The following is a 57,671-nucleotide window of genomic DNA, read 5'->3' as shown; positions in this document are numbered from 1 at the left end:
AATGTTAAAAATGAATCTCGAATCTCTAAGAAATGTGCTTCATCAATCGGGAAATCGCCGTACCAAGTATATTCAAATTGGCGTGTTACCTGATTAAAACTAGCATTAAGTTGCGAAGATTGTAATTCATAAACGTAAGATTGATTGGTTTTATTGATTTGCCAATGAATCAAACCTGCATCACTCAATTCTTTCAATGCTTTCAAATAATATAACCGCACGGCTAAACGATAATTTTTTTGAAGTACAGCTTCAGCAATGGCTTCATTAAAATCTATTTGATGAATGTCTTCTTGAACGGTTTGATAAGGAATATTATACTTAGATTTCTTCTTGAAAAGTCCATCAAAATCAACGCCTATCAATTTCAAAATGATAAAAACAACGACTGCTGCTACAAAAAAGTAAGCAACAGCTTTCCACATATCAGGGTTACCAACGCCTGAAAACCTTTCTGAAAACCAATCATAAAGTTCACGGAGAAAACGCCTCCACCAAGTATCTACATAATTTACTTGTTCTGTGCCGTATTGATAATCTTTTAGTTTTTTGAAAGTACTCATCTGACTTTCGCTTGGTTTTCTCACAATTACTTTTGTAGTATCTGCAAAAGTATTGAAGCCAAAGAAAGCCGAAAGTAATATTGTATTGATAAAAATGTGATAATACAATCTAATATTCTTCATCTTCATTTTCAAATGTTTTCTTCTGACCAATACCTGAAATTTGAGATTTTAAAGAGTTTCCATCTCTTCTTTCCACCAAATTAAAGTATTGAAAACTTAATGCCACATAAGTTAATGAGGAAATTAATACACGCCCGATGGTCGCAAAAATGGTTGCAATAATGATAGGAATGTTTCCTGTACCACCAGCCCCTACTTTAAATATTTTCAGAAAAGTAATAATGATAGACGGAGCAGAAAAAATTAAAGAAAGAAAGTAATTGATAATGGCAAAAATGACCATCAGTCCAAATGTTGACCACCATTTTTGCTGAATCAGATAATTGGCTCTGCCAAATGCTTCCCAAGTGCCAATTCCTTCAAAAGCTATAATTGGTGTATTTAAAATAAAAATTATTCCTAAATACAAAATTGTGATAAAACAGAGCATGCCAGTTAAGAAAATAGACAAGTTTGCTCCAACCCCAGAACCCGCACCCGAACTGATTAAACTTATAAAAAGAACAAAAGCTAATACTATAACCAATAATGCGATTGTAACACTCAAAATACTTGCAAGAATGGGTAGAAATAAACTTTTTACTCGTTCCCAAATCATTGGTACAGTAATGTTTTTTGGGTCTTCCGAATCTTGGTATTCGATAAAAAATGCGTAAACCGTAGCCGCAACCATAATCGTTGCTAAAAAGATAAATAGCAAGGCAAAAAAGTAATTTGCGGATAATAAGTAAGCTGTGTTTTTACCAATAATTTCTCCGAAAATCTCTGCGGGATTTGTACCTTCTGGACTTTGTCCTTGTGCAAGTCCTCCTACTTCTAAAGCTGCAATTTGTACCAAACCACTAAAAATACCACCAATTAGCACCAACGGACCAGTTAAGTATAACAAAGACAAACACAAAGGTTTAAAATTGGCAGTAACAAAATTAAAAGTAACATTGATTTTGTCACTGAAATCACGCTCTTGTTCAAAGACTATTTTTGATGAATTTTTCATTAGAAAAACGGTTTAATTGTATAGGATAAACTACAAAATACCAGATAATAAACAGTGCTGATGGCAAAATAATCATCATACTTGGTATCAGAGAAAGATGTTTACGAGTAAGAAAACTTTCGATAAAACCAGCAGTAATAAACAAAGGAACTAAGCCGATAATAATTTTTAAGCCTTGTTTTGCTCCTTTTTTAAATGATGCAAGTCGAGTAAAAGTTTTAGGAAACAATAAACTATTGCCCATTACCAGACCTGCACAACCAGCAATAACAATAGACGAGATTTCAAGTGTACCATGAAGCCAAATTGTTAACAAAGAGGTTTCTAAAAAACCGTGTTGATAACAGAAGTATTGAAAAACACCCACCATGATTCCATTGAAAATCAAGAAATATCCTGTACCAACAGAGAAGAAAATACCCATGACAAAAGTGATAAACGAAACCCTGATATTATTGATGGTAATGAGAAAAAACATGGAGATTTCATCCTGATTTCCATAAACTGCTAATGGATCTCCTTTTTCTACATTTTCTAAAGTCATTTCTACATATTCATTCCCTAAAATCAAACGGGCAAATGAATCATCATAAGCCGCCGAAACGGCACCAATCAAAGCCGAAATTGTGAAAATAATAAATGAAAAAAGTAATTGTTTCTGAGATTGATAAAACAAAAAAGGTAATTCTACTTTCCAGAAAGTAATAAAGCGATTCGCCTTTTCACGTTTATTCGCATAGATTTTACTAAAAAGACTTGATGTTAAACCATTCAAATATTTTGTAGTAGGAGAATCCGGATAGAAAGTACGAGCATAGGCTAGGTCGTCTGTCAAGGCTATAAATCTTTCAGAAAGTATATCAGGGTTGACATTCCGAGCGTCTTCCTCAAATTCCTGCCATTTGTCGAGGTTATGCTTTTTAAATAGGGCTTCCCGCATGAAAGTAAATTAGGGCTTATAAATAAAATTTGTTTGAAATGCTTCTCTCTGCTAACTTTCGGAAAGTTACAAAACTTTCTGAAAGTTGCCACACTACTAGCTTTTTTGCATCAAAAACTTTTCTTAGTTTTAGGTAAATTAATACATATTCTCAGCCTTAAAAAATTAACAATGAGTAAAATACGCATTCAAACCACACAAAATGTTGCATTAGACTTTACACCTGCAAGTGTTGGCGACCGTATCTTAGCTCATATTATCGACTGGATTATTTTTTTTGCTTGGGGAACTTTGTATATGCTTGTCTTTTCAGGCTTAGATTCTTCTTTTGATGATAATATTTTAGGCATCATTATTTTATTTGTCTTTCTTATTTTACCAATTATGTGTTATGATTTACTTTTTGAAGTATTCATGAATGGACAAAGTATTGGGAAAAGAGCGATGAAAATAAGGGTAATTAACCTTTATGGCACACAACCTACTTTGGGTTCCTACTTAATGCGCTGGCTTTTTAGACTGGTGGATACCATGCTTTTTGGCTCTGTAGTTGCATTAATTACTGCTGCTGCAAATGGGAAAGGACAAAGATTTGGGGATATTGCCGCAGGTACTGCCGTAGTGAAAATTAAACCATTGGTAAGTTTAGAACAGCTTCGTCAGGAAAGTATTTTTGAGAATTATCAAGTCGTGTTTCCAGCAGTAAGTATTTTATCCGACCAAGATATTATTACTTTGAGAGCCGTTTTGAAAAAGGGAGAACATAATCATCAACTGCTTGAAGAAGCAACCGAAAAAGTAAAAGAAGTAATGGGAGTTAGTACTGATTTGAACGATGCCGATTTTTTGAAACAAGTACTAAAAGACCATACTTATTTAACCACTATTGAGAGCTAGCTTTCACCCATCTTTCACTTCTAATAAAAGCGGCTTTTGCCAAAAATACTTTTCTGTAACCAAGCGGGCTTTGTCCTGTTACTTGTTTGAACTGTTTGTTGAAGTGTGAAATGTTTCCAAAACCACTTTCAAAACAAACTTCGGCTACTTGTTTTTCAGAATTAGCTAATAAATTACAAGCGTGTTTGATACGGTATTCGGTTACTAAATCTAAGAAAGTTTTCTTAGTGATTTTCTTGAAATATCTACAAAAAGCCGTTTCTGTCATGCTCGCCAAATGGGCGGCGGTTTCTAAATGAAGTTCTTGCGTGTAATTTTCGATAACATAAGCGTAGATTTTATTGATTCTATCTAAATCCACTGCCGACATTTCAAATTGTTTGGGTTCGCTTTCAATCAATTTTAAATCATTGGAAATGGCGACTGTATTTAATAAATCTAACAAACCAAGCATTCGCTGAAAAGGAGGGACGTTCAAAAGAAAAACCATTTCCTTCGCAATTCTATCTCTCGTTTTTCCTGTAATTTGTAGTCCTTGTTTAGCTTTTTCAAGGAGTATTCTGATGGGTTCTGTTTCTTGATTTTTAAAAAACATTTCGCCCCAAATTTCTTCTTTAAATTGCACAACAATAGCTTGTGAAGAGTCTTCAGGGCCGATTCCATCGTTTTTCCAGCAATGTGGAATGTTTGGACCTAACAAAACCAAATCACCAGCTTGAAAATCAGCCACATTTGTTCCTACAAAACGTTTTCCTTCACTTTTTACAATCAAAGTAAGTTCAAATTCTGGATGAAAATGAAAAGGAGCATCAAAATAAGAATAACTTAATTGTTTGAAGAAAATCGAGCTATTCGATGAATCGCTCAATTGTTCAAAAGAAGCTTTCATTTGTTGTAATTTTATCGAATTGATTGAAAACCAAAGTTTTAAGGTAAAAATGCACATATTTTACTAAAAAACCATAAAAAATCAATCAAAATGAAAAATGATTAATGCTTCGGACAGCCACAATCTTTTTTCTTGAAGATTCCCCAAAGAAAGCCTTTTTTACGGCGACGCTTCGTTTTTAAGCTCGAATGTGATTGACTTTCTGCAATAGTAGTTTTTGTAGCACTTGTAGTAAATGCTTCACTTTCAACTTGTACACAAGAGAAAAGAACGGTAAGAAGAATTAATTTTTTCATCAGTGACAATGCTTTAATGATTTTAAACACAATGCTATTTTAACGAAAAAATAGCAAAATCGGTATCACAACAGTTTAAAACTTACGAATTAACACAACAGCGATGATTAATAAAATAGCTCCAATGATTTTACCGAGCGAAATAGGTTTTACGGGTAAATCAAACAATCCGAAATGGTCTAAAGCCATAGAAATTACCATTTGTCCTGCTACAATTAAGCCAAAAGTAAATGCTACGCCCAATCTTGGAATCAAAATTACGACTGTACTCACATAAAAAGCTCCCAAAACTCCCGCAAACCAAACATACCAAGGTGCGTTTTGTGCATGAGTAATTTGCTTGAGAGGCACTTTTGTGATGATAGCATAAACGCCCAAAGTAATTAAACCTGTTAAGAATGATAAAAAAGCCGCCAAAATTGGGTTTTCAACAATTTTAGTCATTTTACCATTCAGTCCAGCTTGTATCGGAAAAACCACTCCGCAAAGAAAAGCCAAAAACATAAAGAAGTATTGCATCGTGAAATTTAATAAAAATAATTCATTGAGTACGTTTTTCACAAAATCATATTTAAAGTTTGATAGTTCATTCTTATTGTCATTCTGAGGAACAATACTTATTTTTAGACAAAAACCTTATTATATGTCACCAACAACTAAAAAAACTGAAATACTTGCAGGCATAAGTTCCTTTTTGGCAACGATGTATATTATCGTCGTCAATCCTTCTATACTTTCCCAAGCTGGAATGCCTTTTGATGCTGTGCTTACGGCTACAGTTCTACTTTCATTCTTTTGTAGTTTGATGATGGGATTGTATGCCAAAAATCCCATTGTGGTTGCTCCTGGCATGGGGATGAATGCCTTTTTTACCTTTACGGCGGTAAAAGGCATGGGAATTTCTTACCAAGTAGCTTTGGGAGCAGTGTTTTGGGCAGGCGTTTTTTTCTTGCTTTTGTCTATTTTTAATTTGCGTACTTATATCGTAAAGGCGATTCCCAAACCACTTCGTTTTGCGATTTCTGCTGGGATTGGCTTGTTTATTAGTTTGATTGGTTTTGAAAATGCACATTTTATCGTTTCAAATCCTGCTACTTTGGTGAGCATTGCCAGTTTTCATAATCCTATTGTCATTACTTTTTTAATTGGTTTGTTGCTGACTGCCGTTTTGGTAGTGCGTGAAGTAAAAGGAGCAATTATCATCGGTATCGTTATTACTACTTTGTTGGCAATTCCTATCGGAAGAATTTGGGGAGATGCTTCAGCTATTAATTTCGGACAAAAAACTTTAGTCAATTGGAACGGACTTATCGCTTCGCCAGATTTTAGTTTACTTTTTCAATTAGATATTATTGGCTCTTTCAAATTTGCTTTGTTTCCTATCATTTTTGCTTTTGTATTTACCGATATGTTTGATAGCCTTTCTACTTTTGTAGGATTGGCAGAGGCGGCTTACTTATATGATGAAAGTGGCGAACCACGCAATATCAAGCAGTCTTTATTGACGGATGCTGTCGCTACTTTACTTGGCGGAATTTTAGGAACAAGTCCCGGAACGGCTTATATAGAATCGGCTGTGGGTATTGAACAAGGCGGACGAAGAGGTTTAACTGCTATTACGGCTGGAGTTTTGTTTTTGCCTTTTATGTTTTTATCCCCTTTATTATCGGTAATTCCTTCCATTGCTACGGCACCAGCTTTAATACTTGTCGGAGTATTTATGATGAAACCCATTACTAAAATCAACTGGTCGAAAATGGATGATGCCATTCCTGCTTTTTTGGCTTTAGTACTGATTCCTTTTTCTTACTCCATCACACAAGGAATTATTTGGGGTTTTCTTGCTTGGACAATCATCAAAGTATTCACAGGAAAACACAAAGAAGTTTCAATGGCTCTTTGGGTGATTGATGCCTTTGCAGTATTGTCTTTGGTGATAAGTTAGCGGTGAGCTATAAGCTTTGAGGTGAAGGAGTAAACTTTTTAAGAAGTTTATATTCCAAATTCATATTGATTAAATTTCACGACTCTAAGTCATGCCATGAGTATTGAAGGATACATTTTCAAATCAACAAATTTTCAAATTACTTCCCATGAAAAAAATACTTTTCTTTTTCTTCATCAGTTTACAAATTCAAGCTCAAAAGCCCTTAACGGCTATTTTGGGTGCTTTTAGTCAAGAAGTAAAATTGTTGGAAGATTCTCTTGTCAATAAAAAAGAAGTAAACTTAAAAGGTATTCGTTTCTTGACGGGCGAATTACGTGGACGTTCGGTCGTGGTAGCTTTAACGGGCGTTGGTAAAGTAAATGCTGCGATGACGACAAGTATTTTACTGATGAAATGGAATCCTGAACAATTAATATTTACTGGTATTGCAGGCGGAATTCATCCAGATTTGTTACCTGGAGATATTGTGATTGCTAAATCTACTTTTGAACATGATTTTGGAAAAATTGACTCTACAGGTTTTACGCTTCGAGCTACTCGAAATCCTGCTTATGTTGAATTGAATCCAATTTACTTTCCTGCTGATGAAGCATTGCTCAAAAAAGCACAAAGTATCTCTCAGAAAACACATTATAGAATAGTAGGAAACAGAAATCTTAAAGTAATGACTGGCATTATTGCCACGGGCGATGTTTTTGTGAATTCCAATCAGAAAGTAGATGAATTACGAGTAAAATATGGTGCAGATGCTACTGAAATGGAAGGTGCTGCGGTGGCACAAGTATGTTATCAACAAAAAATTCCTTGCTTGATTATCAGAAGTATCAGTGATAATGCTAATTCAAAAGCACATTTAGATATAAAAACTTTTGAATTTGTGGCAGCATACAATTCAGCTAGTTTGGTTTTGGGAATATTGGGAGGTTTGTAGTAGGGAAATTAAAAAGCTGAATTACAATGTAGCACGAGTTTTCTACTCGTAGCTCAAAAAAATCAAGATGCTTACTTGTTAATGATTGTTAACTAAAAAACTAATCGGGTAGCAAAAAACGTTGTCTTTATTAGCCTTGATGAAAAAAAAGACTTGAGAAGTACAAGGATTACTGTCTTTTAGTCTTCAAGTCCTTTAGTCCATAATATAAAGCTTATTGCTGAAAGCTACAATCCATGAATTCAAAAACACTCAGAATATTTGTTGCACTTTCCGTACTTCTTTTGGGAGGAGTAATTATTGTACAGTATTATTGGTTTCGCCAAGCTTACGATATACAAGACCGTGATTTTGACCAACGAGCAACTTCTGCTTTGAGAGTAGTATGCAAACGAATATTAGAATTCAACAAAAATCCCAACAACAAAATAATTGATCCTGTAGAACGAGTTACCTCAAACTACTATACAGTACAAGTAAACGATACCATTAATCACATGATTTTGGAGGAGTTTTTAAAACAAGAGTTTGCTCATAATGATATTCGCCTAAATTTTGAGTTTGGTATTTACGATTGTTTGAAAGATAATATTCGATATACTTCCTTTGTTTGTCATTCTGAAAATTGCGACCGTTCAGATTCTACCAGTAATTATCATTTCCCAGATTTGAATATTCATAATTATTACTTTGGTGTTCATTTTCCAGATAAAAAATTATTCCTTTTAAGCGACCTCGACAATTGGTTTGTTTCTTCAGCAATTTTATTGGTTGTGATGGCTTTTTTCGTGTATGCTTTGATGCTGATTTTCAAGCAAAAAAGGCTTTCAGAAATCCAGAATGACTTTATCAATAACATGACACATGAATTCAAAACGCCTATTTCAACCATTTCTATTTCTAGTGAAGTACTAATGAAACCAGAAATTGTAAATACTCCTGAACGATTATTGAGTTATGCAGCCATTATCAGAAAAGAAGCCGCTCGTTTGAAAAAGAATGTAGATACAGTTTTACAAACCGCCAATATTGCCCAGAAAATAGATAAACTCAATTTTGAGGAAGTAGATATTAATGAATTAATAGAAGATTTGTCTGTTAATTGTGAACCATTATTTAAGGAGAAAAAAGGAGAATTAATCGTTGAATTGAAAGCCCGAAATGCTTTAATCAAAGCCGACAGATTACATTTTACCAATATTATTCACAATTTAATTGACAATGGTGTCAAGTACTGTGAACAACCACCGATTATAAAAATTACTTCTGAAAATATTGGCAATAACTTGGTGATTTCAATTAGAGATAATGGCATTGGAATTTCTGATAGAGACCAAAAACAAGTATTTAATAAATTTTTCAGAGTACACACTGGCGATATTCACAATGTAAAAGGCTTTGGCTTGGGACTTTATTATGTAAAAGAAATGGTGGAAGGTCATAAAGGAAGAATAGAATTGAAAAGTAAAATTGGCGAAGGTTGTGAGTTTAGATTATTCATTCCTTATATCGCTTAAATCAAAAAAGGTATCGACAAACGCCGATACCTTTCAGAAAACCTAAACACCTAACTAATGATTTTTATTACTTCATACCAGATTTCTCCGTTTTGTAAAACTGCTCTATATTGAACTCCATCAACGATATAATAAGTATCGCCATTGATTTGTAGTTTTTCGTAACCATCTGGAATACTTTCAACTAAAGCACCGATTGGAGGAGGAATCACTACATAATCATTGTTTTGATATTCATAATACGCTCCATTATAATAATGGTATGGACGATTATAAAGATTGAAAACTCTGTGTTCACGGGGTAAATATTTTACTCTAATCCCTATCGGTGCTGGCGTAACCATGTATGTATTTTGATACGGTCTATAATAAACACCGTTGTTATAACGGAAATTTATTCCTCCGAACGAAACAGAAATAGAAGTACTTGGGGCAACATTTACTACAGTGTTACGTCTTGGTAAAGAAGCATAACGCCAATTTGGAGTACTGTTTCTATAAATTACCGTTGTTTGTGGTCTTCTGTTTATAACTACTTTACGATTATCGTATCTGTCGCCACCACGGTTATTGTCGTATCTATCATTTCCACGGTTATCGTCTCGTCCGTGTCCATTATCGTGTTTTTCTTTTTTGCCTTTATCGTCTCTTCCTCTATCTCCGTGTGGATTTTGAGCGTTACTGATAAAAGAATTGCTGAGACTTATACTTGCCATCAAAATAAGCGTGGCTAATGTGATTTTACTTTTAGAACCAACTTCTATCGAAGTGTTAGGTTGAATGTGCATTGCTTTCATAATTGTATTATTTTTAATTTTATGTCGTTTAGATTGGGTATGATTTTAATAGTTTAGTCTATATCATTTCATTAACAATCATTAACATTTGAGTAAATTGAACATTTATTGGCTTAAACATTTAAATCATTTAAACCCTTCTAAAAAATAACAGATGAGAAAGTACCTTATTTTAATCTATTTATTAAACGGCTGTTTATTCTCAATTTTCGCTCAAAAAAAAGCTGACAAGCAAGAGTGGATAAAACTATTCAATGGTAAAAACCTTGATGGCTGGGACATCAAAATTGCTGGAGAAGACCTCAATGTGAATTATAAAAATACATTTCGGGTAGAAGATGGAATGATGCGTGTAGCTTACGATCAATACAAAACTTTTGATGATAAGTTTGGTCATATTTATTACAAAACGCCTTATTCATATTATATCATTCGCTTTGAATATCGTTTTCAGGGAGAACAACTGGCTGGTGGTGCATCATGGAATGTAAGAAATAGCGGTGTAATGTTGCATTCTCAATCGGCTAAAAGTCTATCGAAAGGGCAATCTTTTCCCGTTTCTTTAGAATTACAATTATTAGGTGGTTTAGGAAAAGGTGAACGCCATACTGGAAATTTATGTACGCCAGGCACAGAAGTATATATGAATGGCAAAATAGTAACTGACCATTGTACAGATTCACATTCAAAAACATACAACGGTGACCAGTGGGTAAAAGCTGAGGCGATTGTATATGGCGATTCGTTGATTCATCATATCATTGAAGGCGATACTGTACTTACTTTCGAAAAAATGCACATTGGCGGAGGTTTTGTTAGTCCTGATTATGATTGGAAACAAGCCAAGATTGACAACGGAGCAGAATGGATTAAAAAAGACGGGCAACCTTTAAAGGAAGGCTACATCGCAATGCAGGCAGAAAGCCATGCCATTGATTTTCGTAATATAGAATTGCTGAATTTGAAAGGATGTACCGACCCCAAAGCAAGCAATTACAAATCTTATTACAAAGAGTCTGACAATAAAAGCTGTACTTATCGCAAAAAATAATGATGTTTTACTTGTTCCATTTTTCGATACATTCTTGTTCGGCTTTTAGCCAATGGTCGAGCGCTCTGCCACGAGGGCGGCGTTCTTCAAGATAAATCTCGTATGCACGTAATTTTATTTGCTCAAAACGCTGAACATCTTGCCAGAAAAACTCACAAGTATTTTGTTCAACATCAAAAGGGGGATTAGGGAAAAAATCCTGTCTCCCTTCAATGTCTGCTGTATGTCGATAGCAAAGGTGTTTCTTAGGGCAAGCCTCTCCTTTGCACATGGTTATATCGTATAGCATTATTCTGACATTAAATAGAAATATTATTCGCTTAATAATTTCATCATAATTTATTGAATTTCGTTGAATTATCTTCTTTAAATTAATTTCACTCTGACTTTTGACAAATTATTCTTACGGATAATGTCTTTTAAAGCACTTCATTGAAAAAAACTCATCAAAATCTTTCATAACTATTTGTATATTAAGAAGAAAGCCGTAATTTTGCAGTCCGTTTCATAGACCAGTTAGGTAAAAGGTATGAATAAGTACTTTCAAATGACTGTGAATCAGATTGTTTAGTTACAAAATAATCTACATGAAATAGACCGAGGATTTTCAGGTAAGGAAGCTTCCACCCTTATTGGCAGAAAATTTTCAATAACTCAAACGATTTTAAATTTTTACCATAATGGCAAAAGAAATAGCAGGCTACGTAAAGTTGCAATGCAAAGGTGGTGCCGCTAACCCATCACCCCCAATTGGTCCAGCCTTGGGTTCTAAGGGTTTGAATATCATGGAGTTCTGTAAGCAGTTCAATGCTAGAACACAAGATAAACCAGGTGTTATTCTTCCAGTTTTGATTACTTACTACAAAGACAAATCTTTTGATTTCGTAGTTAAGACTCCTCCTGCACCAATTTTGCTGTTGGAAGCAGCGAAAGTAAAATTGGGTTCTGCTCAACCAAACTTGAAAAAAGTTGGTTCAGTATCTTGGGATCAAGTTCGTACTATCGCAGAAACAAAAATGCCTGATTTAAACTGTTTCACCATCGAATCAGCAATGAGCATGGTAGCAGGTACAGCTCGCTCAATGGGCTTGAACGTAACAGGAGAAAAACCTTTCTAATTTGAAGATTAGATAATTTGAAAATTTGAAGATTGATTTTAATCAACTTTAATTTCAATATCACTTTCAAATTAGCTCATTTTCAAATTTTCAAATTGAAAAGAATAATGGCTAAGTTAACAAAAAAGCAAAAAGAAGCTCAATCAAAATTTGACGCAACGCAATCGTATTCACTTACGAAAGCTGCTGAAATTTTGAAAGAGATTTCATATACGAAGTTCGACTCTTCAGTAGATATCGACGTTCGTTTGGGGGTTGACCCTCGTAAAGCTGACCAAATGGTTCGTGGCGTAGTTGCTTTGCCTCATGGAACAGGAAAAGAAGTACGAGTTCTTGTACTTTGTACGCCTGATAAAGAGGAAGAAGCAAAAGCGGCAGGTGCTGATTTCGTTGGTTTGGATGAATATATCCAAAAAATTGAAAAAGGTTGGACTGACATTGATGTAATTATCACAATGCCAACCGTAATGGCTAAGTTAGGTCGTTTAGGTCGTGTTTTAGGACCTCGTGGCTTAATGCCAAATCCAAAATCAGGTACTGTTACCTTGAACGTTGGACAAGCTGTTACAGAAGTGAAAGCTGGTAAAATCGACTTCAAAGTTGACAAAACTGGTATCATCCACACTTCTATCGGTAAGGTTTCATTCACTCCTGAGAAATTAGCTGAAAATGCTCAGGAACTTATCAACACTTTGTTGAAATTGAAGCCATCTTCAGCCAAAGGAACTTATGTGAAGTCAGTTAATTTGTCTTCTACAATGTCTCCGGGTGTTAAAATTGACCAAGGAACAGTTAAAGGTTTGTAATCATGACAAAGGAAGAAAAAGGTATAATTATCCAAGAGTTGAGCGAAAAGTTCGCTGCTACTCCTTACTTCTATATTACAGATACCGGTGGTTTAACTGTTGCAGAAGTAAACGCATTTAGAAGAATGTGTTTCCAACGTGGTTTTGAGTACCGTGTCGTTAAAAACACGCTTATCGCAAAAGCATTGGAAACAACTGGAGTAGACTATACTTCATTCAACGATACAGTTTTCAAAGGTTTATCAGGAATCATTTTCTCACCAGAAAATCCTAAAACTCCTGCGAAATTGATCAAAGACTTCAAAAAAGAAGCAGGTAAAGATAAAATTAAATTCAAAGGTGCTTCTATTGAAGGAGGTTTATACATCGGAGAAGATCAATTAGCTGCTCTTGAAAATGTTAAGTCTAAACAAGAGATGATTGGCGAAATCGTTGGATTATTACAATCTCCAGCGAAAAATGTTGTTTCTGCTCTTCAAAGCAGCGGTGGCAAATTGGCTGGTATCATCAAAACCCTTTCAGAAAGAGAAGGTTAATTTTCAAACTTGATTCTGATTGTAATAATCATTCTCAGATTTCTAAATTAGCTTATTTTCAAATTGAAATAGGCTTCCAAGTACAAAAACATATAGTAAATTAATAAAATCGTAAACAATAAAAAATCTTAATACAATGGCAGATTTAAAAGCATTCGCTGAGCAATTAGTGAACTTAACTGTAAAAGAAGTTAATGAATTAGCAGCAATTTTGAAAGATGAGTATGGTATCGAGCCTGCTGCTGCTGCTGCAGTAGTTGTAGCTGGTAATGCTGGTGGTGGTGACGCTGCTGAAGCTCCTGCTGAACAAACATCATTTGATGTTATCTTGAAATCTGCTGGTGCTAGCAAATTAGCAGTAGTTAAATTGGTGAAAGACTTAACAGGTCTTGGCTTGAAAGAAGCTAAAGACTTAGTTGACGGAGCTCCAAAAGCTGTTAAAGAAGGCGTATCTAAAGACGAAGCTGAAGGTTTGAAAAAATCTTTAGAAGAAGCTGGTGCAGAAGTTGAAGTTAAGTAATTAGCTGATATTTTAGAATAAAAAAAGAGGCTGTCTTTATGAGACAGCCTCTTTTTTTATTTGATTTTTTCTGAGAATAGAGTCTATCTACAAACTTAAGATTACGAGAGAAATTTTAAATAATCATTCAAAAGCTCATAGTGAGCCATTTAAGATAAAAAAAGATTTGATTTCCATGTTTCTGAAATTAAATTCAAATTATTGGAAATTTTTTCCATTTATTTGGATTTTTAAGTAAAATACTTTTATCTTTGTTATGTAAATGAGAAAAATCAAAATATTTATAAAATAAATCTCTTTTTCTGTTTTCCTCTAAATTGAAGATATTCATAAAATTAGAATTGGGAATATTACAAACTTTACACGGTTAATACTCGTGTAAAGTTTTAAAAAAGCTCAATCTAATCTAAGTTATTAAGTATTTATAAATGGTTAATATTTCAAACTCTACCTATCAGATTGATAAGTAGAGTTTTTACTTACAAGGCATTTCTCATAATTAAGATAATTCAACGATATAAAATTAGATGAAAAAGCTATTCTATTTAGGTGTTTTGGGTCTCATCATTTTTGAAATGCTGAATGTTTATTTCATTATGCCAATGCCCGGAAGTCAGCAAATGCGAAGTATAGATATTGCTTACTTTCTTTACACTTGGCGTTGGATATTTAGAGGAATATTTGGAGCAATGATTGCCTTTGGTGTTTTTCCTGCTTTTCAACAAGCACGTTGGCTTACTCTGTTAGGCATTTTATTAGCTGCTGGCATTTGTTATGCTTTTAATTTCGAAATGGCGGCTGATGCCATGTTTGAAGAAACTCAAGCATTAAGCATGAAGCCTGCCAATGAAAACCATATAAAACTCGACAGAGTAATTATTGGTGTTGAAATTAACGGAGAAGCCAAAGCTTATCCAATTTCACAGATTATTTATCATCATCAAGTTCGTGATACTTTGGCTGGTAAACCTATTATGGTTACTTACTGCTCGGTTTGTAGAACAGGCAGAGTATTTGAGCCGACCGTTAATGGTAAACCGGAAACTTTCAGATTGGTTGGGATGGATCATTTCAATGCCATGTTTGAAGATAAAACTACTAAAAGTTGGTGGCGTCAAGCTAATGGCGAAGCCATTACTGGGAAACTAAAAGGTACAATGTTGCCAGAACTTATATCGCAACAAGTATCGCTAGACACTTGGCTGAAAATGTACCCAGCAAGTACAATCATGCAACCTGATTTAAAATATAAAGAAGAGTACGACAGTACAGCAAAATATGAATCTGGTAAATCTAAAAAGAAATTAACAGGTACAGATTCTTTATCGTGGAAAGATAAATCGTGGGTAGTGGGTATTCAGATTGGGAAAGAAAGTAAAGCTTTTGATTGGAATCGTTTGAAGAAAGAACGAATTATTCAGACCAACATTGGGAATGAGACTATTCTATTGGTTTTGGCAAAGGATAATAAAAGTTTTTTTGCCTTCAAATGTCCAAGCAATAATGGCAAATTCACGATTAAGAATGATACTTTGATGGATAATAAACTTCGGTATAATTTAAAAGGAGAAAGTATTGAACCCAATAAAATGTTACATATTTCGCTTGCCAAAGTAAACGCATATCAAGAGTTTTGGCATAGTTGGAAAACGTTTCATCCTAATACTCAGCAATATTAGTACGCTTATTGTTCTTACAAGATTACAAGTGAAAACGAATAGTTCTATACTTTTCTTTCAAATACTTCAATTCATCTCGCTCAAATTATTCTGATTGTATTCTTCAATAAACACATTTTCCATTATTGTGGAATTTTTCATTCGTAACAGTAAATACACTTAGACAAAACTCCTTGTAAACACTTGAAAAAACACTAAAAAAGTAGCTGTACTACACAATACTAGCAATAAGTATATTTTAATTTATACTTTTTCGATAAAATATTTTATTTCCAAATAATCTAATATTTTTTCCCTTTGTTTGGAATTAACTTTTGTATTCCATAATTTTGGAATACAGTCCAATTTAAAGAAACTAATCATTACAAAATGAAGAAACATTTACTAACATTTACTTGTACTTGCTGCTTACTATTTTTCACTAAAATGAGTTTTGCACAAACAACTCAAGACGGCTTGATGATGTCAAAAAATGAGTTGTGTTTGGTACTTAATTACGATAAAGAATCTTGGAATCAATACTGGGAAGGAGAAAGACTTCGTGATAATCCAAATATCGGTACACTTTCTACGCAAATGGCTTCGTTTATGGCGGCTTATGGTGTTACTGAAAAACTAAACGTTTTTGCGGTGTTGCCTTATATTAAAAATGAAGCTTCGGCTGGAACGATGACGGGTTTACAAGGAGTTCAAGATTTGAATGTTGCCGCAAAGTATAATTTCTTTTCTTATGGCAAAATGCAATTGTTCGGAGTAATCGGTGCTTCTGTCCCTGTGACGAATTATGTGCCTGATTTCTTGCCTTTCTCAATCGGGTTGCATTCTAAAACAGCTTCTGCTCGCCTTATTGTACATCAGTTATTGCCTTACGGTATTCATGTAACAGCGCAAGGTGGTTATATTGCTAGAAGCAAAACTAACGTTGACAGAACCAATTACTATACTGGTAATGAAATAGAATATAGCCACGAAATGGCTGTACCTGACCAAGTAAGTACTTCTTTAAGAATTGGTGTGAATAAAAAAGCAGTATTAGCTGAGGCTTTTATCGACAACATTACTTCAACAAGTGGAACGGATATTCGCCGTTATGATATGCCTTTACCTGCTAATAAAATGGACTGGACTCGTGTTGGTGTTTTTGTTACTTGGCATACTCCGATTGAGAACTTTTCTGTAAACGGACATTTTTCGCATGTAATTGCGGGTAGAAATGTCGGCAAAGTGGAGGCTTCTTATGGCGCTCAATTACAATACATTTTGAATTTTAAGAAAAAGAAATAGTCTATTACTAGCCATTTCATTCTGACAATTATCCCCATAGCATCATGAAATCAAGAATTTTATCTATATTTTTTATTAGCCTTTTTGCATTATCTTGTTCAAAAGAAGTTGAAAGAGCATCTCTCCGCCCATTAGTGCCAACAAGTAATGAACCTAATGCAGGTACTTGGAAAATGTATTTCGGTGTAGCAACTGATTATACCGTTCCTGCACCGAAAGAAACAAGCTCTGCTGAATACAAAGCTGAATTAGCGGAAGCACAGAAAGTAGCATCAAATTTAACCGCTGAACAAAAAAGTGCTTTAACATACTGGCAAGTAGGTGCCGTAGGTCGCTGGAACGAAATCGCTCGTGAACTTATCGCTAGATATAACCTTGCACCAGAACCAAATGAAAATGGTAGTTATTCTGCACCGAACTCTGCAAAACCTGACACTTTACCATATTTTCCATTTGCCAATCCTCCTTATGCTTCAAGAGCTTATGCGTTAATTAGTGTTGCTCAATACGATGCTTTGGTAGCAACTTGGGCTTATAAATACAAGTACAACAGAAAAACAAATACCGATGATTTACCTGACTACCCTTCTGAAGAAGCAGTAATTGCGGCGGCATCAAGTAGAGTATTGAAGTTTTTGTTTCCAGGGAGTTATCCAACACAATTGATTGATAACAAATACGAAGAAGGTCGTAAAGTAGGTATTTGGGCTGGTAAAAATGTACAAAGCGATGTTGATGCGGCTGATGTTTTAGGAAAAGCAGTAGCTGATAAAATTATTGCTTATGCTAAAACAGACGGAACAGGTACTTCTGGTGGAAACCTTACTATTCAGGCTCAAATGGCTGAAGCTGCTGTAGCAAGAGGATTAAAAACAGCTTGGAAAAGTCTTGATATTCCTGCTCGTCCGGGAATGTTAATGAAATTTGGAGAGGTAAAAACTTGGAATTTTGATAAAGCGACTCGTGATGCTATTCGTCCTGCTGCTCCTCCAGCTTTAGATTCAGATGCTTTCAAGAAAGATTTAGCAGAAGTAAAACATTACGCAGACAATATTACTCGTAAACAATGGTCGATTGTACAATTCTGGGCGGATGGCTTGGGTACTTCAACACCTCCAGGGCACTGGAATCAGATTGCGATGGATTTAATCAGGGATGCAAGCATGTCTGAAATCAGAACAGCAAGAGCTTTAGCACTGATGAATACTGCTATTCATGATGCAGGTGTTTGTTGTTGGGATACCAAATACTACTATTTTTATCCAAGACCAAATCAAGTTGACCCAAGTATAAAAACTGCGACAGGAACGCCAAATTTCCCAAGCTATACATCTGGGCATGCAACATTTTCGGCAGCAGCGGCTTCTGTACTTTCTTATATCTTCCCTAGCCAACAAAGTAGCTTGGATGCAATGGCGAAAGAAGCCTCAGAATCCAGAATTTATGGTGCAATTCACTATCGTTTCGATAGTGAAGTAGGTTTAGTTTGTGGCAAGAAAATAGGTGATTATGCCGTAGCACGTGGAAAAACCGATGGTGGCAATTAGTGAGTAACGATTTTTGAATGTTGAATTGTGAAATACAAAAACTCACAATTCAACATTCAAAAAGAAATAGAACATTCTTCTCTTTAAATATCCAAAAATTAATTTCATGAAAAAAACTTTACATTCGTTAATGATTGTGGCTACTGCATTGTTCATCAACGAACAAGCTAATGCACAAGGTTGTGTAGCTGTTCGACAAATGGGCGGTATCAATGCCATGTCGGCTTCTTCTTCTTATAACCTTTCAAAAGGTGAATTTCAAGTTGGAGCAAACTATCGTTACTTTCATTCTTGGCGTCATTTTGTTGGTACTGAAGAACAACCGCAACGCCAAACGTTAGGAAATGCCGTTAATATTTATCAACATGCTGTTGATGTAAATGTTTCTTACGGACTTTCAAGCAGATTACAATTGAATGCAACAGTTCCTTTTCTTGATACCGAACGTTCACAAACACTTACTTTAACTGCTGATGCAGCTACTAAAAAATTAACTCGCTATAGCGTAAGTGCTGGCGGTTTAGGTGATGTTCGTTTTGGCGCAAATTATTGGTTAATTAAACCAGAAAATGCACATAAAGGAAACATCATGATTGGTGCGGGTATCAAATTAGCGACAGGAAGTTATACTGAAACAGACGATGCTTTACAAACTGATGGAACAAAGAAAAATGTAATGATGGATCAAGCCATTCAACCAGGTGATGGTGGCGTAGGTTTTTCAATTGAATTCCAAGGGTTCAGACAAATTCATAGAAATATTTATGGTTTTGCTAATGCTTATTATTTGTTCAATCCACGTGAATCAAATGGCTCTTTCAAATCTGCACCCAAAGCAGGTTTAGCTGGATATAATATTTATGCTTCGCCAGACCAATACTTTGCTCGTGCAGGTGTTACGACAACAGTAGGTAAAAAGCAAAATCTTGCTTTCTCATTAGCAGGTAGATTTGAAGGAATTCCCGCTTATGATGCTTTTGGCGGACAAGTAGCTTATCGCCGTCCGGGTTATGTAGTTGCCGTTGAGCCAGGGGTTACTTATCGTACAGGTCAGCATACTTTTAGTTTGTTTGTGCCTTATAACTTTATCAAAAATCGTATTCAGAGCGCAGCGGACATTGCAGATCAGAACTTGCAAAACTCTAAAATCACGGACCCTACAAAATACGTTCATGTACAAGGCGATGCCGCTTTTGCAGATTATTCAATCAGTTTAGGTTATTCATACAGAATTGCCAAAAAAGCAAAAGTACCAACTTGGAAAGTAAACTAATAATTCTTGAAATGAATACAATAGTTTAACCTTTGAATATTTAACTAATATACCAGAAGAGATTATTCCGAAAGGAGTAGTCTCTTTTTGGTTTTTAGGATTTAACCGTAGGGAGTGTTCAAACGAGTAAAAATTGATTCCATGGCTTGTCAACCTAGCCAGTCCATATTCAATAAACTTGTAATAGGAAATAAACGTGTATTGGATTGTTGATTCTTTTTGTTGGGTTTGGCTATGAAAAAGATGGATTGGTTTAATGAACAATTTAAAGTAATACAGAGGAATAGTCTATAAAATAAATAATCCACCCATAATATGGGTGGATTGTATTATAAACATTAATCTTGAAAACCTATCTAAAAGGATAAGGATACGTTTAGTTAGTTTTCAATAATTCTACTTCAAAAATCAAAGTTGCTCCGCCAGGAATGTCTCTGCCTGCACCACGTTCACCATAAGCTAAATGATGTGACAAATAAAATTTATACTTACTTCCAGTTGGCATCAATTGTAAACCTTCTGTCCATCCCGTAATTACTTGGTTTAAGCCGAAACTAATTGGGTCATTACGCAATACGCTACTATCAAATACTTTACCGTCGATAGTAGTACCGTGGTAATGTGTTAATACCTTACTTCTAGGCCCGCTTGGTTTGGGTCCATCGCCTTGAACTAATATTTCGTATTGTAAGCCACTTTCAGTTTCAATAACTTCAGGTCTTTTCTTGTTTTCTGCTAAAAATGCTTCGCCTCGAGCAATTTCGTTTGCTAAAATTTCACGCATTTGTGCTTGACGTGTATCTGAAAAACTCATTTGATATAATTGTTTATTGTAAATTATGATAGACTAAAGCCTTTTACTTATTTTGTTTGAAACGTTTTTTAAATCTTATTTGGTTCAAAATTAATGGTGTTTGAGCAAATTGTAAAATATTGATGAATCAGCGTTATTTCCTGAATTCAATCACCTCATTAAAAATCCCTCTTTTAGCTTGCCAGTCTTTTACGGCTTTGCCAGTTCCTGATGCCCAAGGAAGGATTTCATGATCTTTTTTACGCTGGTATTCTACCAATTCAGGGCTTAATTGTATCGTTCCTGTAGCTCGAACGTGATATGTAATCAATAATTGATTCATTCTATGAAATTCGTACAAACCTATCAATTCTACGATTTCACCATCAAGATTTAATTCTTCCTTTACTTCTCGTAAAATACCTTCTTCGGGTGTTTCGCCTGCTTCCAGAAAGCCTGTAATCAAAGCAAACCAACCTTCGGGCCAAGCGGCATTTCTAGCGAGAATAATATCGCCTTCGTGTTCAACGATGGCAGCGACAACGGGTGTTGGGTTATTCCAATGCACAAAACCACAATCGTCTTCATCGGCACAGAGTATTCTTTCTCTATCATCTTTAAACTTGGTAATCAAGCTTTTTCCACATTGTGGACAAAAATTCATTTTTGCCATTTTTTTATCAATCCTAACACGGAATACCATTCCGTGATAATTATAAACTTTTTATCTCTTCGATGACAGAATTTATGTCAAGCGAATCACAAAATATATCTCCGATGACAGAATTTATGTCATGCGAATCACAAAACATCTCTTCGATGACATAATTTATGTCAAGCGAATCACAAAATATCTCTTCGATGACATAATTTATGTCAAGCGAATCACAGAACATCTCTTCGATGACATAATTTGTGTCAAGTGAATCACAAAATATCTCTTCGATGACATAATTTGTGTCAAGCGAATCACAAAAGTGTTCTACAAAAACAAAACCCCTCAACTGTAAAGTTTAAGGGGTTTTGTTAAATTATCGAAAGATTATAAAGCCAATTCACTCACTGCCAACCAAGACATCAAACCTGCTCCGATTTCCAAAGCACTTTCGTCAATATCAAAAGTAGGTGTGTGTACACCTGAAATAATGCCTTTTTCTTCGTTACGAGTACCCAAACGATAGAAACACGAATCTACGTGATGAGTATAATAGGCAAAATCTTCGGCAGCCAACCAAATATCTAAATCAATTACGTTTTCTTCGCCCATATACTCCACCGCAGCTCCTTTCATTCTGCGAGTAAGTTCTGGTTCATTTTTCAAGAATGGATAACCTTTTTGAATAAATACTTCACAAGTTCCACCCATTGATTCCGCAATGCCTTCCGCCATTTTCTTGATACGAGCCAAAGCATCTGCACGCCAAACTTCGTCCATCGCACGGAAAGTACCTTCTACATATACTTCGTTTGGAATCACGTTGGTAGCACCGTTGGCAATTACTTTTCCAAAAGTCAAAACAGACGGATAACGTGGATTTCTGTTTCGGCTAATGATTTGTTGCAAAGCCACAATAATATGCGAAGTAATCAACACAGGGTCGATACCCAATTCAGGCATAGCACCGTGTCCGCCTTTGCCTTTTACGGTAAAGTACAATTCATCCGCACTTGCCATGTACATCCCTTCACGGAAACCAATTTTACCCACAGGAATATTTGGTGCAACGTGCTGACCAAGCATTTTACTGGGTGCAGGGTTTAATAAAGCTCCTTCGGCAATCATTACCGAAGCTCCGCCCGGTGCTTTTTCTTCCGCAGGCTGAAAAACCAATTTCACCGTTCCGTCGAACTCATTGCGGAGATTGTATAAAATTTTAGACACGCCCAACAATGAAGCAGTATGCACATCATGTCCACAAGCGTGCATTACCCCTTGGTTCAATGATTTATAAGGTACGTCGTTCGCTTCAACAATCGGTAAAGCATCCATGTCAGCACGCAAAGCCACGATTTTTGAAGAAGGATTATTGCCTTCAATTGTTGCCACTAAACCAGTATTCGCAATTTCTGTTGGCGTAATACCAATTTCCTTTAAACGTGTGGCAACGTATTGCTGAGTTTTAAATTCTTCATAAGACAACTCAGGGTTTTGGTGCAAATGTCTGCGATTCGCAACGAATTCTCCAGCCAAATCATTGGCTAATTGTTTTATTTTATCTTTCATATCTTAATCTGTCCGATTATCTCTTCAAAGTATTAAGAGCGATATTATAATAGTTAATCTTCGAGTCCTTACTTTTCTTGTCTTGATACAAGAAAAGTAACAAAAGAAAATCAAGAAATTCCGAAACTCGCTTCGCTCAAACAGCGGAATTTCAGAAAATGCTAACGCAAGTTTTTATCTATTTAAAATTAGTTTACAAATTTAACCACAACTTTAGGTTTTCATTCTCTGAATCTAATAATTCCAAATGTATTTTACCGTTTTCGTTCCATTCTATACTGATGCCAAAAGCTTGCAGTAATTCGTTTGCTAAACTTTCTAAAGGTATATTGCCGTAAATGCAGTCTTTAAAATAGGTTTTCAATGAACCTGCATATACTTCTTCACAAACTTTTTGGTAATCTTCTATCGAATAGCCTTCGCCTGTTTTGCCAAAACGTTCCCACATCAATTGCATCACATTGCCCAATGAACGACGGTGACCAAATTTCAAACGAATCATTAAATCAAGTATTAAGGCTACTACTGCTCCTTTTTGATAAATTGATACTCTGCGGTTGGGAATTGGTTGTGAGTAACCATCCAACCACAAATCAAAAGAAGATTCTACCAACGATTGAAAAGCTTTTCCATCTTGTTCAAAATGGCGTTTGATGACCGTTTCTAATTCCTTTAAATAAGCTTCTAAATTAAATACTCCTGATTGTGCTAAAAATAAATCTCCGAAATAAGTAGTTACACCTTCGGCTACAAAACCCGTTGGGAAGTAATTTTCTTTGGTAAAATCATAAGGTGACATTTCTATCGGACGAATTTTACAGATATTCCAAGCATGATATAATTCATGCGAACTGATACCTAATAAATCTGTATAGAGTCCGTCGCCTTCCGAAGCTGGTCCTAAAACTATCATGGTAGAATTGCGATGTTCTACGCCATGATAAAAAGAAGTAGGCAACATCCAATTGATGAAATGATAATCCTTTTCAGGAAAATCGCCCATCACTTCAAGCTGTTTTTTGGTGAATTGTTGGAAATCGGTCAAAGTTTTTTCCCAGTTTGGAATATAATTTCCCAAAAACCAAATAAAAAATTCTGTATCACCTACATGATATGTTTTGTGTTGTAAATACGGGCTTGCCAACATCGGCGAATCCACCAAATGATAATAGTCGGATGCCAATAAAGTATGTGGCTCGTTAACTTTATTGGGCAAACCACATACAATTTTGTAGTCATCTGGTAAAGAAATACTTACTTCACAAGTTTCATCCATTCTACCTTCTACGTAAGGTAAACAGTTTACAAAATTGATGTACATTACAGTATCATCCACGAATGAACTTCCTGCATTTTGCACATTGGCAAAATAGTTTAAAACAACCTTAACTTCTTGAATTTCAGATGTATTAACGAGCCATCTATCTTTGGTAGTTTTGCTAAAATCAAGTAGATTTCCCGCTAAATCAAATACTTCAAAACTTTGAATATTTTTAGCAAAGTTTTGTAATTCATAACGTCCTGGTCGCCATGCAGGTAACTGAATTTCAATCGTTTCCGACTGAATATTTTCAACAAGCATTTCTATATTTAATAGATGGCTTTGCGGTTCTTTTGCATCAATTTTATATTTCATCTTCTTATTAAGCTTTTCTGAGTATCCTAAAATTAGTGTAATTGATAAGCATTTAGGAGTAAATTTCTGATAATTTTCATCAAAGATACTCATTATCATTGCCTTAGTATCAGAAAGTTTTTAGAAAGAATTTGCAACTTCAAAAAACTTCTGTACCTTTGCAGTCCTGTTTTAGAAATATAAGAATTATAAAGATATAATGCCATGAAAAGAACATTTCAACCTTCTGTAAGAAAAAGAAAGAACAAACACGGATTCCGTGAAAGAATGTCAACTCCAAACGGTCGCCGTACTTTGGCTGCTCGTCGTGCAAGAGGAAGACACAAATTGACAGTTTCAGACGAGAAAAGAGGTAAATAGTCTAAGAATGTGAACAATTTGAAAATTTGAAAATGAGTAGCGTTTGAACTTTGTTTTGATGACATTTTCAAGCGAGCAAATCTTCAAATTAACAAATTAAAGCATGAAATTTACTTTCAAAAAGTCAGAACGTCTCAGTTCTAAGAAAGTTATAGATAGGCTCTTCGATAGAAAGGGTAGTGAAAAAATCAACTCGGTTTTTCTCTACCCTTTTCGTGTTTCTTATATTCTCGATGATGCAAGTTTAGTCGCTATAACTAAGAGTACTGAATTCAGTGATGTAGAGATTGACATTATTCCTGAATCTTCAACTGAAAATACCCCAAAAATTAATACTGCTATTTTAATTTCAGTTTCAAAACGTTACTTCAAACACGCTGTTGACAGAAACCTCATCAAGCGTCGTACTCGTGAAGCTTATCGCTTGAACAAACATCTTTTGATGGAAAAACCTTCTTCACAGATTCCAGCTTATATTGCTTTTGTGTATATTGCAAAGACGATAGAAGATTATGCCAAAATTGAAAAAGCGATGAAAGCGATTTTCAAGAAAATGGTGTAGCCATTGGTGTTTCAATCGGTTAAGAAATTAACCTAAAACCATGAAATACTTCTACAAACTTCTTCGTTTGGTTCTTTGTACAATCAAGTAAAGCATTCAATACTTTACGAACTTTCTTTTTAACATTTTCTGACAAATGAATATAAAAATGTCTGCTAAGTCATTAATAATCACAGCCGTTACTGTGGTGGGCTTTTCGTTGGCTTCATTTACTGACCCAGGCGAACGTTTCTTCGAAATCGCCAAAAATTTAGACATTTATGCAACGCTCTTCAAGGAATTGAACCGTTATTATGTAGATGAAATCAATCCCAATAGAACCATCAAAACGTCTATTGATGCCATGTTGAAATCATTTGACCCTTATACTGTGTATTACGCAGAAGATGAAATCGAAGATTACATGACAATGACGACGGGCAAATACAATGGCATTGGCATCGTTACCAGTAATAGAAATGGCAAAATTGTAATCATGCTGATTGATGAAGGAACACCCGCAGAAAAATCAGGATTACGCATTGGGGACGAAATTGTAAAAGTGGATGGCATTGATTTAGCTGCTCGAAAAATTGGTGATGCTGGAAAACTCATCAAAGGACAAACTGGAACAGCCGTAAAACTAACCGTAAAACGTTATGGAACGGATAAATTAGAAGAATTTTCGATTACTCGTGATGTCGTAAAAATGAAAAATGTACCTTATTACGGCATGATTAATAACGAAGTTGGTTATATTGATTTAAAAGATTTTACAAGTACTGCATCCAAAGAAGTTCGTACGGCATTTACCGAATTGAAAGGTAAAGGCATGAAGAAATTAGTATTGGATTTACGTGAAAATCCGGGTGGATTACTGAACATGGCTGTTGATATTTGTAATATTTTTCTGCCAAAAGAATCCGAAATTGTTTCGACCAAAGGCAAAGTACAAGATTGGAACAAAACTTATGTTGGATTAAATGCAGCAATGGATACAGAGATTCCAGTAACGGTTTTAACAAATTCAAGAAGTGCCTCAGCCGCAGAAATTGTAGCAGGAGTAATTCAAGATTATGACCGTGGCGTGTTAATCGGACAACGTAGCTATGGAAAAGGCTTGGTACAAATCACTCGTGATTTAACTTATAATACTAAACTAAAAGTAACTACGGCGAAGTATTATATTCCAAGCGGACGTTGTATTCAAGCGATTGATTACAGCCACCGTAATCCAGATGGAAGTGTTGGTAAATTGCCAGATTCGCTCCGCAGACCATTCAAAACCAAAAAAAGTGGAAGAGTAGTATATGATGGCGGTGGCGTTTTACCAGATATTGAAGTTGACAAACCCTATCCAGCGGCGGTTACTTTGGCATTGTCTAACAAGTTTATTTTATTTGATTATGCTATCAAATACCATTTTGAACATCCTACCATCAAACCTGCAAAAGATTTTGAATTGACGAATGCAGAATACAATGATTTTGTAAAATGGGCGGTTACACAAGATTTTGATTATACGACTCAAGCCGAAAAAGACCTTAATTTATTAGAAGCATCTGCGAAAAGAGAACGTTATTTTGAAAATATTTCTGAACAATTGAAAGCTTTAAGAAATAAACTGTCTCACAGTAAAGAAGCTGATATTATGAAGTTTAAGGATGAAATCAAAACAGCTTTAGAACAAGAAATTGTAGTTCATTATTACTTACAAAAAGGTACTCGTGAACAATCGTTTGCTAAAGACCCAGAAATTCAGGAAGCCTTGAAATTGTTTACTGATATGCCTCGTTATCAATCAATTTTAAAAGGAAATTAGCAAATTATACAAGTATAAAAACAAGATGGCGTTAGAGAAATCTATCGCCATTTTTATTTGCCGTAGCTTGGATGTAATTTTGCATGAAATTAATTATCAATATCCCAATGGCTTTAATCCTTAGCATAGATACTTCCACCAAAGTATGTTCGGTTGCTCTTCATCAAGATGGCAAAATTTTGGCTTGTAGTGAGCTTTATACTGAAAAATCTCATTCAGGAATGCTTACAACGCTTTGCGAAAATATTGTTACTCATGCTGGTTTTAGCTTAAATCAGTTAGATGCCATCGCCGTAGCCAAAGGTCCAGGCTCATATACAGGTTTACGGATTGGTGTTTCTACAGCAAAAGGCTTTTGTTTTGCTTTGGATAAACCTTTGATTTCTGTGAATACTTTAGAAGCAATGATAATGCAAATAAGTGATTTCTTTCCTGAGAATTACTTGTTTTGCCCAATGATTGATGCTCGAAGAATGGAAGTATATTGCAGTATTTGGGATAAAAAGCATCACAATATTTTAGAAACTGAAGCTAAAATTATTGACGAATATTCCTTTCTTGATTTGTTAAATACACAACCCATTGTTTTCTTTGGCGACGGAGCAGAAAAATGTCGTGAAGCCATTTCGCATAAAAATGCTATCTTTTTAGAAAATACGGTTCATCCTTCAGCCAAAACCATTGGTATTTTGGCAACTAAATCTTTTGAAGAATCGTTGTTTGAAAATGTAGTGAGCTTCGAACCTTTCTATTTAAAGGATTTTGTAGGAACTCAGCCAAAGAAAATTTAATCGAATATGGAAGAAGATATTATCATCAATAAAGTAGCCAGTAGCGGATTAATCTCATTCGACCTTGAAGAACTTTATCATCAAGGCGAAAGAGTAGTTTATGATTTGAAAGACAATCTTTTTATGGGAATGATTTTAAAGGAAAAAGACTTTAGAGAATTCCTTAAAATTCATGACTGGTCACAGTATGAAGGTAAAAATGTGGCTGTAATTTGTTCGGAAGATGCAGTAATTCCTACTTGGGCATATATGTTATTGACGCTGAAACTTCAAGACTTTGCAAACTGTATCGTTTTTGGAGATTTAAAAGCCTTGGAAGATAAGCTTTTTTATGAAGCCCTTGCTAAAATTAATCCTGAAGAGTATCGTGGAGCAAAAGTTGTGATAAAAGGCTGTTCTAAAGTACCTGTTCCAACCAGTGCATATATAGAAATCACAAGGTTATTTAAACCTTATGTACAATCACTAATGTTTGGCGAACCTTGTAGTACTGTTCCGCTTTATAAAAAGGCAATGGTTAAGTAGCGTATTTCTACGAATCAAGAATAAATTAAAAGGAGGTCGCCCATCAATGAGCGACCTCCTTTTAATTTATTATACCATTACTTTTTCTTTTCTTTTTCCCAAGAAAGGCAACCAGCTATCTTCTATACTTCCTCCGAAATCTCTTAAAAACATCACAAACGAAGGCTTATAAGGTTTGGTTTTTAAAGGCATACCTGCTTCTTCTGGAGTAAGGTCTCCTTTTCTTGAATTGCATCGTTTACAAGCCGTAGTGAGATTATCCCAAGATGTTCTTCCACCTCTCGACTTTGGCAAAACGTGGTCTAAGGTTAAATCTTCTGGTGTTCCGCAATATTGGCATTGCCCGCCATCACGTCTAAAGATATTTTGTCTTGATAACATCACACCTTTATAAGGCAAATACACATAACGATGTAAGCGAATCACCGAAGGCATTGGAAAAGATTGCGAGACACTTCTTAGTTGCTCTGTAGCAGACTCAGATATTAAATCAGCTTTTTTTAGAAACACAAGTAAAAAAGCCTTAGGAATCGAACAAACGGTTAAAGCACTATAATCTTGATTTAAAACTAAAACTTTCCGACCCATAATCCTTAAATTTTAATGTTGAAAGAATATACTTGAACTCGTGATTGCTTTTGTGAATTTTACTGATTCATGTGTTTTTAACAGATGTATTTAATGATTTGGTAAATTACTGATAAATCTTGAAAAAATAACGTCTTGTTATACTTTTTTGTTGCACTTAATATTTTGTTAATCAGAAGTTTATATTACTTTTCTTGATAAAAGAAAAGTAACCGCAGCGGCGGACCGCAAAAGAAAATCAAGAAATTCCGAATCGTAGCGGCAAACCGCATCGCTTCACTCAAACAGCGGAATTTCAAAAAACCGTCGCACGCTTTTAAACTTCTTATTACACCCAAGTAAATATGAAAAAAACGAAAATTATCTTTTGGATGAACATTCCAAGTTTTCATCAAAATGACTTTTTGAATGAAATCTCTATTGATTTTGAATTATTCGTAGTTTTTGCTCATAAAATAAATGTTGAAAGAGTACAGCAAGGTTGGAATTTTAGCGAAAATTCGATGGATTTTTCATACTGTTATCTCTCAGAAAAAAGTATTTTCCAAATCTTTCAATTCATTTATCAACACAAAAATGCAATACATATTTTCGGTGGAATTTGGGCTGAAAAGTACTTTTTTATGGCTTTGCTTTTGCTTAAATGGTTGAAAGCGAATTATTTGATTTACTCCGAAGCTCCGATTCCGAATAAAAAGCGAAGTTTTTTAAAGCGATTTTTTCTACAAAATTGCTTTACGCCAATAACTCGCAAAATACTCCAAGATGCTAAAGGCTGCTTGGCTGTGGGAAAAAGTGGAGAGGCTTTCTTTAAAAAATTGGGCGTTGACGAAAATCGAATTTTACCTTTTGGTTATTTTAGGAATTTAAGTCTTGGTGAAAAGCAAAAAATCCACAAGAATACGATTGAATTAATTTTTGTCGGGCAACTGATTGAACGCAAAGGAATCATTTTGTTGATTGATGCAATTTTTGCTTTAAAACAGCATTTTGATAATTTTTCTTTAACAATTATTGGTTCTGGGAGACTTGAAGCCATAATCCTTGAGCAAATTCAATATTTTCAATTACAAAATCATGTAAAATTTCTCGGAACAATTCCTGCCAATAAAGTACCAAAATTCATTCAACAAGCCGATTTATTGATTCTTCCTTCTCATTTCGATGGTTGGGGAATGGTTGTTAATGAAGCTATTTTATGCCAAACGCTCATTTTAGTTTCAGATGATTGCGGTGCGGCTTCACTGATAAAAAATAATCAAAATGGCTTTATTTTTCAAGCTGGAAATCTTCATTCTTTGCTTTGTCAGTTGCAGCACTTTATGAATTTATCAGAAAAAGCAAAAACTGAAATAGTAGAAAAAAATAACGAAACAGCTGGAAAAATTAGTACAAAATCAATTTCACGCTATTTTGGTCAATGTATTGACTTTTGCTTAAATCCACTTCTACAAAAACCCAAACCTACTTGGCTATGATTTTAGGCATCGACTTAACGAACATCAAAAAAGGCGGTGGACTTACGCACATCAGCGAATTACTCAAAGTTGCCCAACCTCAGCGTTATGGTTTCGAGCAAGTAATTGTTTGGGGAAATGCCGAAACCTTGGCTTTACTTCCAAATTTCGATTGGCTGAAAAAGGCAATTTTTCCACAAACACAACAGCCATTTTTACGGTTTTTCCAGAGAATTTTCTTTTTTCCGAAAATTGCTCGAAAACATTGTGATTTACTTTTTTCGCCGGGTGGAAGTTTTTTTAGTACAAAAATGGCTTACGTTTCGATGTCGCAGAATATGTTGGTTTTCGAGAAAAAAGAACGTGACCACTTTCGTTTTCGCTTCAATTGGTTTCGTTACTTGTTTTTATCAGCTTTACAAACTCTGTCATTTCGGCAAGCGAAGGGAATTATTTTTATTTCGGAGTACGCAAAACATTATATTGGTCAACATTTAAGAAAAGATTTTTCTGAATTTCCAGTCATTTATCATGGCGTTGCGGATAGGTTTTCTCAAAAACCAAAAATGTTTAACCCAAAAACTACGATTCGGCTTTTGTACATTTCTACGATTTCACTTTACAAACATCAATGGAATGTGGTGGAAGCGGTGGCAAAACTTAGAGAAGATGGTTTTTTAGTGAATCTTGACTTGATTGGTGATTTTTATCCGCCTGCTTGGCAAAAATTGCAACATTCTTTAGCAAAATTTCCAGCTTCAACAGATTTTATTAAGGTTCACGGAGCAGTAAATTTTGAGGGAATCGCTACTTATTACCAATGTGCAGACATTTTTGTTTTTGCTTCAACTTGCGAAAATATGCCCAATATTCTTGTTGAAGCCATGCGAGCAGGTTTGCCGATTGCTTCTTCTGATTATGGGCCAATGCCCGAAATTTTGGGCGATGCGGCTTTTTACTTTGACCCTTTAAATATTAATTCTATTTATGAAAGCTTGAAAATGATGCTTACGTCACCTGAAAAATGTTTTGAAAAAGCACAAAAAGCCTTCAGAAACTCTCAGCAATATTCTTGGCAACGCTGTGCAGACGAAACTTTTACTTTTCTTCAAAAAATGACAAAAGTATAGAAAATTGAAATTTGCCTTGCCTGTTCTGAAAAATGATTGAACTTTGTATTCGATTTGAAGATGTGGAAATTTGAAGATTTGAAAATTTCTACTATCAAAATTGGCTATCCTTTTTAAGATAAATTCAATTTTATCCTTCAAATTTTTGACATTTAAACAAAAACAAAGCTCAAGGCTTCCACAAATATCATTATGATAAAAATCTTGAACATCGTCGGGGCAAGACCGAATTTTATGAAAGTAGCACCTTTACACCGTGCTTTTGAACAACGTCCTGAAATTGAATCGAAAATTGTACATACTGGTCAGCATTTTGATGCAAAAATGAGCGATGTCTTTTTTGAGCAATTGCAAATGCCAAAACCGCATTACTTTTTAGGGGTTGGCGGTGGTTCGCATACCGAAGTGACGGCGAAGACGATGCTTGAATTTGAGAAAGTTTTGTTGGAAGAAAAACCTGATTTAGTACTTGTAGTTGGCGACGTAAACGCAACTTTGGCTTGTACTTTGGTGGCGATAAAATCGCATATTCCTGTGGCTCACGTAGAAGCAGGTTTACGAAGTGGCGACCGTGCCATGCCCGAAGAATTAAACAGAATTTTGACGGACAGTGTTGCAGAGTACTTATTTATTACAGAACAATCGGGCGTGGATAATCTGAAACGTGAAGGTGTTCCAGACGAAAAAGTATTTTTTGTAGGTAATGTGATGATTGATTCTTTGGTGTATTATTTAGAAAAAGCTCGTGAGACCAGTGTTTTAGAAGATTTTGGCTTACAAAAAGATGAGTACGCTGTCGTGACGATGCACCGCCCTGCTAATGTGGATACGCCAGAAGGTTTGGAAGCGATTTTGAATATCATTGCAGATACTACTCGCTATAAAAAAGTGGTGTTGCCTATTCACCCACGCACGGCGAATAATTTTAAGAAATTTGGTTTATCTGAAAAATTAGCAGCGATTGAAGGTTTGATTTTGACTGAACCGCAAGGCTATTTAGAATTTTTGCAATTGATGCAAAATGCCTCGATTATCATTACTGATTCGGGAGGAATTCAAGAAGAAACTACTTTCTTGCAAATTCCTTGTTTGACTTTCAGAGATTCTACGGAAAGACCGATTACGGTTGAAATTGGGACAAATCAGTTATTGGCTGACTTAAATCCTGTGACAGTTCACGAAAATTTATTAGAAATTTTAGCAGGAAAAACGAAAAAAGGTCAAATTCCACCACTTTGGGACGGACATACTTCTGAACGCATTGCGGATATTTTGATTGAACAATTGGGGGTTTAGGATTTCGGGGGTCTGTCGTCGGCTTTCAGATTTCGGTAAAATTGTGTGAGTAAAAAAGTGAATTGCGAGCAAGTAAGCTGTCTTTTATAATATCTTACTTTATACAAATGAAATTCAGTAGCGGTACCCCTTGCGGTTACCGTTTTTTATGTGAGCGAAATGATAATCTTTTAGTGCATCGGGAAGAATTACTTTTTACTTGGCATTTGCTGTTATCTATTTTTGTATGAGCGAAACGGTAACCGTAAAGGTTACCGCTACTGGGTTTCTATATTACATTAATTAGATTCTTAAATATGTTCTAATTACTAAAATGTATAAGGTTTATTAATTTAATGTATCGTCATTTCATATAATTTATTTATTTTTAATTAAATAAATAAATTATTCACAATTCATTAACTCACCATTAACAATTCCTGCATCCATGAAACAAATCATCCAGCATCTACAAACTGGAGAGACTACTTTGGTTGAAATTCCAGTTCCGCAAGTTCGTAAAGCTTGTGTACTCATCAAAACGCATCGTTCTTTAGTCTCACTGGGAACAGAGAAAATGTTAGTCCAATTCGGAAAATCAAATCTTCTTTCAAAAGCCCAACAACAACCCGAAAAAGTAAAGCAGGTTTTAGCAAAAATTAAAACGGATGGTTTCAAACCCACTTTTGATGCCGTCAGACGAAAATTGAATGAACCTATTCCTTTGGGTTATTGCAATGTGGGCGAAGTAATTGCCATTGGAACAGAAGTAACAGAATTTAAAATTGGCGATAGAGTCGTTTCTAATGGACATCATGCAGAAGTTGTTTGTGTACCTAAAAACTTGGTCGCTTTAATTCCTGACGAAGTTTCTGATGAGGAAGCTACTTTTACTGTCGTTGGGGCGATTGCTTTACAAAGTATTCGTTTGGTCAACCCAACTTTTGGAGAAATCGTTGTAGTAATTGGCTTAGGTTTAATCGGGCAACTTACGGCAGAATTGTTATTAGCCAATGGTTGTGAAGTTATTGCCTTTGACTTTGAACAAAGTAAGGTTGATTTAGCCATTTCAAAAGGTATAAAAGCCTTTCAAGTAAGGGAACAAGACGATAGTTTACAGATTGCCAAAACGCTAACAAAGCAAATTGGCGTAGATGCCGTAATCATTACAGCCTCCACAAAATCTAATGAAGTAATTGCTCAAGCTGCCCAAATGAGCAGAAAAAGAGGAAGAATTGTATTAGTAGGCGTAATTGGTTTGGAAATTCAGCGAGCGGATTTTTATGAAAAAGAATTGAGTTTTCAAGTTTCTTGTTCGTATGGTGCTGGTCGTTATGAGACAAATTATGAGCAAAATGGACAAGATTACCCAGTTAGCTTTGTGCGTTGGACGGTAAAACGCAATTTTGAAGCCGTTTTAAACGCCATTGCCAAGAAAAAACTACAAGTAAATTCCTTGATTACCCAAAAAGTAGCTTTTGAAAATTTTCAAGAAATTTATTCCAACATCGTGAAAAACAATGCAATTGCGTCAATTTTGGAGTATTCTGAAAAGAGTTTTTCACTTCAAGACAGCGTTCAGTTTCATCATAATTCTTTTGAAAAAAGTAATGATATTTTAGCCATTATTGGAGCTGGGAATTTTACAAAAAGTACTGTATTGCCAAATTTAAAAAAGTTAAAGGCTAAAATCAAGTACATTTCTTCATCCAATGGTTTGTCAGCAAGCCTTGTTGCCCAACAATTTGGCATTACGAAAGCTACAAGTAATAATGAAAATATTTTTACTGACCCAGAAGTATCAGCGGTTATCATCACTACGCAACATAATACTCACGCAAAGCTTTGTATTGAGGCTTTGAAAGCAGGAAAACACGTTTTTGTAGAAAAACCATTGGCGTTGAACCAAGCAGAAATTGATAAAATCATAGACGTATATCAGCAATCTGGTAAAACATTGACTGTTGGTTTTAATCGAAGATTTTCGCCTTTTATGCTGGATGCTAAAAAGCAATTGGGCAATCACAATTTACCAATGAATGTAATTGCTACAATAAATGCAGGTTTCATTCCGAGTTCGCACTGGACACAAGATATGAGTATTGGCGGTGGAAGAATTATTGGGGAAGCCTGTCATTTAATTGACTTAATTACCTTTCTAACTGGGAATTTGGTAGAAAGTGTGGTGATGAATACCATGGAAAAATCGCCCAGTTTGAACACTGATAATGCTACTATTTTATTGAAATATCAAAATGGTTCGACAGGTGTAATCAATTATTTTTCAAATGGTCATAAGAGTTACTCCAAAGAACGCATAGAAATTTATTCACAAGGGCGAACAATTATTGTGGATAATTTCAGGAAATCTATCTATTACGGTTTTAAAAGTTCTGGTTTTTCACAAAGCCAAGATAAAGGTCATTTTCAACAGTTTAAATTATGGCTGGAAAAACTACAAAATGGGGGTGAAGCAATTATTCCATTTAATGAAATTATCAATACTTCTCAAACGAGTATTTGTGCAATATCATCATTACAGAAAAATACTTGGGTGAATTTTTAATTATTGATTTTTAATGCAAAATTTTTGATATTTTTTATAATAATTTCAATATTAAATGTAATATTATGCACTAATCAATATTTTTGCCCCAGTAAAATATAACCGATTAAAATAAAACAAAAATGAAAACAAAAACTACCTTCAGTTTATTGCTTTTTTGTTTGTGTTTAATAAGTAGTATCTGCTTTGGTCAAGACACTACATTAGCTAAACCAACTAAAGTAAAAACAACACACAAATTAGGTTTCGCTTTGAATCTTGGGACAACACCAGGAATTGACATTGCTTATGGATTGAGTCCAAAAGTTGCCGTTCGACTTGGCTTTAGCTATTTCAAGTACAACGTAAATTCAAACACAAATACCTCTGATGAAGAAGTAAATTTGGCTGGCGACGTTGATATGACAATGGCTGGCTTATCTTTTGAATATCACCCTTTCAAGAAAAGTAGTTTTAAATTGTTTGGTGGTGCCTCTTATATAGATAAAGGCAAAGTTTCGGTGGTTGTTACGCCTACTGGAACTTATACTTTTGGAAGTACAACTTTTACTCCTGATGAAATTGGTAATGTTAAGTTTTCGGTTGACTATGGAAAAAAAATAGCACCATTTGCTGGAATTGGTTTCGGAAGAACTATTCCTAAAAGTAGAATTGGTTTCGGGTTCGAACTTGGTACTTATTATACACAATCGCCAGTAGTTACTTTAACAGGTGAAAAAAGATTGAGTAGCATGAGCGAACAACAAGCTAAAGTGCAAGAGAATATGAAAGATTGGCAATATTGGCCAGTTGTAAACTTGAGATTAGCTGTAAGATTAGACTAATCCAATAATATCATTTAAACTTTATTCTAAAAAGATGAAAACAAACTTTACTGCTATATTTCGTCCAATTATATATATATTTCTTGGACTTTCACTTGTATTTGCCTGCCAGAAAATCAATCCTTTCGAAGATGTGGAATTGACGGTAAATAATGATGTTTATATTTCCCCTGTCCTCGTTAGGGCAGTTAATGCAGATATAAATTCTAATGTACAACCAACAGAAGCTGTTGCTGTTATCTCAGGAACAGGAGCTAACTTAGTTGTCGATGATTTAGGGAATAAAGGTTCAAGTATTAAAATGACTGGTGGCGTTTTAACACTTAATTTATTACCTGAAGCTAATCCTTCTCCAACAAAGCCCGTTGTTTTTAATGTTTACGTTTCTTGTACTGGGTTCGTATCTTCAAATCAAACGATAAGAATTACAGATTCGAAAGAACCATTAAAAATCTATGTGCCATTAGTTTCTGTAACAGCACCTCCTAAAGGAACAAGTGTTGTATCACAAAATGCCACTCTGAATAATGGAGTTGCTAGTACTGTAACACAAATTATAGCCCCAACAACAAGTACAAAAACTGAAGCTGCTACAATTACGATTCCGGCAGGAACTAGAATGTTGGATGCTAGTGGAGCACCGATTAGTTCTAATTCATTAAAAGTGCAAATGGCTCATTTTGGTACGGGTTCGCCTGAATCTGTTCAATCTTTCCCTGGTGGATTTATCGCTGAAAATGCTGTTACTGCTGATGGAAAAACTCAACCTGTTACTTTTGAAACGGCAGGTTTTGTAGCAATTGATATGGAAGCGGGTGGAAAAGCGGTAAAAAACTTCTCGACGCCTATTGATGTTGCCATCGGTGTCAGCTCAACTCAGATAAACCCAATAACAAAAGCCCCCATTAAAGAAGGCGATACTGTACCCGTTTGGAGTTTGAATAGTGAAACAGGACAATGGAAAGAAGAAGGAGTATCTACAATCGTTAAAGATAAAGATGGGAAATTAGTAGCTTCGTTTAAAGCTAGTCATCTTTCTTATTGGAACTTAGACTGGTCTTGGGAATATTTTGGAGGATTTGGTGATTGTTCAAACGCTACTTTAAAAATAAATGTAAAGTCAAATTTAACTTTACAACAAGCTATCTATCCTTATGAAGTACAGATTCAAACAGCTTCAGGGCAATACTTGGCAGGGCTTCATAGTCAAGAAATGTATGAAGGTTTATCTCTTACTATTCCAAGAATGCCAGCAATTTCACAAGCTAAAATTGTAGTTTATAGTACTAGAAATTGGCAAGTGGTAGGTCAAACAAATTTATTTAATCCTTGTTCTGTGGGTAGTATTCAAGTTTCAATCACTGATACGCCTCCTCCAGCTCAAATCACTTTAAATATTGACTTTACAGCGAAATGTTCTAATAAAGATGTCAATATAAAACCATCAGAATGGGTTTATTTCTGGGACCAAAGTGGTTGGGACTGGAAATATGCTTACTTAAATCAAGGGAAATTAAGCGTTCAAATTGCTGAAGGTGTAGAATATTATGTTTATGCTTTCTATGGTGGAAATTTCTATAGTGGTTTGGGGAAATTCAGTAAAACGGGTTCAACGTTTGTTCCTAATGGAATCAATGGACTAACAGGTGCAATAAATTATAATTCAGCAACGAATACTGCAACGCTTACTGCAGTTTATACATCAAATAGTTGTAAATAATTCGAAATTTTCAAAATCAAAAAGGGGGCAAAAGTTAATTTTTGCCCCCTTTTTGATTTTGAAAACTATACGTATATTAAAAAATACAAAACTCTATTTTATAGATTTTGTAATATATTTGCTTTGTAATTTTATAGTAATAATTTCAATCAAAATACTTTATATAAGATTTTTGAACAGGCTAAACATTCCTAACAAAAACAGATTTAAGTAGCTTTTAAATGCTAGCGATACCCAAAATTTAATATGAAATATTGCTTATCATTGATAATACCACTAAAAAAAACATCCTTATTTATCATTGTTAATTTATTATTTACATACTGCTTCAGCTTCTCGAATACTTCTTTATCACAGCCCTCATTCAATAAAGAAAACTTTAGGAATATGACACAAAACGAGAGGTATCGTTTCGTTCATGATTTCCCTTTTTGGAAAATAGATAATGTAGCTCAATTATCGACTATTCTTACACAAATGATTGATATTGCTAGCGAAAAAAAAGATTATCATAGCCAACTTGAGCTGAAATATTACACCTTTTTGATTTCAGGGCATGTTGGATTTAAAATACCAAATGGTAGAAATGCCAATGATGTCTTATCTGAAATGCAAAAAAACGCCACTCAACAAGGCTACGAAGTAGAGGAGGTTGTGGCATTTTGTCATTTAACTAACAACTTATATTTAGGTCAAAAATTATCCAAAGAACAATATTATTTGGATGTTCAGTATTGTTTTGAGCAACTTCAACGTGTTGGTTTCGAAAAGTTCAAAGACTATAATGTGGCTGGATTACTTTTTGATTTCGGTAAATGTCTTTGGGATTTAGGAGATTTAGACAAAGCATACCAATACCTAAGTATAGCTGAACGCTTTATTGAACCAACTATTGAAGGAGGATTTCACTACACACAAGTATTGAGTTATCTTCAAACTTATTGGAAAGACAAAAAGGATTATGATAAGTCTATTTTTTACGCCAAAAAAATTCTGAATTTTCATCAAAACTTGCAAATTGTAACCCCCGAACAAAGATTTTGGAATCACTTCTGGTTAAATTTTTCTTCTATTGATATTGCTTCAGCACTTATTGAACAAGGAAAAATTAAGGAGGGAGAACTTTATGCAAACAAGAGTTACGAACTTATCAAGTCTCAATTTTCATTAGATTCCATTGTTTCTATGCAAGCAGAATTTGATGCTTTGATGGTACTAATTCCAATTAGATTGAAATTGGGTAAGGCAAGAGAGGTTGATTCGCTATTAGAACGTGCAACGACAATCAGAAATAACTTAGTCCCAAAAGGTTTATTAGACTATTTTAAGAATATCAAACTCTATAAATATTCTTCAGAGTATGAAGAAATACAAGGAAATTTTGCTACCGCATTACATTACACTCACCTTGCTCAAAAGCTACAAGACAGTCTCAATTTACGTAACGATACCCAAAAGTTATCGCAAATGCAACTTCGTTATGAAGTAGAAAAGTATGCTGGACATTTAAAAATGATAGAAAATGAGAAACAATTACAGAAATATTTACGTAATGCTGTACTTGTCATCCTTTTGTTGGTTGTAGGATTTGCATACGTTAATCTCAGACGCTTACATCATAAACATCACCAAAAGGAAAAAGAATTGGCAAATGCCCAATACGACCTCAATTCATTGACACAACATTTCCGCAAAATGTCGGATTTAGCTGAAAGCCTCCGCCACGAGAATGAAAAACTCATAATTAATGATAACCAAAACGAGTATTTGGAACAACTCATTTCATCGACTATCTTGACTGACGAAGATTGGACAAACTTCAAAATGATATTTGAAAAAGTTCATCCTGGCTATATTCAAACACAAAAAGAAAAATATCCTGATCTCACCAATGCCGAAACACGCTTATTGATACTTGAAAAGCTAAACTTGAGTGCCCAAGAGATGGCTAATATGATTGGTGTAAATAAAAATACTATTCATCAAACAAGATTACGCTTACGCCGAAAAACAAATGATATAGTATAAGTACTACTCACAAAGACCTATTTATTAATACGTTACAACTTTGTCATCTTTTTGTCATGTCTTTTTTTTGCTTTCCTCTTATTTCTCTCGCAACCTTTGTAGGGTCAAATGCAGGTATTTCTGTTTATTTTTCTTTCTTTTCAAAGGATTGAATAGTCTGTTTTAAACTCCAACACGCTTAATATTTATCAATCTAATTGCGCTATTATAAACCCTGTGAACAATTCGCCTTTGTTATATTGAATCTCTAACACATCCAAATGCTTTACAATTACTTATCGCAATAATTATCTTGTATAGGTTCGAATCAAAGCATTTTATCTAAAGGTTTGTCTTATCGTTAAACCTATGGATTTTTTCTAAATAAGGTTTATGGTAGTTGTCAACAATTATCATAAACCTAAATCAATTGGCTAAAACCTAATATTGCGTTTTAATATATATGTACTGCTAGTGTATGACTAAATTTTAAACTTAAACAAATACAAATTCATGAAACAAAAAATTACTATTAGTTTATTCCTTCTTAGTGCATTTTTCATTATCTGTATAAATACCACTTTTGGACAAGAATTTCCTAAAACAAAAACAGCTCACAAACTAGGTTTCTCTCTGAACCTAGGCACAACGCCAGGGATTGACCTCGCTTATGCCATTAGCCCTAAAATTACTACTCGACTTGGCTTTAGCTATTTCAAATACAATGTAAATTCAAACACAAATACCTCTGATGAAGAAGTAAATTTGGCTGGCGACGTTGATATGACAATGGCTGGTTTATCTTTTGAATATCACCCTTTCAAGAAAAGTAGTTTTAAACTTTTCGGTGGTGCATCTTATATCGACAAAGGAAAAGTATCGGTAGTTGTTACGCCTACTGGAACTTATACTTTTGGAAGTACAACTTTTACTCCTGATGAAATTGGTAATGTTAAATTTTCGGTTGACTATGGAAAGAAAATTGCACCATTTGCTGGAATAGGTTTCGGAAGAACTATTCCTAAAAGTAGAATCGGATTCGGGTTTGAAGTAGGTACTTATTATACACAATCGCCAGTAGTTACTTTAACAGGTGAAAAAAGATTGAGTAGCATGAGCGAACAACAAGCTAAAGTGCAAGAAAATATGAAAGATTGGCAGTATTGGCCAGTTATCAATTTGAGATTAACCGTTAGATTAGACTAAATCAATAAAACCATTTAAACTTAATTAAAAAAAAAATGAAAACAAATTTTACTTCTATATTTCGTACGGTAATACTTTTTTCTTTAGGAATCTCCCTTGTTTTTGCCTGTCAGAAAATCAACCCATTTGAAGACGTAGATTTAACAGTTAATAGTAATATCTACAAAGCTCCAATCCTTATCGAGTTTGTTGATGCCAACAGTAATAGTACAACCTTGCCGAAGGATTTAACGGTTTCTATTTCAGGACCCAACAAAGACCTTATTTTGAACGACCAAGGAGGAAAAGATTTCAAGGTTGCAGGGAATTTACTTTCTTTGGTTTTAGCAGAAAAAGTAAACCCATCAGAAAATTCCCCAGTTGAATTTACGGTATCAGTAAAAGGGCCAAATTATGCCCCGACTAACTACACTATTTCCATTGTAGATTTTTCAAGTTCTACTTATAGAGTAGCACTTACCAACCTCACGGCTCTGCCCGATGGCGTAAAATCTGTTGCCAAAACAACATCATTGGCTACAGGAGAAACTATTGTGATTCCTGCAAGTACTGACAAACCTGAAATTGCTAAAATTACCATTCCCGCTGGCACACAAGTAAAAGACGAAACTGGAGCCGTAATCAATGCTACAAGTGTAAACAGTAATATTATTCAATACGGAACTGGTACTGAAGATGCTTTCAATAGTTTTCCGAATGAAGGCGAAGCAAACACTGTTAAATTTAAAGATGGGACTACAGACGAAGCTTCATTTATTACAGCAGGTTTTGTTGATATCGAAATGACAGCAGGCGGAAAAAATGTAAAAAGCTTTTCAAAGCCTTTAGATATGTCACTTTCTTTACATCCTGATTTGGTAAATCCTGAGACGGAAGAACCTGTACAAGTAGGAGAGCAAATTCCTGTATTTAGCTACGATAGAGACAAAGACGAATGGACAGAAGAAGGTGATGCAACGATTACTAAAGATGCAAATGGAAATTTAATGGCAAACTTTAAAGTACCTCACTTATCTACTTGGACTATTGCTTGGAAGTATAAAGGTAAAACTTGTGGAAGTAAAACTTATACTGTTACCATTAAATCTAACATCAGATATTCAACATCAAAGTATTATGCTAAAGTATCGTATATAAAAAATAGCAAAACTAGATACACTAAAACGTACCCTTCGTTTAAAATATCTAATCGTACAACAGTAAAGTTTAAAGCTAAAAGAGTACCAAAAGGATATTCGACAAGAATTGTTGTATATAATTCAGAGGGTGGTATTGTTGGGAGTAGTACTTTTAATGCTTGTAGCAATAAAAGTATTAGTATGACGGTCAAGGAACCTAAAGTAGTAGTTCCTCCAAATGCTACTGACGAAGCCGCTGAAACAGAATCTGATGCTGTTAAAGTTAACTTAAATTTTACAGCGGCTTGTACGAACAAAAACGTAAACATCAAACCAACGGTTTGGGTGAAGTTTGTCGATGCGACAGGAGTAGAACAGTTAATAAATGTAGTAGAAGGCAAGGCAATACTTGCCATGAAGAAAAATGTAAAATACACGCTAACAACTACTTATGACGGAACTAACTATTCTGGCGAAGTTACTATCAGCAATGGCACAGCAACCATTGTATCGTCGGTGGGCTTAACAGGTTCTTTTCCAGTTAATCCAGCCTCAGGAGAAGTAGATGCAACACTTGTTTATCCGCTTAATAGTTGTAAATAGAAAATAGGTTTTAGTAAAAAGCGTTTTAGAATTTATAAAATTTTGAAACGCTTTTTTATTTTAAATCAATACTCCACTTTCGTCACTTTCTAATAAATACCTATTATTAAAAAACCTGAGTTTAATGACACTTCTTTTGTATAGACAAAATATAAATTAAAATATTATTATAAAATATTGCAATTTATTTATATGTTTGTCAGCATATTTATCCTAATCCTCCCATGAAGCTAAAAGATTACTTTAATTTCTTCTTTTAGCCAAAGCACGTTTAATACTTCATCATTACAACTAAAGTTTTTATTTTTTGAAAGTTTAGAGCTGACTAATTAATGTCAGTGTTTGTCTTGACTCTTGGGTATTACACTCAAAGTATCAATGTATTAAGGCTATTTTAATTACTTAAACTTAAGTTAATCCCTTCTCCAATAATTATTTTAGGTATAATACTTTTCGTTCAACTGTTTCTGTTGTTTAAATTTTGGGATACTATTTGTTCATAATGAACCGTATAGTGTTGCAAGTAATTCGTTAGGCTAAGCATCGAATTTTGATGCTCGTAAAAAATGTCTTTATCTATGATTCATAGTGAAAGTCATCATTTCTTTCTGTGTTGATATGCAACCTACTTTTCTTCAATCTGAATTCGTATTCAAAGAAGAAATTCAAATCTGTAGGTAATCGGTAAGTCTGGAAATATTAATTGTTGGGCTATTTAACCTTCTCTCTTTTTTTGAAGTATCTATTTCTGTGACCAAAAACAATCTCAAAACTCTTCTTAATCAAATGAAAACACATTTTTTATCAATCTTTCGTCCAATGCTTTTGGTATCCATTGGATTCTATTTAATCTTTTCATGTAGCAAAATAAATCCTTTAGATGAAGTTGAACTAACTGTAAACAATGATGTAACGAAATCTCCTATCCTGATTCATTTTGCTAATGCCAATAGTTCATCGACCAACCAACCGGGAGACTTTAATGTTACAATAAGTGGCAAAAATGCCAATTTGGTGGAAATGGACGGTGGTAGCACTAATTTTCAGGCATCACATGGTCTTTTACCTTTGTACATTGTTAACACGGCTAATCCATCTACAAGCAATCCTGTAAGATTCAATGTTTATGCTGAAATACCTGGTTTTGCTCCCGTTACACAAACGGTTACGATTACTTCAGATTCTGTAAAAGTAATTGACATTACGGCGATAGAGTACGCCAACCCAGCAGACGGAACATCGGTATCTGTTAGCCAAGCTACTTTAACAAATGGGGTTTCAAATGGTGATAATTTTAAGACGGGTACAAGTGCAACAATGTCTGAAACAACAACCGTTACAATTCCTGCGGGGACAAAAGTGTTGGATGCGAATGGAGTAGCGATTAATGCCAATCAACTGACATCGAATATTGTTCATTATAGCCCTACTTCTCCTACTTCTTACAGTGCATTTCCGGGTGGCTTTAATCCAACAAATGTGGTAGATCAAAACGGTCAATCCATCAATAATGGTGAAGGGATTAATTTTGTTTCGGCAGGGTTAGTGTCTATTAATATGAAGGCTGGCAATACCGATGTAAAACAGTTTTCTGCTCCTGTGAAGGTTTCTATGGAAATCAATACCAATACAACTAATTTTGACACTGGCGAAAACATTAAAGTTGGCGATGTTGTGCCGCTATGGAGTTTGAATGAACAAACTGGTCAATGGAAAAGTGAGGGAGATGTAACCGTTACAACCAATTCGAATGGTAAACTTGTCGCTAATTTTGAAACTAAACACTTATCTTGTTTTAATCTTGACTGGTACTGGTATGGTATAAGAACTTGCAATAGACCTTTAACGGTAACATTACGTATCGGTCCGGGGAAAAGCGGGTATTTTGATGTAACATTGGTAACACCAAATAACCAATACTTGGCGGCATTGCATGGTGCATATTTAACAGACGGAATGAGAGTAACCTTTCCGTATGTGGCACAAATACCTCAAGCAAAAATTGTTATATCATCTTTTAACTTATATCTAAATCCAAGATTACCAATATTGGCACAAACCAATCTATTCAACCCATGTACACAGGGAGCGATAGATATTACATTTGGTGCACCAGCAACTCCAGATATTGTCAAGGTAAACATAAATATTAGCGGAAAGTGTAGTAATAAGAATGTTAAAATTTTGCCTTCTGGCTGGTTCTATCTTTACGATAATACAAATGCGATGGCTGGTAAAAATCCTTGGACTTACCTGTACTTAGTAAATGGTGTCATCAATTTCAGTTATGGTTCAAGAATTACTAGTAATAATGGTGTTCTTACTATTGAATTAGTGAATGGACATCAGTACATGGTTTACTCTTGGAACAATAATACTTGGTATTCTTCGGGATTGTTTACTCTTAATAAAAATAATTTCGCTCTCCCTCCGGGTACTGGAATTGTTGGAAATTCGGTTTATAATGCTGGAACCAATACCTTAAATATTACTGGTACTTTTACTCCTAATTGTAAGTAGGTTTTCAATAAAAATCCCCAGCTATTCAACCATGTGAATAACTGGGGATTTTTTATTACAACGTAGGCTTTTAATCCTCCGCTTTCGTTTCCCTCAAATACAACTGCACTGTATTTTCCAAACCCAAATAAAGGGCATCGCAAATTAATGCGTGTCCGATAGATACTTCTAACAAATTAGGAATTTTTTGTTGAAAGTATCGTAAATTATCCAAACTCAAATCATGTCCTGCATTTAAGCCTAAACCTAATTCATTGGCTCTGGTAGCGGCAGTGACAAAATCACGAATGGCTAATTCCTTATTTTTGAAATAGTTTTCGGCATAAGGTTCTGTATAAAGTTCGATACGGTCTGTACCTGTTTCTTTTGCTCCTTCTACCATTCTTACATCGGCATCTACAAAGATGGAGGTTCTGATTCCAGCTTCTTTGAACTGAGCTACTAAATCTATTAAAAGACTTTTATGCTTGATGGTATCCCAACCTGCATTAGAAGTAACTGCACCCAAAGCATCAGGAACTAAGGTTACTTGCGTTGGTTTATTGGCTAAAACCAATTCCACAAACTTTTTCTCTGATGGATTTCCCTCAATGTTAAACTCTGTTGTTACAACTTCTTTCAAATCAAATACATCACAGTAACGAATATGGCGTTCGTCTGGGCGTGGGTGTACTGTAATTCCTTCTGCCCCGAAACGCTCGCAGTCTAAGGCTACTTTTACCACATTCGGATTGTCGCCTCCTCTTGAGTTTCTTAAAGTAGCAATTTTATTAATATTTACGCTTAATTTAGTCATAAGTGGGGATGAATGCTATCATTCTAAGGCTTTGCTTTCTTGATTAATAAAATACTGATTGCCTTAGCCTAATAACTGATAACTGTTTTTTACCTTTGTAAAAAGAACATTTCTATTAAGATGTTTGTTCTTTAGAAGCTTCAAAGATAAGTATTTTGAAAATCTTTCTTTTTCAAAATTACATATTTTCAAAATCTCAAATAAAATCATGTCATTAAAAACCAATATTGAAAGCGGCATTAAAGATGCCATGCGTGCAAAAGACCAAGACCGTCTTCGTACTTTACGTGCTATAAAATCACTCATTTTGTTAGAAGAAACTTCTGGAAACAATGCCAGTGGAGATTTATCAGCAGATGTAGAATTAAAATTATTAACCAAAGCTGCTAAACAAAGAAGAGATTCTTTAGAAATATTCACAACACAAGGTCGTGCGGATTTAGCTGAGAAAGAACAAATCGAACTGACAATCGTCGAAGAGTTCTTGCCAAAACAATTAACAGAAGAGGAACTTCGTGCTAAATTAGAAGAAATTAAAGTACGTGTGGGTGCTTCTGCTCCATCAGACATGGGCAAAATCATGGGCGTTGCTACGAAAGAATTAGCAGGATTGGCAGATGGAAAAGTGATTTCTGCGATGGTGAAAGCCATTTTGAGTTAGTTTTTTACCTCACCCCCAACACACAGTCGGGGGTGAGGTAACATATCTCTTTTCTATGCAACCCATTGATATTTTTATCCTTCTTCCTACCCTTTGGGGAGCTTATATTGGTTATCAACGAGGCATCATCATTGAAATCATTTCCATCGTTGCTTTCGTTTTATCTGTCATCATTGGTTTCCGAACGCTTGGTTTTGCCAGCGATTTGGCTTCACCGTATATGAGTAATAGCGTAACCAATAAAATCATGCCTTATATTGGCTTTGGTGCTGTATTTTTCCCAATTGTTTATCTTATTAATAAATTAGGATGGGTTCTACGGAAATCTATCCGTTATACCGTTTTAGGCAATTTTGATTCATTTGCAGGTGCTGTGGTTGGGGCTTTTACTTGGGCTTTTGGCATCAGTATTTTCATTTGGTTAATTACGGCAATCGGTATCAAAATTCCTGAAAGTGATTCTGAAAAAGTATATCTTTATCCACTTGTTCAACCGCTCGCTCCGAAAGTAGTTGAAAAAGCGATTGACATTGTTCCCAAACAAATTGATAAGTTAAGAAAGTAAATTCTGAGTCTGATTTAAGCATGAAAACAATACTCATCCTAAATGCCCAAGTTGTTAACGAAGGCAAAATTCAAACTACTGACATTTTTGTAAAAGATGGTTTGATTGAAAAAATTGATACAAATTTATCTGGTTTAACCGCAGATAAAGTAATTGATGCTAAAGGAAAACACCTTTTCCCTGGCGTAATCGACGACCAAGTGCATTTTCGTGAACCAGGACTTACTCATAAAGCTTGTATCCATTCAGAAGCCCGTGCTGGTGTGGCTGGTGGTGTTACTTCTTTTATGGAAATGCCCAATACTGTTCCAAATGCTTTGAATCAAGAATTATTGGCTGATAAATACGAAATTGCAGCTCGTACTTCTTTAGCAAATTACTCTTTTTACATGGGTGCTTCTAACGATAATATCGAAGAAGTACTAAAAACAAACATCCAAAATGTTTGTGGCATCAAGGTTTTTATGGGTTCTTCAACAGGAAATATGTTGGTGGACAATGAGAAAACTTTAGAAAATATTTTCTCGAAAAGTCCGATGCTGATTGCAACCCACTGCGAAGATGAAGCTACGGTTCGTGCCAATACTGAAATCTATAAAGAACGTTTTGGCGATAATCCTCATCCAAGAGTACATCCAGAAATTAGAAATGTGGAGGCTTGTTATAAATCGTCGTCAATGGCGGTTGAATTAGCCAAACGCCACAATACTCGTTTGCATATTTTACACATCACAACGGGTAAAGAAACGGCATTATTCACGAATGAAATTCCATTAAAAGAAAAGAAAATTACTTCCGAAGTATGTGTGCATCACCTTTGGTTTGATGCTCGTGATTATGAAACTTTGGGCAATCAAATCAAATGTAATCCTGCGGTGAAAGCCGACGGACATAAACAGCAATTGTTACAAGCATTATTAGATGATAAAATCGACGTAATTGCTACCGACCACGCTCCGCATACTTGGGCAGAAAAGCAAAATCCTTATTGGTCTTCGCCATCTGGTTTGCCTTTGGTACAGCATCCACTAAACTTGATGTTGGAGTTTTATAAAGAAGGGAAAATTACTTTAGAGAAAATCGCCGAAAAGATGTCGCACGCCGTGGCGGATTGTTTCCAAATTTCAAAAAGAGGTTATATCCGTGAAGGTTATTGGGCAGATTTAGTCTTGGTGGACTTGAACGATAGTACAACCGTTACCAAAGAAAATGTGTATTATCAATGCGGATGGTCGCCATTAGAAGGACAAACTTTGCATTCAAAAATTACGCATACTATTGTTTCAGGACATTTAGCTTTCCAAGAAGGCACTTTCGACGAAAGTGCGACTGGCAAAAGAATGTTGTTTGAAAGATAAGATTTTGCATTGGGCTGTAAGCGATGAGCGATGAGCTTTGAGTTTACAGTTTTTAAAAGTTGTTCGTGAGACACACGGACAATGGCGATAGGGAATAAGCGGGTAAAAACAGAAAATGGTGATATTGGAAATCTCCAAAATCACCATTTCAAATTATTTTATCTCAATAATTTACTCTACCTCAATCACAACGCCAGCCGTTTTAGGATGTGCCACACAAGTAAGAATATAACCTTGTTGTAATTCTTTATCAGTAAGTCCGTCTTCCTCATCCATGTGTACTTTTCCTGAAACACATTTTCCTAAACAAGCAGTACACATTCCAGCCTGACAAGAATAAGGTAAATCAATATCTTCACGCAAAGCCGCTTCCAAAATGGTTTCATGCGGTTTTACCAATACTTCGTACTCATTGCCTTCGTATTGAATCGTTACGGTTTGTGGCTTGATTGAATCATCTTCGTCTTCTACATGAATTTCATGAGCAGTATTTCCGCCGAAATGTTCTTTATGAATATTATCCGTCGGAACGTTAAACATTTTCAAAGCACTTTCTACTTGTTCCATCATTCCTTCTGGACCACATAAATAATACTCTGCTTTAGCAATATCAATCGCAAAATCTTGTTTCAAGAAAATTACCGCTGAAGCTTGATTGATACGAGTTTTGTAGCCCGTCCAAGTATAAGAAGGTTTCGTCAACACGTGTAATACTTTGAAACGACCTTCGTATTTTAATTCTAATTCAGTTAACTGTTTTTTGAAAATAATATCTTCTTCACTTCTTGAACCATAAACCAAATATACTTTCGAGCCTTGTTCAACAGGTAAAACAGATTTTAAGATTGACATCAAAGGCGTAACTCCTGAACCTCCACCAAATAATACGATGGTACGTTCTTTCATTGGGTTGGGTTCAAGCACAAAATGTCCCATCGGTTCCATTACTTCGATGGCATCACCTACTTTTACAGAATCACATAAATAATTAGATACTAATCCATTTGGTACTCTTTTTACAGTGACAGCAATGGAAGCGTCTTTGTTGGGAGAACTTGACATTGAGTAACTTCTACGCACTTTTTGTCCGTTGATTACTGGAATTAACGTTAGAAATTGACCAGCTTTATAACTTACAGATTGATGTACTGGATGCCAAAAAGTAAAGGTTTTAGTATCGGGCGTTTCGTCGATGATTTCTTTTACTGTGAGATGAAAATATTTTACAGACATTTTATGATTACGAAATATTTTATGGAATGATATTAATCTAATTAGATAACGAAAAATCAGCCTTTGGGTTTTCCGAAGACTTGGTTATAGCGACACAAAGGTAATGAAGAAAATACTTTTGGACACGTTTCGAGCCGATATTCACACAAAACAATAAATCTTATTTTATGATTTTGATGTAAAAAAAATCCGTACTTTTCGACGATTTACTGAATTGAATTCTTATTTCATCTAAAATTATTGAATACTTATGATGCGTATTGTTACTCCTTTCTTGTTTTTGATGGTACTTGGCTTTTCGTCCTGCAATACCAATAAAGTATCAATGAAATCTACGGCTAAATTAATTCAGCAATCAACAGCCTTTGCTCAGAACCAAACAGGAATTGTTTTTTACGATATTGCAGAACAAAAAATAGTTTTTGAACAAGAGGCAAATCGCTATTTCATGCCTGCATCCAATACAAAATTATTTACTTTTTATGCCAGCTTGAAAACTTTAGGAGATTCCATTCCTGCTTTTCATTATAAAGCATCAGGTGATTCATTGATTTTGTGGGGTACTGGCGACCCTTCTTTTCTTAATCCAGATTTAGCAACAAGCAAAGTATATGATTTCTTGAAAAATCGTTCTGAAAAAATCTATTTTTCGAATGATAATTTCACAGGAACTTTCTTCGGACAAGGTTGGGCTTGGGACGATTACAATGATTATTATGCGGCAGAAATTTCAGGCTTTCCAATTCATGGAAATGTGGTTCGATTCAAAGCGAATTCTTCAAAAGACTTGAGTGTTACTCCTAAACTTTTCGAGAATAAAGTTTATGAATGGTCAAATGAGAATACTTTTTCCATTAAGCGAGATTTAGGAGCGAATTTATTTAGTCATCCCAATACTCAAAAAATGAAGGCAAATTTTATACAAGATGTTCCCTTCAAAACTGGCGTAGAAATTACCGTTGCTTTATTAAGCGATACTTTGAAAAAAGAAGTAACCATGATTAATAAAGCTTTAGATAAATCTGCCAAAGTATTTTATAGCTTACCAGCCGATAGTTTATACAAAAGAATGTTGCACATTAGCGATAACATGATTGCCGAACATCTGATGTTATTAAATGCCGATATTTTAACGGGCGAATTGAATGTCAGCAAAGGAATTGAAGCATCAAAAAAACAATTTATGAGTGATTTACCTGATGCTTCGAGATGGGTGGATGGTTCTGGACTTTCACGCTATAATTTATTTACACCAAGAAGTATCGTGAAGCTTTTGCAAAATATTTACCAAACAGTTCCACAAGAAAGACTTTTTAAACTACTTCCTGCGGCTGGAAAATCTGGTACTTTAAAAAGTTTACCTACTAACGAAGAACCTTTTATTTTTGCCAAATCGGGTTCTTTTAGTAATAATTATAACCTGAGTGGTTACTTAGTTACTAAAAAAGGGAAAGTACTAATTTTCAGCATTATGAACAATAGTTTCTTGAAACCGATGTCAGAAATCAGAAAAGAAGTAACGAAAATTCTGACAGAAGTACACGAGAAAAACTAATCACTTCAATTCATACACAATTTCAGAATATCGTCGAGCCACAGGAATTACAAAATCACTTTCATTCAAATGTAATTTATAGCCTTGTGCATTGCCAGTTACTTTATCCACTTTGTCAAGATTGACGATAAACGAGCGGTGACAACGAACAATTTGTGTTGGTACAATCTGACTTTCAAGCCTTGTTAAACTACTTCTAATTAATTCTTTTTGAAAAATATCTTCTTTTAGAAACACAACGGTAGAATAGTTATCACTTGATTCTATGTAAAAAAAAGAATCAGGCGATAAAGTAATGCTATCTTTTCCATTCTCTGCAATTAATATTATTTCGTTTATTGCTGATGCTTCTTCAATACTTTTTTCTGGAAGATGGCTTGGCTGAGGAGGCTTACTGTATTGTTTTAGGTAAAAAATATAGTTAATCAAAATAATGCCTGTGGCTGGAAATACGCCTAACACAAGCGTATAAATTACCATAGAAACTAGATTCAGCATATTAAAACCCTTCGTAATATAATACTGAGTATAAAGTACATTAATTGTCATGATTGAAAGCACATTCAATGCAACCATTCCTATTTCTCTGCCAACTGTCCACCGTTCTTCTTTAAAGTAATTTGGGAAAAGGCTTTGAACACCAAAATAAATAAAAAGCATCGTGGCAGAAGTAATAATGCCAAAACCTGTTAGAATGACAATCTTAGCATCATCATGCCAATTAGCAATACCAAAAGGCTGAAAAAACATTAAGAAAGTGGCGATAAAAATTCCCGCAGCGAATGAAAGAAAGAGTTTTCTACGAGTAGAATCGTTATGTGGATAAGGTTGTTGAAGTATTTTTAGCATTTGCGATAAAGCCAATTTTATTTAGAATCAATTAATTGGATTACACGAAATTAATAAGAAGACTACCAAAATAAGAAAATGGTAGAAAGATTAATCAAAAAAATCCCCAACATAATTTTATGCTGGGGACTCATTTAAGCGATTGGATAGTCTTTTAATACTTCTCGAGCAATTACAATTTTCTGAATTTCAGAAGTGCCCTCGCCGATGGTACAAAGTTTTGCATCTCGATAAAACTTTTCAACGGGAAAATCTTTGGTATAGCCATATCCTCCAAAAATCTGAACGGCATCTGTTGCTACTTCTACCGCCACTTCTGACGCATAATATTTTGCCATTGCGGCTTCTTTTGTAAGATGCGTTCCTTCCATTTTTAGGTCGGCAGCGTGAAGTGTCATCAATTCAGCTCCATGAATTTTGGTCGCCATTTCAGCTAATTTAAAACTGATTCCTTGAAAATTAGCGATAGCCTGTCCAAATTGTTGACGTTCTTGTGCATAACGAGCAGCGGCTTTCATTGCACCTTTGGCAATGCCTAGAGAAAGTGCAGCGATAGAAATCCTTCCACCATCCAAAATTTTCATGGCTTGTTTAAAGCCTTCGCCTTCATTTCCTAAACGAGCTGAAAGTGGCACGACACAATCTTCTAAAATTACTTCTGCCGTTTCAGAAGCACGCATTCCTAATTTATTTTCTTTTTTGCCAAATTTCAAACCAGTATTTGAACGTTCTACAATAAAAGCTGTGGCATTATCTCTTGTTCCTAATTCGCCAGTTCTGGTCATTATCACCAAAACATCGCTTGATTTTCCATGAGTAATCCAGCATTTTGAACCATTGATGATATAATTATCGCCTTCTCTGCGAGCAATGCACTGCATTCTGGCAGAATCTGAACCTGTATTAGCTTCGGTCAAAGCCCATGCTCCAATAAAATTACCAGAAGCCAATTGAGGCAAATATTGTTGCTTTTGGTTTTCTGAACCAAATTGTAAAATATGATTGGTACACAATGAATTATGTGCCGCCACCGATAGACCGATTGAACCACAAACTTGTGCGATTTCGTCGATAACTGCTACGTATTCATGATAGCCCAAGCCTGCTCCGCCATATTCCTCTGGTACGAGTACGCCCAGAAAGCCTTGTTCGCCCAATTGTTTCATTAAATCAATCGGGAAAATTTGGGCTTCGTCCCATTCCATGATATGAGGACGAATTTTACGTTCGGCAAACTCTTTTGCACTTTGTCGGACTAAGGTTAATTGTTCTGATTTGTACATTTTAAAGTTGAATTGTTTGTTGAGATTGTTTAATTTACTTTTATCAATAGCTTTTTCTAATTCTTTTGATTGTTTTCAAAGTATTAAATGAAAGCTATTTATAAAATTATTCTTTTATTTATTTGTAATTTAATGCTATTGAAATTAAAATAATACTGTAATATCTAAAAATAATTTTATTATGCAAGATACTGAAAGATATATCATCAGGTTGGAAAGGCTAGACGGAGGTATTGTAAAACTAGTCTTTGGAAATCCGCCAGTAAATGCCATGTCTATTGTACTTTTGGAAGAATTGGCAATGACCATAGAAAAATTAGGAGAACAGGAAGAAGTACAAATCATTATTCTGCAAAGTGAAGGTGATAGAACTTTTTGTTCGGGAGCAGATTTTACAGAATTGATGGCAATTGATGATATAAATTCTGGTAAAATATTTTTTTCGGGCTTTGCCAAAGTGATCAATTCTTGTCGAAAATCTTCGAAAATAATATTGGGAAGAGTTCAAGGAAAAGCCATTGGAGGCGGAGTTGGCTTGGCTGCTGCTACAGATTATTGTTTTGCGACCCAATTTGCGGCTATTAAATTAAGTGAACTAAGTATCGGAATCATCCCTGCTGTGATTGAACCTGCTGTTGAACGAAAAATTGGACTTTCCTCATTTTCGATACTTGCTTTAAAAGCGACAGAATTTTTTTCTGCTGATTGGGCAAAAGAAAAAGGTTTGTATATGGAAATATTTGAAACAGCTAATGAAATGGACGAAGCTGTTCTCAGTTTGGCAAGAAGTTTATCAAAATATAATCCAGAAGCCTTGAAGGAACTCAAAAGAATCCTCTGGAAAAACACAGACCATTGGGATACGCTCTTGCTTGAGAGAGCTGAAATCAGTGGAAAGCTTGTGCTAAGTAATTTTACTAAAGAAACTCTACAGGCCTTTAAAGCCAAGAATGGGTAGAGGCTTGTTTCAAATTGCAACATTTTCAGTTTGAATTGTGCATTTTTGATTTTATGAAGTAATATATAACCGAACCGTATTTATAGACATTGCTTATATCTATTTTATACTTAGGACTTATTTTTGAAGATGATAAATATTACTCAAGAGAATCTTTTATGTTTTGTAAAAATAATTACTTAAATCGCCCTTGCATCTTAACAGAAAAGTTGTAATATTAAAAGAAAGAGTATGACTTCCTAGTCGTCAATAACAGCAGATTCTTTCTATCGTAATAGAGTTTTGAGGAGCTTTTTTTGTAAAAAAATAATTGATTTGACAAAAATCCCCTAAAATTCCAAATATTAAATTTTCAAAAAAAAATCTATCAAATTTTAAATTCTTAGGATATTACAATAAATTTGAATGGCGGAAGTATTTTACCGTTAAATAATTATATAACAATTTTTACATTTAATTTTGGAATTTTACATGGATTTATTAGTTTTGTCCAAAATTAAATGCTCTATAATTCCAATTACCCAAATTACGATGCAAAATGGAAGATTATAATAAGATAATTGAATCGCTAGGCGTGAAGTTTATCAAGTCACGTAACATTAGAATATTACAACCTATCCGTATCAAAAACTTTTATGATGTAGAAAATACACTCTTGATTTTGTACAACGGTGAGGTTTCTTTTGGCGAGGAAGCAATTCATGCTGAGGTTGGAGACATGCTTTTTATCCCTGGTGGAAAAATGCTTTCGATAACCTATGGTAATGCTGACAAACCAAAAGCTATATCAAATGAGGAATTTATGACTCATAGAGAGTCTTATTTTGAATATAACCTTGAGCCTTCAAGAATCGGACAAATGGAGAATTCATTTGGTATGGTTGCTTTTGAGGCGAAAGTTTTTGATTCGGTAAACTTCTTTACTTCTTTAGATATTCCACCATTCTTAATCAAAAGAGACGATAAACTAGCCCACATGCTAGCGGAGATTTTGAAAGAAGATATGACTGATATTCTTGGTAAAGGACGTGTCATCAAAATTAAAACGGAAGAGATTGTTATCGAAATTATTCGTTACATCATCAAAAACCGTTTGTTTGTTGAACAATTAGCAACCAACAGTACTTATTTCAAAGACCCACGCTTAATTGACATCTTTGCTTATATCAAAGATAATATCGGTGGAGATTTATCGAATAAAGTATTAGCGAACGTAGCAAACGTTTCTGAAGATTATGTTGGTCAGTATTTTAAAATGTTGACAGGTATTAATCCACAAGATTATATCGAATACCAAAGAATGGAAGCGGCTGTAGGTTTGTTGAGAACTTCTAAGAAATCTATTCGTGCCATCGGTGCTGATGTAGGCTATAAAGATACGGCGTACTTCTGTCGTCGTTTCAAAATGATGTTTGGTATTCCTGCAGGAAAAATGAGACGTAGAGAATCATTGATGAATTTGTAATTCGCTTTCGTTTCAAAAAGATTGTTCTTTTAAGAAGTCGATTAAAAATTGTTTAGATATTAAAAAAGCCACTGAAATTCAGTGGCTTTTTTGATTTTTTGTCTTTTCAATCGTCAAATGAATGTTTATTCGACTAAAAACAAATAAAAAAGCTCCGCAGAAATAAATCCTGCGGAGCTTTTTTATGATTTTGTAAATGATAACAGAGTAACTTGAGAATAAAGCTGAAAGCCGACATCTGAAGCTTGAAAGCTATCTATTTAAAAAACTTCAATTTCACTACTTCTCTTTCAGATAAGAAACGCCAAGTACCTCTTGGTAAATCTTTTTTGCTTAAACCTGCAAAAGTAGTTCTATCTAGTTTTAATACTTCGTAACCTAATGATTCAAAAATACGTCTAACAATTCTGTTACGACCAGAGTGAATTTTGATACCTACAACCATTCCATCTGGAGTAACCATTCCTAATTCATCTGCCTTGATTTCACCGTCTTCTAAGGTAACACCCGCTTTGATTTTCTCGAAATGTTCTTCTGTTAAAGGCTTATCCAATTCAACTTGGTATAACTTTTCAATTTCGTTAGAAGGGTGAGTCAATTTATCAGCTAATTCACCATCGTTTGTCAATAATAAAAGACCTGTCGTGTTTCTATCCAAACGACCTACTGGGTAGATACGTTCTTCGCAAGCATTTTTCACTAAATCCATTACTGTTTTGCGGTCGTTCGGATCTTCAGTCGTGGTGATAAAATCTTTTGGTTTGTTCACCAAAACATAAACCATTTTCTCACGATTCAATTTCTTTGTTCCGTACTTAACGATGTCGCCAGGTTTTACTTGATAACCCATTTCAGTAACTACTTCGCCATTTACTTTAATAGCACCCGCTTTGATTAAATCATCTGCTTCACGACGAGAACAAACGCCTGAATTAGCAATATAACGATTCAGACGTACCTCTGAATTAGATTTATGCTCTGATTTTTCAATCAATTTCTGAACTTTTCTTGGTGCAGTATCTTTGTACTTATCAAGTTTGTAGTTCGGAGTCCACTTATCAGACTGTTCTACTGGTCTGTGAGCTTTGAAAAGATTATCTCCTCCAAAATTTGCTTTGGCTGAACCAAATGTCTTTTCTGGTCTATCGTTTCGACTTTTTTTTTCAAAACTTTCAGCGCCTGGACGAGGTTTGTTAAAATCGCCTTTATCAAATCTTTTTCCAACAGGTTTTCTTTTATCTACAAACTCTTTGCGTTCAAAAGCTGGTTTATCACCTTGTGGTTTAAAATCACGACGTTCTGAGTTAAATTCTCTTCTTTCGCCTTGTGGTTTGAAGTCACGACGTTCACCTGAATTAAATTCTCTTCTTTCACCTTGTGGTTTAAAATCACGACGTTCGCCTGAGTTGAATTCTCTTCTTTCGCCTTGTGGTTTGAAGTCACGACGTTCACCTGAATTAAATTCTCTTCTTTCACCTTGTGGTTTAAAATCACGACGTTCGCCTGAGTTGAATTCTCTTCTTTCGCCTT

At 34.9% G+C, this 57,671-nt stretch carries 52 protein-coding genes (1 of these 52 running past the window's edge); 34 read left to right on the top strand and 18 right to left on the bottom strand.

The annotated features are described in order from the left end of the window. The 3 genes in view from VB776_RS14705 to VB776_RS14695 are tightly spaced (each overlapping or abutting the next) and all read right to left on the bottom strand, a layout consistent with a single transcriptional unit that may run on beyond the window. Positions 1–686: the 5' portion of a DUF4129 domain-containing protein gene (locus VB776_RS14705; RefSeq protein WP_323697469.1), read on the bottom strand. It extends 19 nt beyond the left edge of the window; 686 of the gene's 705 nt are visible here — the first part of the coding sequence; the start codon lies at positions 684–686; its stop codon lies beyond the left edge, outside the window. After that, on the bottom strand, positions 673–1,683 hold the full coding sequence (locus VB776_RS14700) for a hypothetical protein (protein WP_323697467.1): 1,011 nt from the start codon (positions 1,681–1,683) through the stop codon (positions 673–675). Before VB776_RS14700 ends, VB776_RS14705 begins: the two co-directional genes overlap by 14 nt. Then, positions 1,655–2,623 carry a stage II sporulation protein M gene (locus tag VB776_RS14695; RefSeq protein WP_323697465.1) on the bottom strand — a complete coding sequence of 323 codons (969 nt, stop codon included), beginning with the start codon at positions 2,621–2,623 and terminating at the stop codon, positions 1,655–1,657. The genes VB776_RS14700 and VB776_RS14695 overlap by 29 nt, the downstream gene beginning before the upstream one ends. A gap of 171 nt (positions 2,624–2,794) precedes the next feature. Between VB776_RS14695 and VB776_RS14690 the strand changes: the two genes are divergently transcribed. Continuing rightward, the gene (locus VB776_RS14690; protein WP_323697463.1) at positions 2,795–3,520 is read left to right on the top strand and encodes an RDD family protein; all 726 of its coding nucleotides are present in this window, start codon (positions 2,795–2,797) and stop codon (positions 3,518–3,520) included. Here VB776_RS14690 and VB776_RS14685 read toward each other — a convergent pair. The 3 genes from VB776_RS14685 to VB776_RS14675 form a co-directional block, all read right to left on the bottom strand. Next, positions 3,507–4,409 carry an AraC family transcriptional regulator gene (locus tag VB776_RS14685; RefSeq protein ID WP_323697461.1) on the bottom strand — a complete coding sequence of 301 codons (903 nt, stop codon included), beginning with the start codon at positions 4,407–4,409 and terminating at the stop codon, positions 3,507–3,509. The genes VB776_RS14690 and VB776_RS14685 overlap by 14 nt on opposite strands. 101 nt (positions 4,410–4,510) lie before the next feature. Then, a complete protein-coding gene (locus VB776_RS14680; protein WP_323258352.1) occupies positions 4,511–4,705 on the bottom strand; it encodes a hypothetical protein in 195 nt (64 codons plus the stop codon). 75 nt (positions 4,706–4,780) lie between these two features. Then, a complete protein-coding gene (locus tag VB776_RS14675) occupies positions 4,781–5,266 on the bottom strand; it encodes a DMT family transporter (RefSeq protein WP_323697459.1) in 486 nt (161 codons plus the stop codon). Positions 5,267–5,348: 82 nt separating this feature from the next. Between VB776_RS14675 and VB776_RS14670 the strand changes: the two genes are divergently transcribed. The 3 genes from VB776_RS14670 (at position 5,349) to VB776_RS14660 (ending at position 9,101) form a co-directional block, all read left to right on the top strand. Beyond that, positions 5,349–6,650: an NCS2 family permease gene (locus VB776_RS14670; protein ID WP_323697458.1), complete on the top strand. Its 1,302-nt coding sequence runs from the start codon at positions 5,349–5,351 to the stop codon at positions 6,648–6,650. Positions 6,651–6,798: 148 nt separating this feature from the next. Further along, positions 6,799–7,584, top strand: coding sequence for a 5'-methylthioadenosine/adenosylhomocysteine nucleosidase (locus VB776_RS14665; RefSeq protein WP_323697457.1), 786 nt, complete (start codon positions 6,799–6,801; stop codon positions 7,582–7,584). A gap of 236 nt (positions 7,585–7,820) precedes the next feature. After that, positions 7,821–9,101 (top strand): sensor histidine kinase, encoded by a 1,281-nt coding sequence (locus VB776_RS14660; protein ID WP_323697456.1) that lies wholly within the window; start codon positions 7,821–7,823, stop codon positions 9,099–9,101. Between the two features lie 50 nt (positions 9,102–9,151). Here VB776_RS14660 and VB776_RS14655 read toward each other — a convergent pair whose 3' ends face one another. Continuing rightward, entirely contained in the window at positions 9,152–9,898 is a 747-nt protein-coding gene (locus VB776_RS14655; protein ID WP_323697455.1) for a DUF6515 family protein, read from the bottom strand. A gap of 154 nt (positions 9,899–10,052) precedes the next feature. Between VB776_RS14655 and VB776_RS14650 the strand changes: the two genes are divergently transcribed. Continuing rightward, positions 10,053–10,949: a 3-keto-disaccharide hydrolase gene (locus VB776_RS14650; RefSeq protein WP_323697454.1), complete on the top strand. Its 897-nt coding sequence runs from the start codon at positions 10,053–10,055 to the stop codon at positions 10,947–10,949. 7 nt (positions 10,950–10,956) lie between these two features. On the opposite strand, the gene VB776_RS14645 is transcribed toward VB776_RS14650, so the two are convergent. After that, entirely contained in the window at positions 10,957–11,238 is a 282-nt protein-coding gene (locus tag VB776_RS14645; protein ID WP_323258345.1) for a DUF2934 domain-containing protein, read from the bottom strand. A 391-nt stretch (positions 11,239–11,629) separates the two neighbouring features. On the opposite strand from VB776_RS14645, the gene rplK reads away from it, so the two are divergent. From rplK to VB776_RS14605, 8 genes are all read left to right on the top strand, one after another. Then, complete coding sequence (gene rplK / locus VB776_RS14640; protein WP_309914709.1) at positions 11,630–12,067, top strand: 50S ribosomal protein L11; 438 nt, start codon at positions 11,630–11,632, stop codon at positions 12,065–12,067. A 107-nt stretch (positions 12,068–12,174) separates the two neighbouring features. Then, positions 12,175–12,873, top strand: a complete 699-nt coding sequence (rplA, locus tag VB776_RS14635) for a 50S ribosomal protein L1 (RefSeq protein WP_309914707.1) — start codon at positions 12,175–12,177, stop codon at positions 12,871–12,873. A 2-nt stretch (positions 12,874–12,875) separates the two neighbouring features. Then, positions 12,876–13,409, top strand: a complete 534-nt coding sequence (rplJ, locus tag VB776_RS14630) for a 50S ribosomal protein L10 (protein WP_184129286.1) — start codon at positions 12,876–12,878, stop codon at positions 13,407–13,409. Positions 13,410–13,545: 136 nt separating this feature from the next. Continuing rightward, positions 13,546–13,929 carry a 50S ribosomal protein L7/L12 gene (gene rplL, locus VB776_RS14625; protein WP_184129288.1) on the top strand — a complete coding sequence of 128 codons (384 nt, stop codon included), beginning with the start codon at positions 13,546–13,548 and terminating at the stop codon, positions 13,927–13,929. Between the two features lie 527 nt (positions 13,930–14,456). Beyond that, on the top strand, positions 14,457–15,608 hold the full coding sequence (locus VB776_RS14620; RefSeq protein ID WP_323697453.1) for a DUF3179 domain-containing (seleno)protein: 1,152 nt from the start codon (positions 14,457–14,459) through the stop codon (positions 15,606–15,608). Positions 15,609–16,034: 426 nt separating this feature from the next. Continuing rightward, entirely contained in the window at positions 16,035–16,892 is an 858-nt protein-coding gene (locus VB776_RS14615; protein ID WP_323697452.1) for a transporter, read from the top strand. Positions 16,893–16,936: 44 nt separating this feature from the next. Beyond that, positions 16,937–18,439, top strand: a complete 1,503-nt coding sequence (locus tag VB776_RS14610) for a phosphatase PAP2 family protein (protein WP_323697451.1) — start codon at positions 16,937–16,939, stop codon at positions 18,437–18,439. 106 nt (positions 18,440–18,545) lie between these two features. Then, positions 18,546–19,712, top strand: coding sequence for a hypothetical protein (locus tag VB776_RS14605; RefSeq protein WP_323697450.1), 1,167 nt, complete (start codon positions 18,546–18,548; stop codon positions 19,710–19,712). A gap of 376 nt (positions 19,713–20,088) precedes the next feature. Here the strand turns inward: VB776_RS14605 and VB776_RS14600 are convergent, their stop codons facing one another. From VB776_RS14600 to VB776_RS14585, 4 genes are all read right to left on the bottom strand, one after another. After that, positions 20,089–20,526 (bottom strand): FKBP-type peptidyl-prolyl cis-trans isomerase, encoded by a 438-nt coding sequence (locus tag VB776_RS14600; RefSeq protein ID WP_323697449.1) that lies wholly within the window; start codon positions 20,524–20,526, stop codon positions 20,089–20,091. A 133-nt stretch (positions 20,527–20,659) separates the two neighbouring features. Beyond that, positions 20,660–21,169 (bottom strand): NUDIX hydrolase, encoded by a 510-nt coding sequence (locus tag VB776_RS14595; RefSeq protein WP_323697448.1) that lies wholly within the window; start codon positions 21,167–21,169, stop codon positions 20,660–20,662. Between the two features lie 378 nt (positions 21,170–21,547). Further along, on the bottom strand, positions 21,548–22,729 hold the full coding sequence (locus VB776_RS14590) for a M20 metallopeptidase family protein (RefSeq protein WP_323697447.1): 1,182 nt from the start codon (positions 22,727–22,729) through the stop codon (positions 21,548–21,550). A gap of 193 nt (positions 22,730–22,922) precedes the next feature. After that, positions 22,923–24,365: a M61 family metallopeptidase gene (locus VB776_RS14585; RefSeq protein ID WP_323697446.1), complete on the bottom strand. Its 1,443-nt coding sequence runs from the start codon at positions 24,363–24,365 to the stop codon at positions 22,923–22,925. Between the two features lie 204 nt (positions 24,366–24,569). On the opposite strand from VB776_RS14585, the gene rpmH reads away from it, so the two are divergent. The 5 genes from rpmH (at position 24,570) to VB776_RS14560 (ending at position 28,404) form a co-directional block, all read left to right on the top strand. Then, positions 24,570–24,725 carry a 50S ribosomal protein L34 gene (gene rpmH / locus VB776_RS14580; protein ID WP_309921952.1) on the top strand — a complete coding sequence of 52 codons (156 nt, stop codon included), beginning with the start codon at positions 24,570–24,572 and terminating at the stop codon, positions 24,723–24,725. Positions 24,726–24,828: 103 nt separating this feature from the next. Then, entirely contained in the window at positions 24,829–25,287 is a 459-nt protein-coding gene (rnpA, locus tag VB776_RS14575; RefSeq protein WP_323697445.1) for a ribonuclease P protein component, read from the top strand. Between the two features lie 148 nt (positions 25,288–25,435). Further along, positions 25,436–27,088, top strand: a complete 1,653-nt coding sequence (locus tag VB776_RS14570; RefSeq protein ID WP_323697444.1) for a S41 family peptidase — start codon at positions 25,436–25,438, stop codon at positions 27,086–27,088. Between the two features lie 107 nt (positions 27,089–27,195). After that, a complete protein-coding gene (tsaB, locus tag VB776_RS14565) occupies positions 27,196–27,879 on the top strand; it encodes a tRNA (adenosine(37)-N6)-threonylcarbamoyltransferase complex dimerization subunit type 1 TsaB (protein ID WP_323697443.1) in 684 nt (227 codons plus the stop codon). A gap of 6 nt (positions 27,880–27,885) precedes the next feature. Further along, positions 27,886–28,404 carry a DUF2480 family protein gene (locus VB776_RS14560; protein WP_323697442.1) on the top strand — a complete coding sequence of 173 codons (519 nt, stop codon included), beginning with the start codon at positions 27,886–27,888 and terminating at the stop codon, positions 28,402–28,404. A gap of 69 nt (positions 28,405–28,473) precedes the next feature. Here the strand turns inward: VB776_RS14560 and VB776_RS14555 are convergent, their stop codons facing one another. Then, complete coding sequence (locus tag VB776_RS14555; RefSeq protein WP_323697441.1) at positions 28,474–28,992, bottom strand: HNH endonuclease; 519 nt, start codon at positions 28,990–28,992, stop codon at positions 28,474–28,476. Between the two features lie 344 nt (positions 28,993–29,336). On the opposite strand from VB776_RS14555, the gene VB776_RS14550 reads away from it, so the two are divergent. The 10 genes from VB776_RS14550 (at position 29,337) to VB776_RS14505 (ending at position 45,418) form a co-directional block, all read left to right on the top strand. Continuing rightward, positions 29,337–30,470, top strand: a complete 1,134-nt coding sequence (locus tag VB776_RS14550; RefSeq protein WP_323697440.1) for a glycosyltransferase — start codon at positions 29,337–29,339, stop codon at positions 30,468–30,470. Then, positions 30,467–31,579 carry a glycosyltransferase family 4 protein gene (locus VB776_RS14545; protein ID WP_323697439.1) on the top strand — a complete coding sequence of 371 codons (1,113 nt, stop codon included), beginning with the start codon at positions 30,467–30,469 and terminating at the stop codon, positions 31,577–31,579. The genes VB776_RS14550 and VB776_RS14545 overlap by 4 nt, the downstream gene beginning before the upstream one ends. Positions 31,580–31,771: 192 nt before the next feature. Next, entirely contained in the window at positions 31,772–32,875 is a 1,104-nt protein-coding gene (gene wecB / locus VB776_RS14540; RefSeq protein WP_323697438.1) for a non-hydrolyzing UDP-N-acetylglucosamine 2-epimerase, read from the top strand. A gap of 427 nt (positions 32,876–33,302) precedes the next feature. Continuing rightward, a complete protein-coding gene (locus tag VB776_RS14535) occupies positions 33,303–35,420 on the top strand; it encodes a bi-domain-containing oxidoreductase (RefSeq protein ID WP_323697437.1) in 2,118 nt (705 codons plus the stop codon). Positions 35,421–35,542: 122 nt separating this feature from the next. Continuing rightward, positions 35,543–36,244: a hypothetical protein gene (locus tag VB776_RS14530; protein ID WP_323697436.1), complete on the top strand. Its 702-nt coding sequence runs from the start codon at positions 35,543–35,545 to the stop codon at positions 36,242–36,244. 34 nt (positions 36,245–36,278) lie between these two features. Then, complete coding sequence (locus tag VB776_RS14525) at positions 36,279–37,964, top strand: astroprincin family protein (protein ID WP_323697435.1); 1,686 nt, start codon at positions 36,279–36,281, stop codon at positions 37,962–37,964. A gap of 387 nt (positions 37,965–38,351) precedes the next feature. Beyond that, positions 38,352–39,992, top strand: coding sequence for a helix-turn-helix transcriptional regulator (locus VB776_RS14520; protein WP_323697434.1), 1,641 nt, complete (start codon positions 38,352–38,354; stop codon positions 39,990–39,992). Between the two features lie 492 nt (positions 39,993–40,484). Further along, a complete protein-coding gene (locus VB776_RS14515) occupies positions 40,485–41,177 on the top strand; it encodes a hypothetical protein (protein ID WP_323697433.1) in 693 nt (230 codons plus the stop codon). 35 nt (positions 41,178–41,212) lie between these two features. Further along, positions 41,213–42,898 (top strand): hypothetical protein, encoded by a 1,686-nt coding sequence (locus VB776_RS14510; protein WP_323697432.1) that lies wholly within the window; start codon positions 41,213–41,215, stop codon positions 42,896–42,898. Between the two features lie 786 nt (positions 42,899–43,684). Next, positions 43,685–45,418: a hypothetical protein gene (locus VB776_RS14505; RefSeq protein WP_323697431.1), complete on the top strand. Its 1,734-nt coding sequence runs from the start codon at positions 43,685–43,687 to the stop codon at positions 45,416–45,418. 70 nt (positions 45,419–45,488) lie between these two features. Here VB776_RS14505 and VB776_RS14500 read toward each other — a convergent pair whose 3' ends face one another. Beyond that, positions 45,489–46,214 carry a pyridoxine 5'-phosphate synthase gene (locus VB776_RS14500; RefSeq protein ID WP_323697430.1) on the bottom strand — a complete coding sequence of 242 codons (726 nt, stop codon included), beginning with the start codon at positions 46,212–46,214 and terminating at the stop codon, positions 45,489–45,491. Positions 46,215–46,422: 208 nt separating this feature from the next. On the opposite strand from VB776_RS14500, the gene VB776_RS14495 reads away from it, so the two are divergent. From VB776_RS14495 to VB776_RS14485, 3 genes are read left to right on the top strand one after another with little or no spacing between them, the layout of a single operon-like run. Further along, the gene (locus VB776_RS14495; protein ID WP_323697429.1) at positions 46,423–46,875 is read left to right on the top strand and encodes a GatB/YqeY domain-containing protein; all 453 of its coding nucleotides are present in this window, start codon (positions 46,423–46,425) and stop codon (positions 46,873–46,875) included. 55 nt (positions 46,876–46,930) lie between these two features. Next, positions 46,931–47,440: a CvpA family protein gene (locus tag VB776_RS14490; protein ID WP_323697428.1), complete on the top strand. Its 510-nt coding sequence runs from the start codon at positions 46,931–46,933 to the stop codon at positions 47,438–47,440. A gap of 20 nt (positions 47,441–47,460) precedes the next feature. Beyond that, positions 47,461–48,798 (top strand): dihydroorotase, encoded by a 1,338-nt coding sequence (locus tag VB776_RS14485; RefSeq protein ID WP_323697427.1) that lies wholly within the window; start codon positions 47,461–47,463, stop codon positions 48,796–48,798. A 171-nt stretch (positions 48,799–48,969) separates the two neighbouring features. On the opposite strand, the gene VB776_RS14480 is transcribed toward VB776_RS14485, so the two are convergent. After that, the gene (locus tag VB776_RS14480; RefSeq protein WP_323697426.1) at positions 48,970–50,031 is read right to left on the bottom strand and encodes a ferredoxin--NADP reductase; all 1,062 of its coding nucleotides are present in this window, start codon (positions 50,029–50,031) and stop codon (positions 48,970–48,972) included. Positions 50,032–50,281: 250 nt separating this feature from the next. Here VB776_RS14480 and VB776_RS14475 point away from each other — a divergent pair, with 250 nt between their 5' ends. Next, the gene (locus VB776_RS14475; protein ID WP_323697425.1) at positions 50,282–51,586 is read left to right on the top strand and encodes a D-alanyl-D-alanine carboxypeptidase/D-alanyl-D-alanine-endopeptidase; all 1,305 of its coding nucleotides are present in this window, start codon (positions 50,282–50,284) and stop codon (positions 51,584–51,586) included. Here VB776_RS14475 and VB776_RS14470 read toward each other — a convergent pair whose 3' ends face one another. Together VB776_RS14470 and VB776_RS14465 are read right to left on the bottom strand one after the other, a co-directional pair. Further along, on the bottom strand, positions 51,587–52,435 hold the full coding sequence (locus tag VB776_RS14470) for a LytR/AlgR family response regulator transcription factor (RefSeq protein ID WP_323697424.1): 849 nt from the start codon (positions 52,433–52,435) through the stop codon (positions 51,587–51,589). It abuts the gene before it with no gap. Positions 52,436–52,569: 134 nt separating this feature from the next. Then, positions 52,570–53,718 (bottom strand): acyl-CoA dehydrogenase family protein, encoded by a 1,149-nt coding sequence (locus VB776_RS14465; protein WP_323697423.1) that lies wholly within the window; start codon positions 53,716–53,718, stop codon positions 52,570–52,572. A 181-nt stretch (positions 53,719–53,899) separates the two neighbouring features. Here VB776_RS14465 and VB776_RS14460 point away from each other — a divergent pair, with 181 nt between their 5' ends. Next, complete coding sequence (locus VB776_RS14460) at positions 53,900–54,676, top strand: enoyl-CoA hydratase/isomerase family protein (RefSeq protein WP_323697422.1); 777 nt, start codon at positions 53,900–53,902, stop codon at positions 54,674–54,676. 538 nt (positions 54,677–55,214) lie between these two features. Beyond that, on the top strand, positions 55,215–56,141 hold the full coding sequence (locus VB776_RS14455; RefSeq protein WP_323258382.1) for a helix-turn-helix domain-containing protein: 927 nt from the start codon (positions 55,215–55,217) through the stop codon (positions 56,139–56,141). A gap of 256 nt (positions 56,142–56,397) precedes the next feature. Here VB776_RS14455 and VB776_RS14450 read toward each other — a convergent pair. Beyond that, the coding region (locus VB776_RS14450; protein WP_323697421.1) for a pseudouridine synthase at positions 56,398–57,671 on the bottom strand (1,274 nt) is incomplete at its 5' end.

It is taken from the genome of Arcicella gelida, from assembly GCF_034931025.1.
In the GTDB taxonomy this organism is placed as follows: Bacteria; Bacteroidota; Bacteroidia; order Cytophagales; family Spirosomataceae; genus Arcicella; species Arcicella gelida.
Note: the sequence above shows the minus strand (reverse complement) of the source record. Positions and strands in the feature narration are given on the sequence as shown.

Coding starts and splice junctions, on each gene's coding strand:
- VB776_RS14700 (WP_323697467.1), bottom strand. CDS start 1,683: ATGAAAAATTCATCAAAAATAGTCTTTGAACAAGAGCGTGATTTCAGT.
- VB776_RS14695 (WP_323697465.1), bottom strand. CDS start 2,623: ATGCGGGAAGCCCTATTTAAAAAGCATAACCTCGACAAATGGCAGGAA.
- VB776_RS14690 (WP_323697463.1), top strand. CDS start 2,795: ATGAGTAAAATACGCATTCAAACCACACAAAATGTTGCATTAGACTTT.
- VB776_RS14685 (WP_323697461.1), bottom strand. CDS start 4,409: ATGAAAGCTTCTTTTGAACAATTGAGCGATTCATCGAATAGCTCGATT.
- VB776_RS14680 (WP_323258352.1), bottom strand. CDS start 4,705: ATGAAAAAATTAATTCTTCTTACCGTTCTTTTCTCTTGTGTACAAGTT.
- VB776_RS14670 (WP_323697458.1), top strand. CDS start 5,349: ATGTCACCAACAACTAAAAAAACTGAAATACTTGCAGGCATAAGTTCC.
- VB776_RS14665 (WP_323697457.1), top strand. CDS start 6,799: ATGAAAAAAATACTTTTCTTTTTCTTCATCAGTTTACAAATTCAAGCT.
- VB776_RS14660 (WP_323697456.1), top strand. CDS start 7,821: ATGAATTCAAAAACACTCAGAATATTTGTTGCACTTTCCGTACTTCTT.
- VB776_RS14655 (WP_323697455.1), bottom strand. CDS start 9,898: ATGAAAGCAATGCACATTCAACCTAACACTTCGATAGAAGTTGGTTCT.
- VB776_RS14650 (WP_323697454.1), top strand. CDS start 10,053: ATGAGAAAGTACCTTATTTTAATCTATTTATTAAACGGCTGTTTATTC.
- VB776_RS14645 (WP_323258345.1), bottom strand. CDS start 11,238: ATGCTATACGATATAACCATGTGCAAAGGAGAGGCTTGCCCTAAGAAA.
- rplK (WP_309914709.1), top strand. CDS start 11,630: ATGGCAAAAGAAATAGCAGGCTACGTAAAGTTGCAATGCAAAGGTGGT.
- rplA (WP_309914707.1), top strand. CDS start 12,175: ATGGCTAAGTTAACAAAAAAGCAAAAAGAAGCTCAATCAAAATTTGAC.
- rplJ (WP_184129286.1), top strand. CDS start 12,876: ATGACAAAGGAAGAAAAAGGTATAATTATCCAAGAGTTGAGCGAAAAG.
- rplL (WP_184129288.1), top strand. CDS start 13,546: ATGGCAGATTTAAAAGCATTCGCTGAGCAATTAGTGAACTTAACTGTA.
- VB776_RS14620 (WP_323697453.1), top strand. CDS start 14,457: ATGAAAAAGCTATTCTATTTAGGTGTTTTGGGTCTCATCATTTTTGAA.
- VB776_RS14615 (WP_323697452.1), top strand. CDS start 16,035: ATGAGTTTTGCACAAACAACTCAAGACGGCTTGATGATGTCAAAAAAT.
- VB776_RS14610 (WP_323697451.1), top strand. CDS start 16,937: ATGAAATCAAGAATTTTATCTATATTTTTTATTAGCCTTTTTGCATTA.
- VB776_RS14605 (WP_323697450.1), top strand. CDS start 18,546: ATGAAAAAAACTTTACATTCGTTAATGATTGTGGCTACTGCATTGTTC.
- VB776_RS14600 (WP_323697449.1), bottom strand. CDS start 20,526: ATGAGTTTTTCAGATACACGTCAAGCACAAATGCGTGAAATTTTAGCA.
- VB776_RS14595 (WP_323697448.1), bottom strand. CDS start 21,169: ATGAATTTTTGTCCACAATGTGGAAAAAGCTTGATTACCAAGTTTAAA.
- VB776_RS14590 (WP_323697447.1), bottom strand. CDS start 22,729: ATGAAAGATAAAATAAAACAATTAGCCAATGATTTGGCTGGAGAATTC.
- VB776_RS14585 (WP_323697446.1), bottom strand. CDS start 24,365: ATGAAATATAAAATTGATGCAAAAGAACCGCAAAGCCATCTATTAAAT.
- rpmH (WP_309921952.1), top strand. CDS start 24,570: ATGAAAAGAACATTTCAACCTTCTGTAAGAAAAAGAAAGAACAAACAC.
- rnpA (WP_323697445.1), top strand. CDS start 24,829: ATGAAATTTACTTTCAAAAAGTCAGAACGTCTCAGTTCTAAGAAAGTT.
- VB776_RS14570 (WP_323697444.1), top strand. CDS start 25,436: ATGTCTGCTAAGTCATTAATAATCACAGCCGTTACTGTGGTGGGCTTT.
- tsaB (WP_323697443.1), top strand. CDS start 27,196: ATGGCTTTAATCCTTAGCATAGATACTTCCACCAAAGTATGTTCGGTT.
- VB776_RS14560 (WP_323697442.1), top strand. CDS start 27,886: ATGGAAGAAGATATTATCATCAATAAAGTAGCCAGTAGCGGATTAATC.
- VB776_RS14555 (WP_323697441.1), bottom strand. CDS start 28,992: ATGGGTCGGAAAGTTTTAGTTTTAAATCAAGATTATAGTGCTTTAACC.
- VB776_RS14550 (WP_323697440.1), top strand. CDS start 29,337: ATGAAAAAAACGAAAATTATCTTTTGGATGAACATTCCAAGTTTTCAT.
- VB776_RS14545 (WP_323697439.1), top strand. CDS start 30,467: ATGATTTTAGGCATCGACTTAACGAACATCAAAAAAGGCGGTGGACTT.
- wecB (WP_323697438.1), top strand. CDS start 31,772: ATGATAAAAATCTTGAACATCGTCGGGGCAAGACCGAATTTTATGAAA.
- VB776_RS14535 (WP_323697437.1), top strand. CDS start 33,303: ATGAAACAAATCATCCAGCATCTACAAACTGGAGAGACTACTTTGGTT.
- VB776_RS14530 (WP_323697436.1), top strand. CDS start 35,543: ATGAAAACAAAAACTACCTTCAGTTTATTGCTTTTTTGTTTGTGTTTA.
- VB776_RS14525 (WP_323697435.1), top strand. CDS start 36,279: ATGAAAACAAACTTTACTGCTATATTTCGTCCAATTATATATATATTT.
- VB776_RS14520 (WP_323697434.1), top strand. CDS start 38,352: ATGACACAAAACGAGAGGTATCGTTTCGTTCATGATTTCCCTTTTTGG.
- VB776_RS14515 (WP_323697433.1), top strand. CDS start 40,485: ATGAAACAAAAAATTACTATTAGTTTATTCCTTCTTAGTGCATTTTTC.
- VB776_RS14510 (WP_323697432.1), top strand. CDS start 41,213: ATGAAAACAAATTTTACTTCTATATTTCGTACGGTAATACTTTTTTCT.
- VB776_RS14505 (WP_323697431.1), top strand. CDS start 43,685: ATGAAAACACATTTTTTATCAATCTTTCGTCCAATGCTTTTGGTATCC.
- VB776_RS14500 (WP_323697430.1), bottom strand. CDS start 46,214: ATGACTAAATTAAGCGTAAATATTAATAAAATTGCTACTTTAAGAAAC.
- VB776_RS14495 (WP_323697429.1), top strand. CDS start 46,423: ATGTCATTAAAAACCAATATTGAAAGCGGCATTAAAGATGCCATGCGT.
- VB776_RS14490 (WP_323697428.1), top strand. CDS start 46,931: ATGCAACCCATTGATATTTTTATCCTTCTTCCTACCCTTTGGGGAGCT.
- VB776_RS14485 (WP_323697427.1), top strand. CDS start 47,461: ATGAAAACAATACTCATCCTAAATGCCCAAGTTGTTAACGAAGGCAAA.
- VB776_RS14480 (WP_323697426.1), bottom strand. CDS start 50,031: ATGTCTGTAAAATATTTTCATCTCACAGTAAAAGAAATCATCGACGAA.
- VB776_RS14475 (WP_323697425.1), top strand. CDS start 50,282: ATGATGCGTATTGTTACTCCTTTCTTGTTTTTGATGGTACTTGGCTTT.
- VB776_RS14470 (WP_323697424.1), bottom strand. CDS start 52,435: ATGCTAAAAATACTTCAACAACCTTATCCACATAACGATTCTACTCGT.
- VB776_RS14465 (WP_323697423.1), bottom strand. CDS start 53,718: ATGTACAAATCAGAACAATTAACCTTAGTCCGACAAAGTGCAAAAGAG.
- VB776_RS14460 (WP_323697422.1), top strand. CDS start 53,900: ATGCAAGATACTGAAAGATATATCATCAGGTTGGAAAGGCTAGACGGA.
- VB776_RS14455 (WP_323258382.1), top strand. CDS start 55,215: ATGGAAGATTATAATAAGATAATTGAATCGCTAGGCGTGAAGTTTATC.